The organism is Haloarcula sp. CBA1131 (assembly GCF_008728975.1).
GTDB lineage: Archaea > Halobacteriota > Halobacteria > Halobacteriales > Haloarculaceae > Haloarcula > Haloarcula hispanica.
Genome location: NZ_RPCY01000004.1, coordinates 57,672 through 115,342, shown reverse-complemented (window position 1 = coordinate 115,342; position 57,671 = coordinate 57,672). Strand labels below are relative to the sequence as shown.

General features: G+C 57.2%; 50 protein-coding genes and 3 pseudogenes (2 of these 53 cut by a window edge). 27 read left to right on the top strand and 26 right to left on the bottom strand.

Annotated elements, in window-relative coordinates; all coding sequences use genetic code 11:
- The 3 genes and pseudogenes from Har1131_RS18300 to Har1131_RS22780 form a co-directional block, all read left to right on the top strand.
- Window positions 1-2,018 carry the 3' portion of a hypothetical protein gene (locus Har1131_RS18300; protein WP_151148008.1) on the top strand. The gene continues 88 nt to the left of window position 1, outside the view, so only the last 2,018 of its 2,106 coding nucleotides appear in the window; its start codon lies off the left edge, out of view; the stop codon is at window positions 2,016-2,018.
- Window positions 2,015-5,488, top strand: a complete 3,474-nt coding sequence (locus Har1131_RS18295) for a UvrD-helicase domain-containing protein (protein ID WP_151148005.1) — start codon at window positions 2,015-2,017, stop codon at window positions 5,486-5,488. Before Har1131_RS18300 ends, Har1131_RS18295 begins: the two co-directional genes overlap by 4 nt.
- A 21-nt stretch (window positions 5,489-5,509) precedes the next feature.
- Window positions 5,510-5,785, top strand: a pseudogene (locus Har1131_RS22780) (hypothetical protein); the annotation flags it as partial.
- 260 nt (window positions 5,786-6,045) lie between these two features.
- Here the strand turns inward: Har1131_RS22780 and Har1131_RS18285 are convergent.
- The 3 genes and pseudogenes from Har1131_RS18285 to Har1131_RS18275 form a co-directional block, all read right to left on the bottom strand.
- Window positions 6,046-6,459: pseudogene (locus Har1131_RS18285) on the bottom strand (IS1595 family transposase); the annotation flags it as partial.
- A gap of 555 nt (window positions 6,460-7,014) precedes the next feature.
- Complete coding sequence (locus Har1131_RS18280) at window positions 7,015-9,021, bottom strand: SLC13 family permease (RefSeq protein WP_151148002.1); 2,007 nt, start codon at window positions 9,019-9,021, stop codon at window positions 7,015-7,017.
- A gap of 106 nt (window positions 9,022-9,127) precedes the next feature.
- The gene (locus Har1131_RS18275; RefSeq protein ID WP_151148000.1) at window positions 9,128-9,997 is read right to left on the bottom strand and encodes a universal stress protein; all 870 of its coding nucleotides are present in this window, start codon (window positions 9,995-9,997) and stop codon (window positions 9,128-9,130) included.
- A gap of 263 nt (window positions 9,998-10,260) precedes the next feature.
- Here Har1131_RS18275 and Har1131_RS18270 point away from each other — a divergent pair, with 263 nt between their 5' ends.
- Entirely contained in the window at window positions 10,261-12,420 is a 2,160-nt protein-coding gene (locus Har1131_RS18270) for an ABC transporter ATP-binding protein (protein WP_151147998.1), read from the top strand.
- 34 nt (window positions 12,421-12,454) lie between these two features.
- Here the strand turns inward: Har1131_RS18270 and Har1131_RS18265 are convergent, their stop codons facing one another.
- Window positions 12,455-13,216 carry a class I SAM-dependent methyltransferase gene (locus Har1131_RS18265; protein WP_151147996.1) on the bottom strand — a complete coding sequence of 254 codons (762 nt, stop codon included), beginning with the start codon at window positions 13,214-13,216 and terminating at the stop codon, window positions 12,455-12,457.
- A gap of 76 nt (window positions 13,217-13,292) precedes the next feature.
- Here Har1131_RS18265 and Har1131_RS18260 point away from each other — a divergent pair, with 76 nt between their 5' ends.
- The 13 genes from Har1131_RS18260 to Har1131_RS18200 all read left to right on the top strand — a co-directional run bounded on the left by Har1131_RS18260 (window position 13,293) and on the right by Har1131_RS18200 (window position 29,856).
- Window positions 13,293-14,147 carry a CoA ester lyase gene (locus Har1131_RS18260; protein WP_151147994.1) on the top strand — a complete coding sequence of 285 codons (855 nt, stop codon included), beginning with the start codon at window positions 13,293-13,295 and terminating at the stop codon, window positions 14,145-14,147.
- Window positions 14,148-14,263: 116 nt separating this feature from the next.
- On the top strand, window positions 14,264-16,429 hold the full coding sequence (locus Har1131_RS18255) for an acetate--CoA ligase family protein (protein ID WP_151147992.1): 2,166 nt from the start codon (window positions 14,264-14,266) through the stop codon (window positions 16,427-16,429).
- Between the two features lie 108 nt (window positions 16,430-16,537).
- Window positions 16,538-17,776: an MFS transporter gene (locus Har1131_RS18250; RefSeq protein ID WP_151147989.1), complete on the top strand. Its 1,239-nt coding sequence runs from the start codon at window positions 16,538-16,540 to the stop codon at window positions 17,774-17,776.
- Window positions 17,777-17,974: 198 nt separating this feature from the next.
- Window positions 17,975-19,054, top strand: coding sequence for an isocitrate/isopropylmalate dehydrogenase family protein (locus Har1131_RS18245; RefSeq protein ID WP_151147987.1), 1,080 nt, complete (start codon window positions 17,975-17,977; stop codon window positions 19,052-19,054).
- Between the two features lie 531 nt (window positions 19,055-19,585).
- Window positions 19,586-19,966 carry a helix-turn-helix domain-containing protein gene (locus tag Har1131_RS22260; RefSeq protein ID WP_225308175.1) on the top strand — a complete coding sequence of 127 codons (381 nt, stop codon included), beginning with the start codon at window positions 19,586-19,588 and terminating at the stop codon, window positions 19,964-19,966.
- Between the two features lie 210 nt (window positions 19,967-20,176).
- On the top strand, window positions 20,177-22,096 hold the full coding sequence (locus Har1131_RS18235; RefSeq protein ID WP_191907511.1) for an ABC transporter substrate-binding protein: 1,920 nt from the start codon (window positions 20,177-20,179) through the stop codon (window positions 22,094-22,096).
- Between the two features lie 14 nt (window positions 22,097-22,110).
- Window positions 22,111-23,094: an ABC transporter permease gene (locus tag Har1131_RS18230; RefSeq protein WP_151147983.1), complete on the top strand. Its 984-nt coding sequence runs from the start codon at window positions 22,111-22,113 to the stop codon at window positions 23,092-23,094.
- A complete protein-coding gene (locus Har1131_RS18225) occupies window positions 23,094-24,014 on the top strand; it encodes an ABC transporter permease (RefSeq protein WP_151147981.1) in 921 nt (306 codons plus the stop codon). The genes Har1131_RS18230 and Har1131_RS18225 overlap by 1 nt, the downstream gene beginning before the upstream one ends.
- Window positions 24,011-26,134 carry an ABC transporter ATP-binding protein gene (locus Har1131_RS18220; protein WP_151147979.1) on the top strand — a complete coding sequence of 708 codons (2,124 nt, stop codon included), beginning with the start codon at window positions 24,011-24,013 and terminating at the stop codon, window positions 26,132-26,134. The genes Har1131_RS18225 and Har1131_RS18220 overlap by 4 nt, the downstream gene beginning before the upstream one ends.
- A 3-nt stretch (window positions 26,135-26,137) precedes the next feature.
- A complete protein-coding gene (locus Har1131_RS18215; protein WP_151147977.1) occupies window positions 26,138-27,514 on the top strand; it encodes a hemolysin family protein in 1,377 nt (458 codons plus the stop codon).
- Window positions 27,515-27,557: 43 nt separating this feature from the next.
- Window positions 27,558-28,007: a universal stress protein gene (locus Har1131_RS18210; RefSeq protein ID WP_151147975.1), complete on the top strand. Its 450-nt coding sequence runs from the start codon at window positions 27,558-27,560 to the stop codon at window positions 28,005-28,007.
- Window positions 28,008-28,327: 320 nt separating this feature from the next.
- Window positions 28,328-29,479 (top strand): thiolase family protein, encoded by a 1,152-nt coding sequence (locus tag Har1131_RS18205; protein ID WP_151147973.1) that lies wholly within the window; start codon window positions 28,328-28,330, stop codon window positions 29,477-29,479.
- Window positions 29,476-29,856, top strand: a complete 381-nt coding sequence (locus tag Har1131_RS18200; protein ID WP_151147971.1) for a Zn-ribbon domain-containing OB-fold protein — start codon at window positions 29,476-29,478, stop codon at window positions 29,854-29,856. Before Har1131_RS18205 ends, Har1131_RS18200 begins: the two co-directional genes overlap by 4 nt.
- Before the next feature lie 609 nt (window positions 29,857-30,465).
- On the opposite strand, the gene Har1131_RS18195 is transcribed toward Har1131_RS18200, so the two are convergent.
- The gene (locus tag Har1131_RS18195) at window positions 30,466-31,155 is read right to left on the bottom strand and encodes a hypothetical protein (RefSeq protein ID WP_151147969.1); all 690 of its coding nucleotides are present in this window, start codon (window positions 31,153-31,155) and stop codon (window positions 30,466-30,468) included.
- A gap of 150 nt (window positions 31,156-31,305) precedes the next feature.
- Between Har1131_RS18195 and Har1131_RS18190 the strand changes: the two genes are divergently transcribed.
- The 4 genes and pseudogenes from Har1131_RS18190 (at window position 31,306) to Har1131_RS18175 (ending at window position 35,615) form a co-directional block, all read left to right on the top strand.
- Window positions 31,306-32,163 (top strand): oligosaccharide flippase family protein, encoded by an 858-nt coding sequence (locus Har1131_RS18190; protein WP_225308174.1) that lies wholly within the window; start codon window positions 31,306-31,308, stop codon window positions 32,161-32,163.
- A 47-nt stretch (window positions 32,164-32,210) separates the two neighbouring features.
- The gene (locus Har1131_RS18185; RefSeq protein WP_151147965.1) at window positions 32,211-32,738 is read left to right on the top strand and encodes a hypothetical protein; all 528 of its coding nucleotides are present in this window, start codon (window positions 32,211-32,213) and stop codon (window positions 32,736-32,738) included.
- Window positions 32,739-32,766: 28 nt separating this feature from the next.
- A pseudogene (locus Har1131_RS18180) lies at window positions 32,767-34,230 on the top strand (transposase); the annotation flags it as partial.
- Between the two features lie 356 nt (window positions 34,231-34,586).
- Window positions 34,587-35,615, top strand: a complete 1,029-nt coding sequence (locus Har1131_RS18175) for a site-specific integrase (protein WP_151147955.1) — start codon at window positions 34,587-34,589, stop codon at window positions 35,613-35,615.
- Between the two features lie 139 nt (window positions 35,616-35,754).
- Here the strand turns inward: Har1131_RS18175 and Har1131_RS18170 are convergent, their stop codons facing one another.
- From Har1131_RS18170 to Har1131_RS18155, 4 genes are all read right to left on the bottom strand, one after another.
- Entirely contained in the window at window positions 35,755-36,969 is a 1,215-nt protein-coding gene (locus Har1131_RS18170) for a Cdc6/Cdc18 family protein (protein ID WP_151147952.1), read from the bottom strand.
- Window positions 36,970-37,598: 629 nt separating this feature from the next.
- Window positions 37,599-37,865, bottom strand: coding sequence for a hypothetical protein (locus Har1131_RS18165; RefSeq protein ID WP_151147951.1), 267 nt, complete (start codon window positions 37,863-37,865; stop codon window positions 37,599-37,601).
- Between the two features lie 63 nt (window positions 37,866-37,928).
- Window positions 37,929-38,753, bottom strand: a complete 825-nt coding sequence (locus Har1131_RS18160) for an N-6 DNA methylase (RefSeq protein WP_151147949.1) — start codon at window positions 38,751-38,753, stop codon at window positions 37,929-37,931.
- A 304-nt stretch (window positions 38,754-39,057) separates the two neighbouring features.
- Complete coding sequence (locus Har1131_RS18155; RefSeq protein WP_151147947.1) at window positions 39,058-39,498, bottom strand: hypothetical protein; 441 nt, start codon at window positions 39,496-39,498, stop codon at window positions 39,058-39,060.
- 105 nt (window positions 39,499-39,603) lie between these two features.
- Between Har1131_RS18155 and Har1131_RS18150 the strand changes: the two genes are divergently transcribed.
- A complete protein-coding gene (locus Har1131_RS18150) occupies window positions 39,604-39,972 on the top strand; it encodes a hypothetical protein (protein ID WP_151147945.1) in 369 nt (122 codons plus the stop codon).
- Window positions 39,973-39,980: 8 nt separating this feature from the next.
- On the opposite strand, the gene Har1131_RS18145 is transcribed toward Har1131_RS18150, so the two are convergent.
- The 3 genes from Har1131_RS18145 to Har1131_RS18135 form a co-directional block, all read right to left on the bottom strand.
- On the bottom strand, window positions 39,981-40,367 hold the full coding sequence (locus tag Har1131_RS18145; protein WP_151147943.1) for a hypothetical protein: 387 nt from the start codon (window positions 40,365-40,367) through the stop codon (window positions 39,981-39,983).
- Window positions 40,368-40,443: 76 nt separating this feature from the next.
- Window positions 40,444-41,343 (bottom strand): transcription initiation factor IIB family protein, encoded by a 900-nt coding sequence (locus Har1131_RS18140; RefSeq protein ID WP_151147942.1) that lies wholly within the window; start codon window positions 41,341-41,343, stop codon window positions 40,444-40,446.
- Window positions 41,344-41,400: 57 nt separating this feature from the next.
- A complete protein-coding gene (locus Har1131_RS18135; protein ID WP_151147938.1) occupies window positions 41,401-42,087 on the bottom strand; it encodes an SWIM zinc finger family protein in 687 nt (228 codons plus the stop codon).
- Between the two features lie 302 nt (window positions 42,088-42,389).
- Here Har1131_RS18135 and Har1131_RS18130 point away from each other — a divergent pair, with 302 nt between their 5' ends.
- Window positions 42,390-42,779, top strand: coding sequence for a hypothetical protein (locus Har1131_RS18130; protein WP_151147936.1), 390 nt, complete (start codon window positions 42,390-42,392; stop codon window positions 42,777-42,779).
- A 179-nt stretch (window positions 42,780-42,958) separates the two neighbouring features.
- On the opposite strand, the gene Har1131_RS18125 is transcribed toward Har1131_RS18130, so the two are convergent.
- From Har1131_RS18125 to Har1131_RS18095, 7 genes are all read right to left on the bottom strand, one after another.
- On the bottom strand, window positions 42,959-43,174 hold the full coding sequence (locus Har1131_RS18125) for a hypothetical protein (RefSeq protein ID WP_151104319.1): 216 nt from the start codon (window positions 43,172-43,174) through the stop codon (window positions 42,959-42,961).
- A complete protein-coding gene (locus Har1131_RS18120) occupies window positions 43,167-43,370 on the bottom strand; it encodes a hypothetical protein (protein ID WP_004966200.1) in 204 nt (67 codons plus the stop codon). The genes Har1131_RS18125 and Har1131_RS18120 overlap by 8 nt, the downstream gene beginning before the upstream one ends.
- A 221-nt stretch (window positions 43,371-43,591) precedes the next feature.
- Entirely contained in the window at window positions 43,592-43,957 is a 366-nt protein-coding gene (locus Har1131_RS18115; RefSeq protein ID WP_151147934.1) for a hypothetical protein, read from the bottom strand.
- 57 nt (window positions 43,958-44,014) lie between these two features.
- The gene (locus Har1131_RS18110; protein WP_151147932.1) at window positions 44,015-44,254 is read right to left on the bottom strand and encodes a hypothetical protein; all 240 of its coding nucleotides are present in this window, start codon (window positions 44,252-44,254) and stop codon (window positions 44,015-44,017) included.
- The gene (locus Har1131_RS18105) at window positions 44,251-44,457 is read right to left on the bottom strand and encodes a hypothetical protein (protein ID WP_151147930.1); all 207 of its coding nucleotides are present in this window, start codon (window positions 44,455-44,457) and stop codon (window positions 44,251-44,253) included. Before Har1131_RS18105 ends, Har1131_RS18110 begins: the two co-directional genes overlap by 4 nt.
- Window positions 44,448-44,762, bottom strand: a complete 315-nt coding sequence (locus Har1131_RS18100) for a hypothetical protein (RefSeq protein WP_151147928.1) — start codon at window positions 44,760-44,762, stop codon at window positions 44,448-44,450. Before Har1131_RS18100 ends, Har1131_RS18105 begins: the two co-directional genes overlap by 10 nt.
- Entirely contained in the window at window positions 44,759-45,049 is a 291-nt protein-coding gene (locus Har1131_RS18095; RefSeq protein ID WP_151147926.1) for a hypothetical protein, read from the bottom strand. The genes Har1131_RS18100 and Har1131_RS18095 overlap by 4 nt, the downstream gene beginning before the upstream one ends.
- A 387-nt stretch (window positions 45,050-45,436) precedes the next feature.
- On the opposite strand from Har1131_RS18095, the gene Har1131_RS18090 reads away from it, so the two are divergent.
- Complete coding sequence (locus Har1131_RS18090) at window positions 45,437-46,606, top strand: ISH3 family transposase (RefSeq protein ID WP_151147924.1); 1,170 nt, start codon at window positions 45,437-45,439, stop codon at window positions 46,604-46,606.
- A gap of 310 nt (window positions 46,607-46,916) precedes the next feature.
- Here the strand turns inward: Har1131_RS18090 and Har1131_RS18085 are convergent, their stop codons facing one another.
- A complete protein-coding gene (locus Har1131_RS18085; RefSeq protein WP_191907510.1) occupies window positions 46,917-47,444 on the bottom strand; it encodes a hypothetical protein in 528 nt (175 codons plus the stop codon).
- The gene (locus Har1131_RS18080) at window positions 47,441-48,208 is read right to left on the bottom strand and encodes a hypothetical protein (protein WP_151147920.1); all 768 of its coding nucleotides are present in this window, start codon (window positions 48,206-48,208) and stop codon (window positions 47,441-47,443) included. The genes Har1131_RS18085 and Har1131_RS18080 overlap by 4 nt, the downstream gene beginning before the upstream one ends.
- A gap of 577 nt (window positions 48,209-48,785) precedes the next feature.
- Between Har1131_RS18080 and Har1131_RS18075 the strand changes: the two genes are divergently transcribed.
- Complete coding sequence (locus Har1131_RS18075; protein WP_151147918.1) at window positions 48,786-49,889, top strand: FIST signal transduction protein; 1,104 nt, start codon at window positions 48,786-48,788, stop codon at window positions 49,887-49,889.
- Window positions 49,886-52,408, top strand: a complete 2,523-nt coding sequence (locus Har1131_RS18070; protein WP_151147916.1) for a GAF domain-containing protein — start codon at window positions 49,886-49,888, stop codon at window positions 52,406-52,408. The genes Har1131_RS18075 and Har1131_RS18070 overlap by 4 nt, the downstream gene beginning before the upstream one ends.
- Window positions 52,409-52,537: 129 nt before the next feature.
- On the opposite strand, the gene Har1131_RS18065 is transcribed toward Har1131_RS18070, so the two are convergent.
- The 5 genes from Har1131_RS18065 to Har1131_RS18045 form a co-directional block, all read right to left on the bottom strand.
- Window positions 52,538-52,837 (bottom strand): hypothetical protein, encoded by a 300-nt coding sequence (locus Har1131_RS18065; RefSeq protein ID WP_004966218.1) that lies wholly within the window; start codon window positions 52,835-52,837, stop codon window positions 52,538-52,540.
- Window positions 52,838-52,872: 35 nt separating this feature from the next.
- The gene (locus Har1131_RS18060) at window positions 52,873-53,553 is read right to left on the bottom strand and encodes a hypothetical protein (protein WP_004966221.1); all 681 of its coding nucleotides are present in this window, start codon (window positions 53,551-53,553) and stop codon (window positions 52,873-52,875) included.
- 183 nt (window positions 53,554-53,736) lie between these two features.
- A complete protein-coding gene (locus Har1131_RS18055; RefSeq protein ID WP_049909352.1) occupies window positions 53,737-54,957 on the bottom strand; it encodes an orc1/cdc6 family replication initiation protein in 1,221 nt (406 codons plus the stop codon).
- A gap of 615 nt (window positions 54,958-55,572) precedes the next feature.
- A complete protein-coding gene (locus tag Har1131_RS18050; protein WP_151147914.1) occupies window positions 55,573-56,418 on the bottom strand; it encodes a DUF6884 domain-containing protein in 846 nt (281 codons plus the stop codon).
- A 59-nt stretch (window positions 56,419-56,477) separates the two neighbouring features.
- Window positions 56,478-57,419 (bottom strand): DUF6610 family protein, encoded by a 942-nt coding sequence (locus Har1131_RS18045; protein ID WP_151147912.1) that lies wholly within the window; start codon window positions 57,417-57,419, stop codon window positions 56,478-56,480.
- 100 nt (window positions 57,420-57,519) lie between these two features.
- Between Har1131_RS18045 and Har1131_RS18040 the strand changes: the two genes are divergently transcribed.
- Window positions 57,520-57,671: the 5' portion of an HNH endonuclease gene (locus Har1131_RS18040; protein ID WP_151148473.1), read on the top strand. Its footprint extends 733 nt past the window's final position; only the first 152 of its 885 coding nucleotides appear in the window; its start codon is at window positions 57,520-57,522; its stop codon lies off the right edge, out of view.

Below are 57,671 nucleotides of genomic sequence, written 5' to 3'. Positions count from 1 at the left end.
GTGCTCAGCAGCCGACAGATATTGTTCTTGCCCCTGAACAGTTTCATCGGCGAAACCTGAAACGAGTGATTGCCGATAGAAATCAGCCGCGAAGTTCACTTGCATTGCTCACGCCAGCAGCCGTGGCGACCGAGCTTCTTTCATCACCGGAGGAATCAGATCCAGCGGTCCTTGATCGAATGGATCGCCTCCAGGTGCTCAAAGACCTGTTGGAGTCTCCGTCTGGAGATGTGTCTCGATTATCTCGTGTCTTTGGAACGTCGCTTACAACCCAGTTGGATCGGATCGAAGCGGCGCGAGAAGAACTGTCGCTACTCACAGGGCATCATTCAACACGCCATTCCGAACTTGAGACGGTCTGTGCTGAGCTTGACGGTGTTGCTCGTCTAGATGCACTTGACCTTCTGACGGGTATCAGCAGTCTTGAGGAGCAGCTTCGCGACCGCGTCGAGGAATACATCTCCACAGAGGCGGTGTTAGAGGCGGGCACTGAAGTCGTAGCAAACACAGGAGGAGATGCTTGGCAGAAAGAGTACTCTGGGATTGAGCGGGTCAACGTTGTCGGAATTAGTACGTTGGGGACGCCGTTGCTCGCGTTTCTGACAGCGATCGGTCGCGAGACTTCGAGTACCGTTCATCTCTATCTCCGTGCACGCACTGGCCCGCGGATTGCCAGCCGACTTCAGTCGCGACTGGACGGTAGTAGTACTCCAAGTCCGTCAGATTCGATTGAGCGCTTGCAGATCGATGAGTTCCGGACTACGCCAGCAACGGAGATCGTGGCCCCAACACGGGCTGAGGAGGCGAGGGCTGCACTCGCGGTTTGTGAGGGGCTTCTTCGAGAAGGGGTCTCCGTGAGTGATATCGCGATCGTTGCTCGTGATATCGACAAGTACGAACGTGATTTGACCCGTGCATCGAACACATACGGACGTCATCTCTCGTTTTGGACGCAGCTAGAGCTGAAGCGATCGCTCCCGTATCGAGTCGTGGCTGAGACCTGTTCAGTGCTTGCCGCTGCGTCTGCCGGCACTATCGATGCCGAGACCATGTTCCGGCCACTGGAATGTCAGTGGCTCGTCACGGAGGATGGCGCAGAAGGAGATGAGAGCGTTACACCGTTTACACCTGCTGAACTTAGTGAAATCCGGCAGGGCGTCGGCACGGACTATTCCGGAACGCTGGATCAGTGGCGTGACACTGTTGCCATGACGACGTCGGTTAGTCTGAACGTCCAGCGTCGCTTCGAGAGCTATCTTGATTGGTGCCAGCGCCATCGATCTGCGCCGGAACCAGATGATATTCTCGCTACGCTTGGCCCAGTTCTGGATGGGTTTGAGACTGTTGTTCTTCCGAACATCGAGGAAAACGATACGGTAGCATATACTGAGACGTCACATGCTGCCCGGGCCATACAGCGCGTCGCCGGGGATACTGATTCTGATCACTTGCTACGCGAGGCTCGTGCAAAATACGCCGACTGGCGTGACCGACACCAGATCGAGTCGTCATGGTCGTCAGTTCTGGAGGTGATCGAGACGATCGCAACAGCTCGCCCAGGCCGCCGAGAACACGAGAACGCTGAGCGACTCGATGTACTCGATGCGACTGACACATGGTTACGGTCGTATCCATTCGTCATCGCACTCGGGTTCGTCGACGGTGAATGGCCGCAGCAACCCCACGGCGAATTCCCGGTGGAAGTCCAGACGGCCGTCACAGACGGCGAATCACCCGAGGCACGCACCCTTGGTGTCAGAGGTGCGTGGACTGAAGAACGCGAGTACGACCACGCAGTCGACGCAGTTCGGACGGCGACGAATCACATGATCGTGACTCGGTTCACCGAAGATGTGAAAGGGGTCAGCTATCAGCGGTCACCACTGCTGGAGAACCTCTCGACAACGACACTCAGTGAAAACGCGTATCGCGAGCTGTTGGGAGAAAATGTCATCTTACCTGACCGGGTTCGGAAGTCGATTCCAGAGAACGTCAGCACAGACGGGGGAGATGAATGAGTAAGACTGTTCCCCCGATGAAGGGGAAACAGGCTGCTGTCCGTGAGGACTACTTTCAGCACGACGCTGGCTTCTTCGCTCTGGATTGCAATCCAGGGTTTGGGAAATCCACGACGCTCAACCAGATCGCCGCAGAGGCCCTTGTTCGGGCTGATGCTGCCGGCGACCGGTGTCCCGAACAACAACTCTGTGTGATCTCGTTTTCACGTGAGGATGCAGCGAGCATCGAACCAGGCATCAGAGACGCGCTTGATGCGTTTGCTGAGGATACGGATGGAGAGTATCCTGTCCAGATATCTCCCGAGACGGCAGACCGGCTCAAACGCCGCCTTCAGATGACAGACCATATCGGGACGATAGACAGCGTGCTCCGTGAGATATTCGAGGATATTGCGTCTGAACTTGGCTTTGATGGCATGCCGAGCGTCGGGAACGCGTCGCAGCTCTCGCTCCTTCGACAGAACTGCATAGCGTCGGTCCGCCAAGATGATGCCTATTCTGACCAGTGTACACGGCTTGATACTGCGTATCCGACTGCTGCCGATTCGGACGACGAGTCGGACGACCGCCTTCATACCCTTCTCGAGGACGCGAGAGCGAAAAAGCGCGATCGGCGGCTCTCGATCGACGACTTCGAAGCCCAGCTTCGAGACACCGTCACCGATGTGTATCCAAGTGGGCCACCAGAGACGCTTGCAGACCTCCTTGGAGACATACGCACATTCTACGACGACGACGTCGCCACCGACTTTGCAGCCCAACAACCGCCTGAAACAGATGGGGAAACGAACGAGGCTGTCAAGGACGACCAAGAGTGCTATGAAGAGTGGCTCACCTGTATCGAAGAGTTTTGTACTGTTCTCGAAGGGTACGAACGTGCGTACGATGCTGCGTGTCGTGAGCAGGGTGTTGTTTCGCACGCTGACATCGCTTACTGGATCGCTGAATACTTCGACAACCCGCTGGAGGACATAGCCGGCGCCGACGAGAATGCGTCGGAAGAATACCGAGCCCGCGTGAAAGCACGATATACTGCCAAGTTCCAGTCGCTGCTTATCGACGAAGCGCAAGATATCTCGATTGCACAGCACGATGCGTTAGCGCCGTTTGTTACCGACGAGACACGGGTGCTGATGGCTGGCGATGTCGATCAGTGCATCTACGTCTGGCGGAATGCACGGCCAGAGCAGTTTGTGACGGGCTTCAAGCGCGGTGAATACTTCGAGACGGAATGGACAGAGCATCGGTCCTACTCTGGGTCTCGCACCTACCGGATGCGCCCGGACATCGCAGCAGCTGTGGATACGATCTTCGGAGACGTGTTCACAGACCCAGCCCGTGGAGGCGGTGTCGACGCTGTCTCGGCGAACACCGACTATTCCTCGCTCGAGCCGACGCGAAGTGGGACAGCAGACCCTGCAGTCCATATTGCGGGATACACACAGCCAGAAGGGGCGCCTGGTACTCCAGACTGGTTCAAGACAGAAAAGACGCCAGTGGCGAATTATCTCGCTGGCGGACTTACAGATGGTACATTCGGACATGACACCGTGACAGTCCTGTTTGCCACTCGCTCGAATATGGATGAGCTGGCGGAGCAGCTGACAAATCAGGGGTTCTCTGTCGTCAATGCGAGTACTCACCTCTTCGAGAACCCGCTGATCAAACTCATCTGTCGAGTCGTCTGGTGGCTGGTTGAGCCATATGACCCCGAACGCACCCGTCGCCTCGTTGAGTCCGAGTGTCTCCCGCTTTCGTCCGAGAGCACTGCGTTATTCGAGGATGCCGGGTATCAAATCGATGCCGTGGCAGAACGTGGTGATTCTGATCGACAAGCAGCCACTGAAGACGGATTCCTGGCCGGGCTCGTGGCTCTTGCGCGGCGGCGTGCTCGGCACACGAGTGATCCAGGGTCGCTCATTGCCGAAGAGATCATCGAGATGCTTGGCTTGCGTGCAGACCCATTTGGTCAAGTACCAGATCCTGAACGACGTCTGGCAGCCTGCGATGCACTTCTCTACTCGATCGAAGACTGGGAAGGCGATGAGAGATATTCACTCAGTGAACTCGCTCAGATCCTGAACAGCTATGTTGCGGAGCCAAAAGACGGCCTCGTCCACCCCGTGCCAAATCAAGACGAGTACGACATCGTGTTTCGGACGATCCACAATATGAAAGGCGACGAAGATAGCGTTGTCTGTCTCGCAGATGCGAGCGGCTCCGTGAATTTTCGGGGCCCGCATACTGATACGTTTCTTGCACTCGGCGATACACTGGCGCTTGCGCCGCCAGAGACAGTCTCTCGAACACCGCTCACACAGTCAGATGACCAAGGGCCTGCGACGACGGACTATGGGTCACTTCGGTGGGCGAGTGACTACTGGAGTGACGGTCGCATTGCTGGCCCTCCATCGCTCAGTAGGATCAGTCAGCGATACTGTGCAGAACAGTGGCGAGTCCTGTACGTTGCTCTCACGAGAGCACGCGATCATCTCGTCCTCTCACTACCCTATGAACGCCGAGATAACGGTGTTGAAATGTCGTGGATAGCAACGCTGGCTGACGCACTCTCGTTTAAAGAGAACTCATCAGCAGGTATATACGAGGCCCCAGTATCCAACGCTGAGAAAGAAGCGGCACTCACTGTCGGTGTGAACGACGTCGCGTTGCCAGAGCGAAAATCGAGCGAGGGCCAACAGCCAACGCCCCGGAGTGCTCACGTCCCAGCTAAAACCAAGACCGGATGGACAAGCCGATATGTGAACGGAACATCAGTGTACCAACTCACCGCCAATACGATTGGTTCAAAGGCGCAATATATCCTAGATGAGAGAGCAGAGAGCGTCTCTACTCGGAGTGGGTCAATAGACGCAGACCTTCCGGATGGGATCGAGCGAGAACAGCTTGGAGAAATCACGCATCAAGTTCTCACACGTGCTGTCTCGCAGAACGTGTCTACCGCGAGCCTCCGATCGTTTGATGGACCGCTCCCAGAGATTCTAGCTCAGAGCGTTACGGCCTCGGATTCTCGGATTACGCCTGCAATGCGGGCTTCGATTCAGACGTATCTCAGTGATCGTATTTGTCCACAGTTTGCTACCAGCGATACGTGGAAGGAGATCCAGCAAGCCCAGACCCAGTACGTCGAGGAACCGATTCATACCGTGCTTGAGATAGATGGCATCGAGATAGAAACCCAAAATCGAGCAGACATCGTCTCTGTTCAGTTCGATGGACAGTGGGTTGTTGACGAGCTAAAGCTCACACACAGTTCAATTGAGCAGGAAACTAGGAAACAGCATCGGCTGCAGGTAGCGTTCTATGCGTGGCTGCTTGAGCAGCAACTCCCAACAGAGAGTTCAGTGACTGCACGACTCACATATCTGGGCGAGTCGGTTGAATCAGCAGTTGTGTCGTCTCCCATTGTTCCAGTTCCTGAGTGGCTTGCGGGTCTCGTCGATTCTGAGTGATTGATTCTGCAGGTTCCGTTCTGCCGGTCTGCCAGTACTCGTCGACCAGCAGCGGAGACGTATCGGCTCGCAAGCGTCATCTTCTGGTCGGTGACAATCAACGGCTTCGACGGAGCGACACACTCTTGCGTTGAGTGTAGCCCCATCGTGACGTTCGGCTGTGTAAAACGCCCCAACCGGACATACGATGACGGAGTGCCGCGTCTCGTTGAACGGCCGTTTGACTCCGCTCCGAAGACAGCAGACGATGCTCCGGCAGACAGTGAGGAGGGCGAGATCGGCGGGTGGATTGGGTAGCTGACGATAGTTCCCCGAAACTGGTGAGTCTGTTCCGCTAATGAGCAGTACAGGATACTCATACCAGCCCGACACTCAAAAATATTATAACGCTCTTCCGTAGGAGATTGTTGATACAGTTATCCCGAAGGGAGCGAGGATAGAAACGGACCGTTAGACCGCTCAGCGAGCAGGTTCTTATCTAACTCGGGCTGTACCATAATCGCAAGACACCTCTACATCAACAATGTCCTACGCTCATGCGTAGCACATTGTTGATTTCACAGAGTTGCTCGAACAGCGTATTTGAGAGCATCTCGGCCGGGTTTCCGAAACAGCTCTCGGCGTAGCTGAAATGCTCTAAGATACTGTGTGAGCTTGTCTTTGGAGATACCTCGGTGGGGCGAGAGCCACCGTCGCACCCGCGACGCGTGGCTCTCGCAGGTGTTGACGTGCACCTCGTCGTCGGCGTATTCGCCGTCGCCGTGGACGACGTATTCGCGGTCGAATGCGTCGTCGTCTTCGAGCGGTTCGTACGCTCGAAAGCCGTCGGTATAGACAGTGATTGACTCCTGCTGGCGGTCAGCCAGCAGGAGTCGAATCGTCGATTCGTCTGCGGCTTTCGCCGGGATCACGTACCGTTGTCCGGTGCCACGGTCGGCGATGATGAACACGGGTGGCTTGTCGCCGCTGTACTAACGATTGCAGGAGCGCTTACCCATATCAATTTGTGTTCGGTCGCTGGGCGGCATTGCTTTGCAAATCATCGATAGGCAAAGTATCATCTCACTCCGAAGTGAATCAGTGAGTATCCGATCTCAGAATTAGTGCTGTGATCCAGCTCACCGCTGTTGCGGCGAAAAGGACCACTGTGATCGTGAGAAATGCGTCCAACTTCGGCCGAGTTTTCGGTACGCCAGGATACAGGCCAAAGAAGTATAATGCTGTTATCAGGAGGGAGAAGAAGAACACGGTGGTGACCATCGTAGCATAGGGATGCTTATGGAAGACAGTTCGTTGATCCATCGCTCGTTTGGAGTCCTCACCAGTATCAAATTAGGGAAGTGGCATTAATTGTTCGCCTGAGAGTTACCCGTCGGCCAATCATAGATTCGTATCGATCTATCTCAGTCGTCACAACAGTCGTAACCGGTAGCAATCCGACCATAGAGCTTCGTCGGTCGGTAACCACCCAGCTGGTGCAGCTTTGAGCGGCGCGGTATCGCTGCTAGTTTTCTACTCTCATCCGGTTATACTCCCCAAAAGAACACAATGCCGACGGTGGTGACGACAGTCAGGATCAATTGTAATGGCGCACCGACGCGTGCGAAATCAGTGAATTTGTACCCGCCTGGTCCGTAGACCATCAGGTTCGTCTGGTAGCCGACGGGGGTCAGGAGCGGTGTGCTGGCGGCAAAGGTCACAGCCATTACGAACGCGAAGGGATTGGCGCCGAGTTGGCTGGCGACTTCAACCCCGATTGGCAACAGCAATACGACGCTGGCGGAGTTGCTGACCATTTCCGTGATAACCGCAGTCCCAAGGTAGAACAGCCCCAGGACCACGATCACGGGAAAGAGGTCACTGACGGAAACGACGAGGTCGGCGATGAGGTCCGCCGTGCCCGAGGCCTCGACTGCGATGCCAAGCGGGATGACCCCCGCCACCATGAAGATTACTTCCCAGTCGATGGCTTCGTATGCGTCCTCGGGCGTGAGGATGCCCGTGAAGAACATCGCCGCAACGCCCGTCAGCGCGCTCGTCATAAGCCCCAAAACGTCGAGTGCCGCGAGCCCAAGGGCGCCGGCAAGGATCCCCAGCGCGATGGGGATCTTCGACCGGTCGAAATCCTCCCATCTGTCCTCGCCCGCGATGGCGACGTTCGTGTCCCTCGCAATGCGATCGAGTACTTGGTCAGGCGCCTGGACGAGGATAACGTCGCCGGCCTGCAACCGGACCTCTCGGAGACGTTGACGGATCACCTCGTCGCCGCGCCGAATCGCAAGCACTGTCACGTCGTAGTCGTGCTCGAAGTCTGCAACACCGCTGCGCCGACTCGACCAGGGACCGGGCAACAGCACGACTTCGGTGAGCTCGTTCTCCTTGTCGGGAGCCTCCTCGGCCGTCTCGTCGCCGTCTTCCTCCGCGTCTTCGCTCAACGCCTCGTCCTCGGCGGGAGAGTCGCTGCGTTCCGCGTCGAGCGATTCCCCGCCGTGACGCCGTGGCGAGAAACCGGCCGGGAGGGACGCATCGTCTTCCGTGGCCGCTTCCATGACCTCCGGTAACAGCTGTAGGTGGTCCTGCTCGATTACCTCCTGGAGGGTTTCTTGGTCGGCCCTGACGGAGAGGACGTCGCCCGCCTGGATCCGTTCCGATCTGAGTCCACGGGTGATCGTCCGGTTGCCACGGACGATCTGGAACACGTCGAGGTCAATGTCCTCCTCGCCCAGTTCCTCGACCCGGGAACCGACGAGCGGCGAGTCCTCCATGACGACGACATCGGTGAGGTAGTCGGTCATGCCGAACGCGTCGGTAGGCGACCCCGTCGGCTCGATCCGTGCCGGAGTGAGGTATCGGCCGACGGTGAGCAGGTACACGATCCCCACGAGCAAGACGATCGCGCCCAAATGCGTGAACTCAAGCAGGGCGAACGGCTCTGCGTTGGGACCGCCCACCTGGACCCACACCTCGCTCGCCAGGAGGTTCGTTATCGTCCCGACGACGGTGAGCATGCCGCCGAGCATCGAGGCGAACGACAGTGGTATCAGGAGCTTCGAGGGCGACGTTTTCGTTTGCCGGGCGAGGTTCATTATTGCAGGTATCAACACGGCGACGACCGAGACGTTGCTGACGACCCCGCCGGGCGGCCCGGAGAGCGTGACCGTGGCGAGCAACTGTTTGAACTCGTTGTCCCCGGCGAACGCAATAAGTTTCCGCGTGAGGATCTGGATGACGCCGGTCCGTCGGACGCCTTCGCTCAGGACGAACATCGCCAGGACGGTGAGCGTCGCGGGGTTCGAGAACCCCGAGACGCCCTGCTCCGGTGACACGCCGGTCCATTCGCCGAGGAGGACGAGTGCGACGACGAGGCCGACCGCGGTGGCATCGATTGGAACCGGCTGGGTAACGAAGAGGATGAAGACGGTGGCGATGATCGCCAGTACGACGACTACATCGAACGAGACCGGAAGCTGCACAGGGAGTTGCTGTAGAGGGGAACTATTGTTCCATAAAAACAGAAAATACAGAGGACTCATCTATTCACCCTTCACCGAGAATACCTCGACTGACCACATAGAATTTGTGATACATATTCAGTACAGATATCCAAACACGACAGCGATGCAACACTCCCGATAGACCCTACTCGCGGTGACCAACCGTGATGACGGGCACTGGCACAGACCGGGCGGTCTTCTCAGCGACACTCCCGAGTAGGATTCGATCAGCCCCACGTCTCCCCGTTGTCCCCATCACGACGGCGTGAATATCGTTCGATTCGATGATGTTAAGAATCATCTCGACGGGCGCGCCGTGTTCGATGTGTCGTACGGTGTTTTCAACCCCGTACGTCTCTGCCTTGGACACGACGTCCTCGACGGCATCGGTCGCTACCTGTTCTCTGTCCAGATCGGGAACGGTCGAGCGAACGTCCGGACCTAGCGACGAATCATCCACGACAGACAGCACGTGAACCGTCGCGTCGAGAGACGCTGCAAGCGAGAGACAGTGCTCGGCAGCACGGACCGCACTGGCGCTCCCGTCTGCCGGTATGAGGATGTTCTCGTAAGGGAATACCAGTTGTTCGTCGGGCTGCATTCGCGCCGTAAGAACGGGGACAGAAGATAGACGGATGACCTTCTCCGTGACACTTCCGAGAAGGTATCGTGAAACTCCTTCACGACCGTGAGTCGGCATCACGATTAGGTCGTGGTCGTATCGCTCGGCGTACTCGACGATTGTCGGCGCTGGATTACCCTGGACGACGTCAGAATCATAGTCCACCCCAAGCGTGCGCAGTGTCTTCTCGGCGTCCTCCACGATGTCCTCGCCCTGCTGGACGAGGGCGTCAACGACCTGGGCTTCAACGATGGTGACACTATCGCGTGTTGTATCTGCTACAAAGAGGACGTGGATAGTGGCGTTGGCCCAGTGGGCGATTTCGGCAGCGTGATGCAGTGCCTCCGCAGCTCCATCACTTCCATCAAACGGAAGCAGAATGTCGTTGTACATATCACTTCAAGCACTACGACGGATGTCCCCTAATGGTTTGTCACCATCTCGGCTTCGGGACCCGACTCTAGAAGCCCACAAATGGACACGCCACAACCGAAACACCATAAATTCAACAAACAAGGGATTGATAAGTATGAAAGGATTGGTAGAGAATAACATGAATCGATGCGAGCGTGATTACAAGAGGGGATTAAAAGTGACCGGCCTACCTCTAACCTCGGCTCATTCTGTGACACCACTTGCTGGAAAAGGATCAAAGAATGACACTACTTGATGTCGACAATTTGGTGGTGCGATACGATACGGAAGACGAGCAACTCCACAGCGTCAACGGCCTTTCGTTCACTATCGAAGACGGCGTCAACTACGCGCTATCGGGCGAATCAGCCTCGGGTAAATCGACAACTGCGATGGCGATTCTCGGCCTGTTGCCCGACCATGCGGTAATCGAGTCAGGTGAGATCGAATTTGAAGGGCGGGACCTCCGGTCAATGTCCTCGGCGGAGCGTCGTGACCTCCTCTGGGAAGAGATTGCGTTCATTCCACAGACTGCTATCGACGCACTTGATCCCATCATGACTGTCGGTGCACAGATCCGTCAGGCCATCCAGACCCACCGTGAGGTTTCCGAACAAGGCGCCCGTCGGCAGTCCCGTGAACTGTTCGAAACTGTTGGGCTGGACCCAGAACGGACCGGCGAGTATCCACATGAGTTTTCGGCGGGGATGCGCCAGCGGGTCGTCATCGCGATGGCACTCGCACTCGACCCGAAACTGATTATCGCCGATGAGCCGACCACCGGGCTCGATGTCGTCGTTCAAGACAAGATCATCGAGAACATACTGCAGATTCAGGAGAAGACGGACAGTTCGCTGCTGTTGATCACCCACGATTTGAGTGTCATCGCCGAGACCTGCGATGAGATGTCCGTGCTCTACGGCGGGACGGTCATGGAACAGGGCCATGTCGATAACGTTCTTCTTAACCCATCGAACCCGTACACGATGGGGCTACAGAACGCGTACCCTGGGCAGGACGACGGCGGCAACGAACTCATCTCGGTCCCCGGCGAACCGCCAACCCTGGCTGAGGTTCCGACAGGCTGTATCTTCGAACCACGATGTCCCTTCGCCACCGAAAAATGTGAGAGTACACGCCCTCCGTTGGAGAAACTCCCGTACCGGAACCAGCGAGTCGCCTGCCACCATACTGATCGGGCAGCCCGAATGAGACACAGCGCTGACGACCCGTCGACGTGGGGTGGCACCAATGACGGCACCCAGTCCGTCGACAGAGAGGTCCTTCTGGAAGTCGATGGACTGTGCAAGTGGTACGACCGCAAGCGGTCACTACTTGGTCAACTCCCTTTTGACCACGGCTCGCCGTCAATTGCGAGAGTCACGAACACCATCCGCCAAGCGTATGAGCAGCAAGGAGACGTGCTCCGTGATGTCTTCAACAACGAGAAATCGCAAGTACGTGCTGTCGATGGAGTGTCGTTCTCGGTCGCTCGTGGTGAAATACTTGGTATCGTCGGCGAATCTGGCTGTGGCAAGTCGACGCTCGCCCAGACGTTGGGGCTCCTTGAGGAACCCACCGCGGGTAGGTTCACGTTCGATGGCCAGTCGCACGAGTACTATCAGGACGGGAACCTCCAGTCGTTCCGTCAGCAACTCCAGGTCGTTTTCCAGAACCCATACGAGTCGTTGAACCCCCGGCTCACTGTCAAACAACTCGTCAAGGAACCGTTGACGATTCACGACTACCGCCTCGGCGAGCGCGACGAGGCTGTCAAAGAAACGCTCGAACGGGTCGGACTGGCACCAGCTGAGCACTATTTAGATTCGTACCCGAACGAGCTTTCCGGCGGGCAGCGTCAGCGGGTCGCCCTCGCCCAGGCACTGGTTATCGACCCGGACTTCCTCATCTGTGACGAACCCGCCTCGATGCTCGACGTATCGCTGCAGGCGGAGGTGTTGAACCTGCTTCGGGGGCTGGCAGACACCGAGGGAATCGGCATCCTGTACATTTCACATGATCTGGCCAGTCTCACACGGGTGGCCGACCGGTTGGCGATTATGTATCTCGGTCGGTTCATCGAGCGTGGTAAAACCGATCGTATCGTCACCGATCCGAAACACCCGTACACGGAGGCGTTACTCGCGGCGATCCCGGAGATGGACCCACGAGGGACCCGCGACCGCGTTACACTCGAAGGGGAGCCACCCAACCCCGTAAACTGCGGGACGGGATGTCGGTTCGCCCCCCGCTGTCCGAAAGAGACTGACCGGTGTCACAGCGAAGAACCCGAACTCGACACCTGGGTCGGTGAGAACCATGAATCGGCCTGCTTCCACCCTCTCGAGAACGGAGTCGACGGTGGTCACCAGCGGAGAGACGAATCGATCAAAAACGATTGACCGGACACGGTACCGCCACCATGACGACGGACGTTCACCGGGTCGCGCGAAGCAACAGTTTGAGATTAGCGAACGACTCAATCTCGCCGTCTGATTCGGCGATTTCGAATGTCTCGGTTGCACTGGATGGCCGGTCGGCGAAGGCAGCTGCAAGGCGCTTGCGGCGCTCGGCCGACAGATCGACGTTTGCGACCCACTCGTCGTAGTCGAGCGTCTTCGTGATGACTCGCGATGTCTCGACGGTAAAGCCCGCCTCCGAAGCCCATTGGAGCCAGTCGCTGACGCGGTGTGAGCAGACGTGTGTCGGATCCCGAATCCGCTCGACTCGGTTGAGAAAGTCGTCGAGGGCATCGTCGTCGGGTGCGACGTTGTCTTCAAAGGCGAGGGTTCCTCCGGGTTCGAGGACTCGAGCGACTTCCTCGACGAATTTCGTCGGGTCGGGGAAGTGGTGGGCAGCGATACGACAGGTCACTGAGTCGAACGAATTTGCGACGAACGGGAGGCGCTCAGCATCACACACGACGCCCGTCACGTCGGGAAATGCCCGCGTTGCAGTCCTGACCATCTCGGGCGCTGCGTCAGTTCCGATGACTTGTCCGACGCCGCTTTCAGCCAGTGCACCGGCAGTGTGGCCCGCACCTGTGGCAATGTCCAGCGCGCGATCAGCAGTGTCGGCCCACTCGACCAACTGCTCGAGATCGTCGCCCGCCCGGTGGACGCGACTGTCTAGATACGCTTCGGCGTGTTCGTCAAATAGCGCCGCTACTGACCGCTTCTGCTCCACTCCGTCCTCCATGCCTCCGTATTAAGCTGGGTCGTCAAAGTGGTTCGGGCGGCTATGGGTTTTTCCCACAGCCGGACGATATCGTCCCATGGTTCGCCGTTCACTCCTGTATTGTCCGGGCGACGAACGAGAGATGATGGAGAAGGCGGTCGACTCCGGAGCCGACGTGGTGATATTCGACCTCGAAGACGCCGTAGCGCCGGCGGCACGCGACGAGGCCCGTCGGGCAATCAGAGAGACAATCGAGGGGCTAGAACAGCCCGACCCATCGATCAGTGTCCGTATCAATCCCTTGGACCGCGGCGGGTCCAGGGATTTCGCGGCGGTCATTCGCGATGCCGAGACACTCCCCGATAGCGTGGTCCTTCCAAAAGCCGAGAGTAGCGAGACGGTAGCGGCGCTGACCGGCCAACTCGCTGACGTTGGGGCGGAGTCTGTCGGTGTGATCCCACTCATCGAGACGGCGGCAGGACTGGTCGCTGCCGAGGAGATAGCGGGCGAGCCGGGTGTCGTCGCCGTCGCCTACGGCGACCAGGACTATACCGCCGACGTTGGGGCTACTGTCACCGACGAGAAGTCGGAGTCGCTGTACGCTCGCCAGCGCGTCGTCGCTGCCGCAGGTGCGGCTGGCGTCGATGCGCTGGATACCGTCTACACGGACATCGACGACGCTGACGGTCTCCGCGAGCAGACCGAGACGGTCATCGCGTTCGGGTTCGATGGGAAACTGGCGATCCATCCCGCGCAAGTCGATATCATCAACGAGGCGTTCACGCCCGATACCGAGGAAGTCGAGTGGGCCGAGAAGGTGATCAAGGGGCAAGAACAGGCTAGCGAAACGGAAACCGCCGTGTTCACCGTCGACGGACAAATGATTGACCCACCGCTCGTCGACCGCGCACGAACCATCCTTGACCGGGCCGATGCTGCGGGGAACCACTGACTACGGCTCGCCTGCACGTCGATTCGGCCCTGGGATATTGCCCCTCATATAAATAGCGATTGTCATTGCCACTATTCGGGAGTATGGTATTGCCCTTCCGCAGTGTCTCGATGACTATGCCGGTCGATGATGTACATGATGGAAACGGCCCACCTGACAGCTCCCAACCGGTCCCCGACCTGGATCCGCTGTTCGACCCGAAGTCGGTCGCGGTCGTCGGCGCGAGTCCCGACTCCTTCTACTCGGGTAATCTCGTGGAGAACCTGCTCGGCTACGGGTTCGACGGGACGCTCTATCCCGTCAACCCCGGTCGCGACGAGGTCTGGGACCGGCAGTGTTACGACGACATCGATGACATTCCCGAAACGGTCGACCTGGTAGTCGTCAGCGTTCCGCGGGAGCATGTCGTCGGGGTCGTCGAATCGGCAGGCAAGCGCGGCGTCCCGGTCGCACTGGTACTGACTGCTGGGTTTGCCGAGGCCGACGAGAAGGGAACCACCCTGGAGGCGGACCTCGGCGAGGTAGCTACCGAAGCCGGGATTCGTGTCGTTGGCCCGAACTGTATCGGTGTGATGGCCAGTAAGGGGGCGACGCTAACCTCGACGTGTTCTCGCGAACCGCAACCTGGCGGTATCGGTCTCGTCAGTCAGTCAGGAGCGCTGGCGTTTACGACGTTCTTCGAGCGGGCCGCCGACAGCGACGTTCACTTCAGCCACATCGTCTCGACCGGCAACGAAGTTGATCTTGCGGCCGCCGACTACGTGGCGTACCTCGCTGCGCAGGACGATGTCGATGTCGTCTGCACCTACATCGAGGGGGTTGATGACCCCGAGCGGTTCTTGCGAGTCGCTGAGGACGCCGTCCGCAACGGAACGCCCGTCTTGACGGTGAAAATCGGATCCTCCGAGCTCGCGGAGGCAGCGACGCTGAGTCACACCGGGTCACTCACCGGCGACGACGACGCTTGGGAAGCGGCGTTCGACCAGACCGGCGTCGAGCGAGTGCCGGACATCCCCGACCTGCTCGCTCGCGCGAGCGCTCACACTGCTTACGACGATCCCGACGGGAACAGCGTCTGTATCGCCTCAACCAGTGGCGGGCTCGCAAGCCTGCTCACCGACATGGCCGCCGAACGGGAATTCGCGCTCCCGGACATTGACGGTGAGACCGAACGGGAACTGCTGGATATCGACGAGCTGCTGACCTACGGCGGGTTCAACAACCCAGCTGATATCCGCGGCTACGGCGCCTACGTTCTCCCCGAAATCGCCGACGCGGTGACCGATGACGACGCGTTCGACGCGTACGTCTTCGCCATTGGCCTGCCCGGAGTAGACGAGCGTGCAGAGACTATCGCCGAGGACCTAGAGACCATCGCCGCCGAAGCTGACGACCCGGTCTACGTCCTCTGGACTGGACGCAAGGAGCCCGATGATCCGACAGAGACACCACCGTACGTTCGCTTACGGGAGTCAGTCCCAGTCTACGAGGATCCCAGCCGGTGTCTGGACGCACTCGCGTCGACGATAGACTCCGTCACCGCTCGCGACCACCTGACCGACCAGCCGTCCCGAGGTGATCTCGCTGCTGACGCGCGTCGGGCCGCCACCAACATCGACCTGCCGCGCGGACGTGTCCTCACGTGGAACGAGTCTGAAGATTTGCTAGACGCGTACGACATCCCCGTGGTCGAGTCTCGGCTGGCGACCGATGTCGACGAGGCGGCCGCGGCGGCCGACGATCTTGGGTTCCCGGTCGTACTCAAGATCGACTCGCCGGCACTCCCTCACCGCACTGATGTCGGCGCAGTGCGGCTGGGCGTCGACTCGGTCGAGGCTGCTCGTGACGCCTACGAAGAAGTGATGACCGCCGCACGGACAGCTGTCGATGACGACGATATCGAAGGCGTGCTAGTCCAGCCGATGCTCGATGACGGTGTCGAGGCTATCACCGGCATTGCCCCTGACGAGGTGTTCGGCTCACTCGTCTCCGTCGGTCCGGGCGGTGTCCTCGTGGAGGCGCTCAACGAGAGCGCCACGCTTGTCCCACCCTTCTCGCGAGCCGACGCGCGAGCGGCCGTTGAAAAAACGGCCCTCGCGTCGCTACTCAGGGACCGGCGTGACGGGACTGCGCTGTCTGTCGACGCCTTCGTCGACGTACTCACTCGCGTCGGTGACCTGGCGGCGGGCGTTGACGCCGTTGCAGAACTGGACCTCAACCCTGTCGTCGTCACCGAGGACGGTCCCATCGCGGTGGACGCCCTCGTGCGGACCCGTGAGTAGCGTATCGATGCCGGTCACAGATACCTGTCGAGGTGCGGTGATCGCGAGCCACGGACAGCGACCGCTCGCCGCCACTACCACCGTCGACCAAATCCAGCCACTCGCACTATGACAGCCGACGATATCACGACCGGGCGCTTTGCCGCCCTGTCACACCTCCGTCGCTACGACGCGCTGGCACTGACCGCACTCGTGTGGTTTCTGGGCAAGTTCCTTCGCTACGCGTTCCCGCCCTTGTTCGGGCAGTTCCAGACGATATACGGTGTCTCTCGGACTGCACTCGGGGCGGCGTTCACCAGTCTCATGCTCGTGTACGCCGCGATGCAGTTCCCTTCGGGGCTCGTTGCCGACCGGGTCGGATCGGTGGGCGTCATCACTGTCGGCGGCGTCGTAACCGGCCTCGGTGCACTCGCGCTGGTGGTGGATGCGCCGTTTGCGGTGTTAGCGGGCGCGATGTTGCTGATCGGTGCCGGCACGGGCACGTACAAGACTGTCGCTATCGAGTTACTGGCGCGGATTTACCCCTCGGAGACCGGCCGGGCGCTGGGTGTGTTCGATACGGTCGGGAGCCTGGCGGGTGTCGCAGCGCCCGCAGCGGTCGTGGCTGCGGCCGCCCTCCCCGGCGTGTTCGGAGCGCCGTGGCGGACGCTGTTTCTTGCTGGCGGTCTCGCAGCGTTGGGGATTGCCCTCGCGTTCCTCGTTCGTGTCCCGCGCCATCTGGAAGGACAACAGACCACTGCTAGCGGGAGCGACGGTGCGCCACAGCTCCGGGAGTACATCACCCTGTTCCGTCGACCGAAGTTCTCGGCATTCGTTACCGTAACGATCCTGTTCTCGTTCGTCTACAACGGGCTCGTGGCCTTCCTGCCGCTGTATCTCACCAGTGCAGGTGGCCTCCCCTCGGTGACCGCGAATCTGCTGTTCAGTAGTCTTTTCGCGGTCAGTCTGGTCCAACTGGTAACCGGCGAAGCGAGCGACCGTGTGGGTGTCCTCCCACTCCTCGCGGGGACGCTCGTCGCGGCGACGGCCGGCCTCGTCGGTCTTGTCGTGCTGTCGGGAACCGCGGGAGCAATTGCACTCGGAGCGTCCGTGGTCGTGCTCGGTATCGGCGCCCATGGGTATCGGCCGGTACGCGGTGCTTACTTGGTTGCCGTACTTCCCGAAAGCGTCGCGAAGGGGTCCCTCGGGGTCGTCCGGACATTGTTAGTCGCTGCAGGCGCCATTGGCCCCGCAGCTGTGGGGTACCTCTCCGAGGTGAGCGGGTTCAGAGTTGCCTTTGGCGTCCTGACAGCCGTGCTCGGTGCCGCGGCCGCACTGACGGTGCTCCTGTGGGTGATTGAACGATGAGAGCGGTCGCGGCTTCCACAACCGACACACCATCGCGTCCGACCCCACATACGAAGGTTTCCGGCCGAAGTAGGTGCCACTGTATCGACAACTTCGGTGATGCCCGGCAGACGACTCTGTCGGCACCGGATGACAAACTACCCAGTACGTCAGGGGGAGCATCGTGCCGTACAACCAATCGATAAACACGACACAACTATGAATACAGACGACCAGACTACGACGACGTACGACATAGAACTGATCCCCGGCGACGGCATCGGCCCAGAGGTGGTTGACGCCGCTCTCCCGCTTATCCGAGCGGTAGCCGACGACCACGGACTCGCGTTCGATATTACCCGACGCGACTGGGGGACCGAGTATTACCTCGAACAGGGAGAGATGATGCCCGAAGACGGGGTCTCCCAGCTCGCTGCTGCGGACGCTATCTTCTTAGGGGCCGTCGGTCATCCCACAGTGCCCGATCATGTGACGCTCCACGGCCTCTTGTTGCCTATCCGGAAAGGGTTAGACCAGTACGTCTGCAAGCGGCCTAACGTCCTCTTCGAGGGTATTGAAACCCCACTCCAGGGGTATGACGCCGGCGACATCGATTTCGTCGTCTACCGCGAGAACACTGAAGGCGAATACGCCGACATTGGTGGCCGCGAGCACCGTGGTTTAGACCACGAGACAGCCGTCCAGTCGGCGTTATTCACTCGAGAAGGCACCGAGCGCATCGTCCGGGCGGCATTCGAGGCCGCGACCGAACGAGACGGGCACCTCACCAGCGTTACCAAATCCAACGCCCAGGCCCATAGCATGGTGTTCTGGGATGACATCGTCGAGGAAGTGAGTGAGGAATACCCCACCGTTACCGTCGAGCGCCTGCTGGTCGACGCCGCGTCGATGGACTTGATCCGCCGCCCACACGAGTTCGATGTCGTCGTTGCCTCGAATCTCTTCGGGGATATCTTGACGGATATCGGCGCACAGATCACCGGGAGCATGGGATTAGCGCCGTCGGGGAACATCCATCCAGGTGACGAAAACCCCTCCATGTTCGAACCCGTCCATGGGAGTGCGCCGGACATCGTTGGTGACGGGCTCGCCAACCCGTTAGCTACTGTCCTCTCGTGGTCGATGCTGCTAGAGGATGTAGGGGAAAAAACGGCTGCTAACGCTCTCTGGGACGCCGTCACCAACCAGCTCGCCGATGGGGCTGCTCCACGGACGCCTGACCTTGGCGGCGACGCAACCACCGAGGCTGTCGTTGACGACCTCCAGTCCCGATTGTGACAGGACGTTCGCTTCGAGACGCTGCAACGCCACTGGATCCGATTGCACAAGCGTGACTCCTTGGTAATCAATTCCTACTCCTTCGAACGGCAAGGGGAACAACCGGATTCATCTGTAGGTCTCACTGGTCCGCTATTCGAACTGCATAGGTTTATTTGCGAGTTAGGATAAGGGCCTACGCACGATTAATAAGGGTGATTTGGTATTCTACGTATCGAATTTAAGACTGCGCCGTCCGGTGTCACTGACCTGCTTGTATCGCATCTTCCGGAGATCCAGCGTATTGAATTCGAGAACGCGTTCTATGCGGCCGACGGAGACTGGATCGAATCGCTCCTGGTCATTTCAGAGACGGAGTTCGACCCGGAAGCTGAGCTAGCATCACTCTCACGGGCTGACCTATTCCACTCCGAACGTGTTTCTGATGACCGGAGTGACAAGCAGATTTATCGGCTGACGGTGATAGCCCACGAACCGTATCCGTTCCTTCTGGGCTTAATTCTTCGAGAAAGGGGGATTCCGAACCGGTTGATGCTAACTTCCGACCACTTTGAGGGCGTCGCCACCCTCGCGGAGTGGGAAGACTTCCGGAGACTCGCCGATGAGATACAAGAGCAGTTTGGACGTTTCGAACTCGTGAGCGTAAACCAAACCGAAACAGCAGGTGTGCCGTTGGGCGGCGGTCAGTTCGGCCGTGCCGTCCGAAATGAACTCTCTCGCGAGCAATTGACTGTTCTCCAAACAGCCTACCAGATGGGATACTTCGAAACACCGCGGAAGGCCTCAGCGGACGACATCGCGACCGAACTTGACATCGCCCAGTCGACGTTCAGTGAACGCCTGCGACTCGCCGAGAGCCAGTTGTTCGACCTCGTTTTTTCCGGCGATGAGGACTCGGTCACTACTGACTGACAACGACGACAGCTGCGTGTCTCCCGACTCGGTCAATCGGTGCCCGATCAGAATATATACAGTAGTAATATAACAAATAATTGCTTGTCAATTCATTGATTATTTAGTGGGTAATCCGGGGTGAGATCGGAATAGTATATAAAGAATGATTATGATTGACGGGGTTCGGGGGTAGGTTCAGGCGGATATGGGGGGAACAGATGTGGTGTAATGTCGCGCAACAACCCGTTCGAGATCGAGACAGGAACGATATCGCGTCGACGATTCATTAGCCTCGCGAGCGCAGCAGGGATTACTGGGCTGGCCGGCTGCAACCAAGGTGGCGACGGCGGTGACGGCGGTGACGGAACCTCGTCTGGCGACGGTCGCTCCCTCGAAACGAAATTCTGGGAGGAGTGGCCAGTCGAGACGAAGGGACCGTCGGTCGATCCCGAGTTCGAGTACACGGCAGTCGAAGGCCAGCCGGTGTCATCGGTAACGACCCAGTTCGCACAGTCGGAGACACCATGGATGCGAGAGCACGCCCTGATGATCCAGGAGTCATTCAACTCAATCGGGGTGCCGGTCGAACTGGTCAACGTCCAGCCCAGTACGCGATACGGTGAATTCTGGCGAGCTGATATCGGACACCCAGTCCCGGTTGTGATGAATCTCCACGGCCCCGACCCACAGCGCGGGCTCGATCCCAACCCGTTCCTGATGCGGGCCCACCCTGAGACAGGTGGCAACTACTTCAACTACCAGAACGACGAAATAACGGAGCTGCTCAACGAGCAGGCCCAGACGATTGGGGACCCACAAGGGCGTGCCGAGATCTGCCAAGAGATCCAGCAGAAGCTCAGCGAGGACGCTTACCTCATCGCTTCGAACTTCCCGGACGTTATTAACGTCGCGAACACGGCCAACTGGGAGGGGTACGTGCCGACGCCGGGTAACGGGACGACGCGTGACTCGTTCATTTGGTCGCAAGTCAACCTCCAACCGAGAGGCGATTCAACGACATGGGTCAAAGGCGTTACCTCCGGGATGCAGGGAACGAACCTCCCCTGGTCGACTGGCGGCCAGGAAGAGAAACGCCTCCTGAACGTCTACGACGGGCTATATGACGCCTCTCCGGATTTGGAGATCGTTCCCGCTCTCGCGACTGGCCACGAGGTCATCGACGACACCACCGTCGAGATGGACCTTCGAGAGGGAGTCACCTGGCACGACGGCGAGTCGTTCGGGCCGGAGGATGTCACGTTCAGCGTCCAGAAGTACAAGCAGCACACGGCACCGCAGCAGGGGCCGTTTTATCGGACCATCGAGAGCGCCGAAGTGGTCTCGACCAGCGGCGGCGGCCGGGTCCGGTTCAATCTCACTGAACCGGACGCGTCCTTCCTTACCCAGCGGGCCGTCCGCAGTGTCATTATCCCCAAACACCGGTGGGACGACATCGATAGCCCCGGCCAGCACAACCCTGATAATCCGGTCGGCACCGGGCCGTTCCAGTTCGAAAGCTGGGAGCAGGGCCAGGAGCTGCGACTCTCGAAACACGAGGACAACTGGATGTGGGACGACGATACCCGGCGGGAACTCATCGGCGAGGAACACTTCGTTTCCGGCGACGGCATCGACGCGATGGTCCATGCCAACGTCGGCAACGTCTCGACCCTCATCGGTGCGATGCAGTCGGGGGACATTGACGCCATCGGGACGACAGTCTCAAACCAACAGGCGAACCGTGCATCTCAGGCCGAAGGCATCGAGAAACAGATCTCGCGCAACTACGTCCCGACGGATGTCCACCTCAGTCACCTCGTCCCGCTGTTCCGCGACAAAACGTTCCGTGTTGCACTGAGCCACGCCGTCGACAAACAGGGCTTCGTCGATAATACCCTCGGCGGACGCGGTCAGGCCATCGAGGGGCAGAATCTCATCACGCCGCTGCTGGAACCCTATTACGGCGAGACCGAGCCCTATGAATACAATCCCGAGATGGGCCGGACGATGCTCCGGCAGGCCGGGTACACGTTCGACAGCGACGACATGCTCGTCTGGCCGCAGGGTGATGCCTGGGACGCCTTCGCTGAGCGCGTCGAGGACGGGCATTCGACGCGCTCCGAACTCGACCAACAGGACTTCTCGTAAGTACCACCTAACACATGACTTTTCGACGATTCCTGATAAAGCGGACGGCGATAGCCGCGATACTGACCCTTGTAGCCGTTAGCGTCATCTTTGCGACGCTACGGATGTTGCCCAGCGACCCGTTCAGCGGACTCGTAGCCTCTGGCGCGCTCACACCGTCACAGGTCGAGGAGTTACGCGCGTTGTACGGACTCGACGAGCCGATCTGGGTTCAGTATCTGAAATACATCCAGAATCTGTTCACCTTCCAGTTCGGGCTCTCGCTCACCCAGCAGCGACCGGTCAGTTCAATCATTGGCCCGGCGCTGCTGAACACGATGGTGTTGCTCCTTCCCGCGTTGATTACGACCGCAATCGTCAGTTCTCTGGCCGGCATGTACGCTGGCTGGAACCGCGGCTCGTGGTTCGAGCAGTTCAGTATTATCACCACGACGTTCTTCCGCGCGACCCCGATCTTCGTTACCGGCATCTTCCTGCTCATCATCTTTTCGTACGGGTTGGGCTGGTTCCCTGCCTTCGGGATGCGCAGCCCGATGGCCAATCCGGAGGGGTTGGTAGCCACGTACCTCTCGGTGGACTTCTTGAAACACTACATTCTCCCGTTCACCGCGACAGTGCTGTTCTACAGCGGGGACTTCCTGATGCTCGCGCGCAACTCCGTCGTCGAGCGCAAAGGCTCGGAGTTCCTCAAGCTCCACCGTGCGAAGGGCCTTTCGGAGATGGAACAGCTTGGTCGCGCCGGGCGTAACTCGATGCTTCCGTTGGTGACGTACTTCGCACTCCGGACCGGGATGCTCTTCCAGGGCGTCATCACCCTGGAGGTAGTGTTCGCGTGGCCGGGGATCGGTCGTGCACTCGTCCAAGCAATCCTCAACCAAGACTACCCGACGGTACAGGCCGCTGTCTTCATCATGGCGCTGGCGGTCATTATCATGAACCTGACGGCGGACATCGCCTATGCGAGACTGGACCCGACCGTCGAGGCAGGTGATGTCTAATGTCGGGATACGCGCTCGACGCTGAAACGGCGAAAGACCGCCTGTTGTCAGAACTGTCACGAGCACGCTACACGCTGGGGAAAGTCCTCGAGGACAACGCAGCGAAGATCGGGTTCGCGATCATCATGGCGTTCGTCTTCATGGGCCTGTTCGGCCCGTATCTGGCGCCCCACCATCCCATCGAGCACACCATGCGCGCCGACGGGTCGATGATGCGTCTCGAAAGTCCCTCTTCGGCGGCCCCGATGGGGACGACCTCCTTCGGCAAGGACGTACTCAGCCAATTCCTTGCGGGTGCACGGCCGACGCTCATCGTCGGAGTATTCGGCGGCATCGGCACTGGCGTGCTGGGCTTCCTCGTCGGACTCACGAGCGGGTACTTCGGTGGCCGCGTCGACGAGGCCTTGATGCGGCTGACCGACCTGACGTTCGCGCTGCCGTTCCTTCCGATGGCGCTGCTGATTCTGTCGTTCGTGACGCCGAATATCTGGCTGATAACCGGTGTGCTGGTCATTTTCCTCTGGAAAATGCCCGCCCGGGTCATCCGCTCGGAGGTGATGACTGTCAAGGAGCGGACGTTCGTCAAATCAGCTCGCGCTCGCGGCGCTGGCCACCTGCGGACGATGTTCCTGCACGTGGCGCCGAACGTGCTCGGTATCGGCTTCCTCTACACCGCCTACGCGTTCGGCTGGTCAATCGTCGCCGGCGCGTCGCTGGCCTTCCTCGGCTTTGGCGATCCGACGATGACCTCCTGGGGCCGGATGCTTCAGCAGGTCTACCGGTCGGGCGCAATGCGGGTCGCATGGTGGTGGGTCTTCCCGCCCGCGGTCGGTATTGCGGCCGTCACGACCGCCGTCTTCCTGGTCGGCCGAGCGTTCGAGGAGCTAGTGAACCCCGACTTACAAACGGAGCAAGAATGAGTCTACTCGAAGTGAACGATCTCAAGATCAAGTATAGAACGTCGGAGGAGGATGTCCACGCTGTAAACGACGTTTCCTTCTCCATCGGCGAACAGGACAACTACGGCCTCGTCGGCGAGTCCGGCTGCGGGAAGTCAACCATTGCGAAGACGATACTCGGCATGCTGGACGACAACGGCGAGATCGCGGCCGGCAGCGTCCAGTTCAAGGACCGGGAGTTGGCCGATCTCTCCGAGAAGGAGTGGCAAGAAATCCGCTGGGAGGAGATTTCCTATATCCCACAGAGCGCAATGGACTCGCTGGATCCTGTGATGACCGTCGGTGCCCAGATCCGACAGGCAATCCACAAACACCGGGACGTCACCAAAGCAGAAGCTAAGGAGCGCGTCGCCGAGGTGTTCGAGATCGTCGGTCTCGACCCTGCTCGGACGAGCGACTACCCCCACGAGTTCTCCGGCGGGATGCGCCAGCGCGTTACCATCGCGATGGCGTTGGTGCTCGATCCAGACCTCATCATCGCCGACGAACCGACGACTGGACTCGACGTTATCGTCCAGGACAAGATCATCGACAAACTGCTGGAGATCCAGGACGAAGTTGACAGCTCGATGATGCTCATCACCCACGACGTTGGAGTCGTCGCCGAGACCTGTGACGAGGTATCGGTCCTCTACGGTGGGAAAGTGATGGAGCAGGGCGCGACGTACGACGTGTTCATGCACCCCACCAACCCCTACACAATGGGGCTACAGAACGCCTTCCCAGTGGTCGACGAGTTCGATGAGCAGGCCATCTCCATCCCGGGATCACTGCCTGAGTTGACCGAAGAGCCGACGGGATGTGTCTTCCGCAACCGGTGTCCGTTTGCGACGGAGGAGTGCGAGGACGGCCATCCGCCACTGACCGCGAACGACGGCCAGCTGTCGGCCTGCTACTACACCGACAAGGCCGAGGAGATGCGCGAAGCGGCCGCTGACCCCGAGACGTGGGGTATCGAAGGCGAGGATGACCGCGAGACGGCCCAGAAGACGGGCGACGTGATCCTAGAGACGGACGGCCTTGAGAAGTGGTTCAAGCAGACGCAGTCGTTCATTGATGACATGCATGGCGCCGAACCCGACTACGTCAAGGCTGTCAACGGCGTCGATCTGACGGTCCGCCAGGGCGAGATCCTGGGCGTGGCCGGCGAGTCCGGCTGTGGCAAGTCGACGCTGGGCGAAGTGATCGCCGCGCTCCAGCCGCGGACTGGTGGCGATATTTACGTCGACGGCAGGTCGGTCGATGACCTGCTCGCGGAGAGTACCAAGAAGTTCCGCTCGCAGGTACAGTTCATCTTTCAGGATCCGTTCGACTCGCTGAACCCGCGCCAGCGGGTCAAAGCTGCCGTCGCCGAACCCCTCAAGATCCAGGGGTACGATCAGGAGACGATCGACCGGCGGGTCCGCGAAACCGTCTCCGATGTCGGCCTCAACCCGCCCGAAAAATACCTCGACCAACTTCCGGCCCAGCTGTCGGGTGGGGAGCGCCAGCGTGTCGCTATCGCGCAGGCGCTTGTGTTGCAACCGAAGCTCCTCATCTGTGACGAGCCAGCGTCGATGCTAGACGTATCGCTGAAGGCTAATATCCTCAACATCCTGCGGGAGATGGCCGACAAACGTGACATCGGTATCATCTACATCTCCCACGACCTTGCCAGCCTCACGCAGATCGCTAACCGGCTGGCAGTGATGTACCTCGGTCGGGTCATCGAGATCGGCAAGACCCGCGAAGTCGTCCAGAACCCGAGACATCCCTATGCGGCGTCGTTACTTGCTGCCTCGCCACAAACAGACCCCAGTGTCAATCGCCAGCGGGTGTTGTTGCCCGGCGAACCACCAAACCCCGTCAACCTCCCCGAGGGCTGTAACTTCGCGCCGCGGTGCCCGAAGGCCAGCGAGGAATGCCGCAAGGCCGAACCCGAACGGTCGGCCTTCAAAGACGGGGGCCACGAGGCGGCCTGTTACTTCCCGGTCGAGGACGTTGAGAGCGAACTGCTGGCGCAGTACGCTCGCAATAGCGGACGGGCGAAGGCACAGACAGTCGAGGAAGGGTCGATCGAGGAGTCGGTCGAGGGGGAGTAATCGATGCGAGCCCCCCCGTTGCGAGAGGCGGTATTCGAAACGGCGACGCTGACCGTCCAGGTTGGCGGCGTCTCCGTCCCCGATAGCGCCATCGCAATCGGTGGGGTCGCCCTTATCGGCGCTCTCATCGCACTCTCTGCCTTCTTTTCCTCGTCGGAGATAGCTATGTTCTCGCTGGCGGACCATCGGGTCGAGGTTCTCGCTAATGACGGGGTTCCCGGGTCCCAGACCCTACAGGCGCTGAAGGCTGACCCGCACCGTCTGCTCGTGACGATCCTGGTCGGTAACAATCTCGTCAATATCGCGATGTCGTCCATTGCGACCGGGCTGCTGGTAGTGCTCGGATTCGGTCAAGGGCAGTCGGTTGCATTCGCGACCTTCGGTATCACCGCCTTGGTCTTGCTGTTCGGCGAGAGCGCACCCAAATCCTATGCGGTCGAGAACACGGAATCATGGGCGCTGCGCATCTCCAGACCCCTCAAGCTCGCCGAATACGTTCTCCTCCCGCTGGTCGTCCTGTTCGACTACCTGACGCGTGCGATAAACAGAGTCACCGGGGGACGGTCAGCTATCGAGACATCCTACGTCACCCGCGACGAGATCCGGGAGATGATCGAAACCGGAGAACGGGAGGGAGTCCTTGACCAGGGAGAACGCGAGATGTTCCAGCGCATCTTCCGGTTCGACGACACAATCGCCAAGGAGGTGATGACCCCCCGGCTGGATGTCACCGCCGTCGACCGAGTCGATGATATCGACGAGGCGATTGCGACGTGCATCCGGAGCGGCCACCAGCGTCTCCCCGTGTACGAGGGCAGTCTTGACAACGTTGTCGGCGTCGTGACGTTGTCCGACCTCATCCGGGAGTGTCGCTACGGTGAGGGTGATTTCGACAGCCTCGACCACAGCGTCACGGAAGCACTCCACGTGCCGGAGAGCAAGAGCGTGGACGATCTGTTCGAGGAGATGCGCCAGGAACCAGTCGAGATGGCCATCGTCATCGACGAGTTCGGAACGACGGAAGGGATCATTACAACCGAAGACCTCACCGAGGAAATCGTCGGCGAGATCCTCACTGCAGACGAAGAGGAGCCGATTACGGTCATCGACGAGACGAGCGTCAGCGTCCGGGGAGACGTAAACGTCGAAGCGGTCAACGACGCACTTGACGTCGATCTCCCCGAGGGAGAGGAGTTCGAGACGATTGCCGGGTTCATTTTCAATCGGGCTGGACGGCTGGTCGAAGAGGGAGAGTCGCTCAGCTACGGCGATGTCGAACTCAGCGTCGAGCGGGTCGATGACAATCGTATCAAGCGTGCTCGAATCACTGAACAGTACGATCGATCATCTACGGGTCAATCGGTGGAGTCGCGGAGTTGATGCCACCATTCGCCCCGCAGCGACCAACTAACGGAGCAAACACATGACGATACTCACAGCGATTGGAGAGGAACTGCATTCGAACAAGATACTCGAGATCGGGTACGATCTCGCGACGGCGTACGACGAGCAACTGCTCGTCCTCCACGTCATCCCGAAAGAGGACTTCAACGACCACAAGGCAGCGCTCAAGGGCACACCAGCGTCCGACAGCTTCACCATCAGCCGAGAGGAGCAAAGCGCTGCCGAGATCGCCCGTCAAGCCGTTTACGAGTCGCTTGACGAGTACGAGTCTGACCGAATCGATACCCGGGGGCGTGTCGGCGACCCAACCGACAAGATACTGGCTGAAGTCGAACACACCGACCCACGATACCTCGTCATCGGTGGAAAGGGACGGTCTCCTGTGGGGAAAGCTATCTTCGGGAGCACAGCACAGAACGTGCTACTGAATGCGTCCTGTCCCGTCGTTCTGACGAGTAAACAGGGATGAGGCCACTGACCACAACGGGCTGACCCGTGGGGAAAGAGCGTGCCGCTGAAACCGGCAGGCAATAACTCTCTTGGCGGTCCACGGGTCAGAATCCTCTGCCGGCAACAGCGGCACGTAGCTGGTATTCCCCTGCGTGTGAAACCGCGCCGTCGTCGGGCTACGCCCGACTGCTTGAGGGAGCGAATCTCCATCTCTGTTCACGACGCAGAGGATGTCACGAGCAGCATCGCCCGTTGTTTCCTACGCAGTTGTATAATTATTATCCGTGCGAAAGTGTTGGAACCGTAACAAATACACAACACCTCTGTGAGAATACACGTATGGGAGTCGCAATAATTGGCGCGTCAATGACGCAATTCGGACAACGCGATGCCTGGATATGTGAGTTACTCTCACAGGCCGGCGACGAGTGCCTCATGGACGCCGGTGTCGCGCCCACGGACGTAGAGCACCTGTACGTATCGAACATGACAAGCGGTGAGTTCGAAGGGCAGACAGGAGTAATGAACGCGCTGGCGCACGATTTGGGCGTACTACCGGCGTACACAGAGCGGATCGACCAGACCTCATCTTCGGGCGGGGCCGGCATCTACGAGTCCTGGCAGTCCATCGCCAGCGGGGCCAGCGAAATGACGCTACTGGTCGGCGGGGAGAAGATGACTCACAAAACAACCGGAGAATCGACCGATATCATTGCGTCCTGTACGCACCCCGACGAATACAAACACGGCGTGACGCTTCCGTCCTTCGCTGGGCTGACTGCCCGGCACTATCTAGAACGGTTCGATGCCCCGCGAGAATCACTGGCCCGCGTAGCGGTCAAGAACCACAAGAAGGGTGTAGACAATCCGAAGGCCCAGTTTCAAAAGGAGATTACGATGGAGAAGGCACTGGAGTCCCCTATCATCGCGGACCCACTGCGGCTGTACGATTTTTGTCCGATCACGGACGGCAGCGCCGCTCTCATGTTCACGACAGAAGAGCGGGCCAAAGAGATCACCGACGAGTATGCCCTTGTCTCCGGCGTCGGCGGGGCGACGGACACCCACGTCGTCCACGAACGCGACGACCCGACAATCATGGGTGGAGTCGTCGAGTCGAGCAAGCAGGCCTACGAGATGGCGTGCCTCGGACCGGACGATCTCGACGTAGCGGAACTACACGACATGTTCACGATTCTGGAGTTCCTCCAACTGGAGGGCATCGGCGTCGCCGACCAGGGTACGGCCTGGGAGCTAGCGATGGACGGTACCACTGCCAAGGACGGCGACCTGCCGATCAGCACTTCAGGTGGGCTCAAGTCCAAGGGCCACCCGCTCGGGGCAAGCGGTGTCGCCCAGGGCGTGGAAATCTACGAACAACTCGTCGGCGAGGCCGGCCCGCGCCAAGTCGAGGCCGATACGGCACTGGCGTGTAACGTCGGCGGCTTTGGCAACTGTATTATTACGACCATCATGGAGGCTGCAGAATGACACTCGACGCAGGTATGTGCACGAACGGTCACGTCTCGTACCCCACGCACCCCCGCTGTCCGGAGTGTGGCGAACCACAGGAAGAGACGTTCGACCTCTCGGACCGAACCGGCGAGGTCGTCACCTGGACGCACTCGACGGCGACGCCGCCGGGTGTCCGCGAGCCCAACACTCTCGCTATCGTGGAATTTGATATCACGGACATCTCGGGCGCGAGCGACGGGTTCGTCCGGGCACTCGGCCAGGTGCCAACGGACGAGATCGAAACCGGCGATACGGTCGAACCCGTCTACACGGAGGAACTTCGCGACCCTGAGGCAGGAATCAAAGAACCCGAGAGCCAGGACTGGGACGGCTACCGCTGGAATCCAGTATAACGGCTATCCCGGCCTCGCCCTCCTAATAACTAATTTAGCCATTGGAAGGGTTTACCAACACCACACATAACAACAGTACATATATTAGGAAAATCGAAGTAACTGTTAATGGAGCGGAAGTGGGACGGCCCGTTGTTTACCACAGAGCGGAAACCGAACTGTCATCGTATGTCGTAAAGCTACACCGAACGAAGGCATCTGGTTACTCAATGAGTCGGCTACAGAACGGCTAGTACAGCTAATTTCGATTCGATCAGGTGCTCTCTCATTCAGAAGTCGGTTGTGTAACCGAGTCTGTTCAAGGGTTTCAGCGTATCTAAGAGCAGACAATACAAACTGAGTCAGCCACTGCCCCTCAAAATGACGATAGGACTCCGGTCACGACCACCAAACCGTCACCGACTGAAACAACAGATGGCTGGGGGATTGGGCCTCCTGACTGGGATAATACCCAGCGGAATCGGTGCAGCATACAGTGCACTAAAAAAGGAACACAATACAGAGAATAATCAATACCTAGTACTGTTCGGAGGACTTGCCACTGTACAGTGAAGGTACTTTTATAGAGTCATTCTAAGACTCCTTCTCAAGTACGGGAAAGGATTCTGTCTACTCGCTATTCAGTTGTATCACGCTATAGTTAGCATATACCGGTACATCCATCTCACATTCCTGATCCTCAATTAGATATGTCACATTAACAGCAGACGGTGTTGTTTTGATGAGTGATTCGAACGATATGGATGCTTGACCCTCTGGATCGCCATTTTGGTCAACGACAGTTTGTACGGAAACGGTGGCAGCAATATCCACGCCTTCAACAGCGTTCGTAAGACCACTGCCGATTCCGTCTATATCAAGTTCATTTTTGATGTGTTCAGCAGCTGCCTTTGCGCCAGCTGAGACAGACTGTGTTTTTGCCCATTGTTTGAATGGAACCGTCTCGTACACTGGTTCTCGAGTGGGTGCGCCACCATCTTCTACTGCTTCATCACCTGTGCGTCGCCATCCGGCTACGTACCTTACAGTATTATTTTGTTCAAAATATTGGATTTGGTCGTCTGTCTCTTGTTTTTCAACCTTTAGATCAATCTGATTCTTACCACGAGTAGGACCCTTCGAATCCAATACCTCCCGTCTCGGTTCTGCAGGTTCTGCAGAGATAGTAGATTGCCCACCATTCACTGTTGTTTCTTCTGATGGTTCAGATTGGGTACTACTTCCCAAACCTCCTTCCGTGCAACCAGAAATGAAGGGCAAAATAGCGGCAGTGCCAGTCAGGACGCTTCGACGTTTCATACTGTTGTCATTCTAACAGGGAGATATATGTTTTCCGGGCTAAATTGGCGGCGTTTAGTTAAGCGTGAAAGATGAGACAAGTCTGATTCCTTCTGTCTATGGCCGAAATCACACATTTTATTGGTACTATCAAGTGGATTGATTTAGATTTTGTTGGGATCGAGCGATGTCGACATTGCGAAACAACGGTACAACTTCGGGAAGTGGATTACGGTCAACTCAATTGTATACGTCCTGTACAGCAAAGGTGACGACGCGTTCGTCGGCTGGGCCCTGATGGCGAGCGCGCTGGGCTTTTACCAACTCGCCTACCGCCTGTCAAACGCGCCAGCAACCGAGATTACGCACACGATCTCGAGTGTAACCTTCTCCGCGTACTCGAAGGTCCAGAACAACGTCGAAAAGCTCCGGACCGGGTACCTGAAGACGCTTCGAATGACGACGTTTGTATCGTTTCCCGCAGCAGTGGGAATCGCCGCTGTCGCCCCCACATTCATCGAGGCGTTTTTCCCGCCCGAGTGGCGGCCATTAGCACCGGTAATGCAATTGCTCGCCTTCTATGCCCTCCTCCGGTCCATGGGTGCGACCATGGGGCCGGTCTGGAAGGCAATTGGCCGACCCGACTTGATCGCGAAGCTCGCCACACTGCGAGTGGCATTGCTGGCGATGTTCATCTATCCGGTGACAATAGTCTACGGAATCGAAGGGACGGCCGCACTCATACTTGCCGTCTACATCTTCCCGATGATGCCACTCGATATCTACCTGATTTCACGGTCAATCGATACTTCACCGGTAAGAATTATACGGGAAGTGACCTACCCCCTCGCCGCGAGTATGGTAATGGGGGCTGCAGTGACATATCTCGAGTGGTCACTGCTTGAGTTTGCCGTGCTAATCATCGTCGGAATTGTCGTATACGCGGCGGTTGCGATCGGACTCATGGTCGGCTTCAGCTGGGAAGTGAAACAGAACATCGAATCGATTGTCGATACGCTCGAAGGGTGACAACCAATGATAGGACACAATTGCCTGACGCAAGGTAGAGTGATAGTATGAAACGACGAACACTGCTGGCCGCAGGGGTACTCCCCCCAATGTCGGTGTTTGGAAAATGGCTAAATCGGTTGCTGCTAGCCAATCGAGGCAAAGTCTTGGAGAAACAGGTCACCGCATTTGAAGGCTCAGAGACACAAGAACTCGTTCGGATTACCGATGAAGGGTCCGAAGTGGCTGATGACATAGAAGCTCTCCTCGGGGAGGAAGCTGGGGAATTGAGTACGAGGCAAGCCGAAAAATTACGGGCGCAGTACGACGCCGTGCGGTTCCACGTAACAGTGGCACATCATACATCGAGCCACGGCGGTCCGGATGACGGATCACCGGTGGAGTATAAGACGTCGAGAATGTTGTACAGCGGAATGAATATCGGAGACCACATCTCGTTCCAGACATCGCTCATCCGTGGGAATTCAATTATCTCCCTGTCCTGTCTTGCCAAAGACAAGAAATCATTACAACCTCGTTGTCGGGTCGGGGTCGACGGTCCAAATGATGAAGAGCCTGGATCTGCCTTTAGCTAAGAGAGGAACCACGTGACAGCGACGGCTTGTCGAGTTTGGGCCACACGACCGGTATTCTGGAGCAACCCGGTACGAGATGTCCCAACTGTTCCGATTGTTCCTACTCAAAGAACTTCACGGCTGGACCCACGAGACGGCACTCCTCACGTATCTCACTCACCATCCTGAACTCCGTGAACAACTAGACATAGAGACGGTCCCAGACCAGTCGACGCTGTGGCGAAGCTGGCACGAACGATTCACTACAGAGCTTTGCGAGACAATTGAGTCAGCTGCGCGGACGATTCTAATCAAGGCTCAGAACGCAGGCGTTGCTGTTCCGCGCCAGCCAGAACGTAGCTTTCCATCGCAAGATGACGAAGCGAGCAAATCAGACCCAGACGATCAAGCCGTCCTCGACGAAGCAGCATCGATTACAGACCACGTCAGCCGTATTGTCTTGCCAGCCTTCTCGTTAGATCGTGGTGATGGTTGTGAAATCCACGAGAACGCATATTGGGACTTACAAACGCATATCGGACTTCGAGAACGGTTGGCTGCTAACGAGGGGGCTCGCAGTTTCGTTCACGAGTCGAGCCGGGACCGGACGCCGTTGGGACACGCCCATCGGGATCAGATTCGTGACCTCTCGATTGAACAGGTTCGGGAGATGTACCGGAAAGCTGTGAATCGATTGTTGGAAGAAGCAGCGGAGACGGGGGAGTTCTTCCGAGCAGGGATCGTCGCTATCGATATTACTGAAGCAGACCCGTTCACAGGCGACAGAACCGGGCATGAAGACGAGATTATTGGGACAAAAGAAAAGACCGATGAGTACGCCTATCAGTGGGCGACAGTCCAGCTGGTCGGGAACGCTGTCCCAATCGTATTGGATGCGAGACCAGTTCGGAAGGGTGAGGCTCGTAAGGAAATCGTCGAAGACTTGCTCAACTCTGCCGAGGAACTGGTCCACGTCGATAACGTGTTGATGGATCGGGAGTTCGACAGCCAGCACATTCTAGAGATGCTTAGCCAGCGTGGACTGTCGTATGTTGTTCCGAAGCGGATGCAGACCAGCGAGAAAGCCCAGGCCAAGCGATTGCTCCAGCGGGGTCAAGACCGATACGAGACCGACCGCAAGCTCCATCTCGGGAAGAACGAGTGGCACGATACGACACTGATCTACCGCCGGAAAGAAGACTCTGAGCACGACAACCACCGGCAATACTCGGTATTCATGACAAACACCAGCAGCGCCTATCTTACCGAGTATGGGTATCGCTGGGAGATTGAAAGCGGCTATAAATCGATCAAGCGATTCATGGCCGCCACGACCTCGAAGGACTTTGGCCTCCGGTTCTTCTACTTCGCATTCGCGTGTCTGTTGTACTCGATCTGGCGAGCAGTGGATTTGCTCGTGCAGGTTGAGTTGACCGACGACTACGAGCATTCGCCAATTGTGACGGCCGATAACACGCTGACGCTGTTGAAGAAGGAAACGGGAATCGGATAGTGTGGGGGCTCTACCCGTGTTAGCGTGGCGTCTGAGTGGCAATGCTGTCGGAAGTCGCCGAAATTCGCGCATGCCGTTGGAAGTTCAATAGGAATAGCCGTTTGGAGACCAATCTGAGCCAGTTCCCGATCACTGAAACAGCCGAAACCATGCATCATAGCCCCGCTAAACCCGGTGCAGTCTCAACTTCCGATTTGAGCGAGATTGATATAGCTACATAGACTTTACCAGACACAGAAAGCCCGAGTATTCAGACACAGAGTGCCTGAAACACCGAAATTCTGGTTTTGTAGATAGGTTTGTATTAGTGTAGTAAGCACCACCAGTTTTACCCGGACCGCCGCTGTACGGGAAGCATGGATCGGCTTCCGCCAGCATACGACGCTACTCCCGGGGGTGACGCCCTCGAAACAGCCATCGAGAAACGACTGGTCGATATCGACTCCGGGCGCTACCGAACGAACGTCGCGAGCGTGCTTCGGAAGTTCGCAGCTTGGTCCCGGGACCAGCACGGTATCTCCAGTCCCGAGGATATCGACGACGACCTTTGTCGGCAGTACGCTCGTGACTTGGCCCGGGCCGACGACAGAGACGATATCTCACCAGAAACCGCTCGACGCTACTTCGCCTACGTCCGCTCATTTCTCACGTGGGGTGTCTATGAGGGCTTGATCCCGACGAACCCGGCCAAGACCAACCACGCCGAAGGTCCGCTCCCGACCGATGAGACCGAAACAGACCAGCAATACTGGACGACACGCGACCGCGAAGCCATCTGTGCCACTGCGACCGCCCGCGTCGACGACGCCGGCGAGAGTGACGATGTCGACCGCACGGCAGCCTACCGCGACCAGGCACTCGTCTTCCTACTCGCCTACTCCGGTGCGCGTAGCGCGGAACTCGTCGCTGTTTCTGATGATGAAGAACGGAACGGCCTGCGGTGGCGTCACGTCGATCTCGAAGCCGGCACGATGCAAGTGTTCGGAAAGAACCGCACCCGCGAGTCTGCGCCGATTCTCGACGATGCGCTTCGCCCGCTTCGGCGCTGGAAGCAACTCCGAGAGCCTGACGAGAATGAGGCTGTCTTCCCCAGACTCGACAACGCGACGAAAGCACTGGACCCGACGCCGTCGATCACCACGCAGTCGGCCCGGAACATCTTGGCAGACCTGTGTGAGTGGTCCGACTACGAGTTCGAGGAGCCGCTGAAGCCACACGGCGCTCGACGCGGACTTGGGCGAGAAATCTATCGCGAGAATCCACAGCTGGCTCAGGACGTGCTCCGGCACAAGTCCATCGAGACGACCCACGAAGGGTATGCTCAAGAAGCCGCAAAACGAACCCGTGACGAAGCCAACGACATCATCAATGACGAATCCGGTTAGGCAGATCTGAAGAGTGACATCCTCTGTGCCGTGAACAACAAGATTTTTCGGTGAATCAAGATAGACAGAGCCCGTCGGATTCACGCAGGGGCGTGAATAAAAAGGGAGAGGGGGGTTTCCGCAACTACCACAGCATACTCTATGCGTTTGCCTTCTTTCTCATTTCAATGGTATCAAGTATCTCGCCAAACCGGTCGTCCGCTTCGATAGCGAGCATATTCTCTAGGTCGACCCCGAGCTCAAAAAGCCAACGTTCGCCACCATTAGCACCACCAGTTTTCTTTTCACCCTCAAGGAATCGGTAGAGTTTCAGCGCCTGCAAGTGGTCTCGAATACTTCGCATCGTACTGATATCAATACCAGTAGTTTGGCAGATACTCTTGTATTCCGAGTAGACCGTTTTCGTCCGAGCGGGCGTGTCGCCTCTTGCCTCTAGCGAGGCAACAGCAAGTACCGTAGTATATTCTTGAACAGTTAGGTCTTTCAGTCCTTCAAGAAGCATATCACGATTTAGCTTTTTTTGAGCCTGGTCGACGTGATCGGTCGTCACAGTATCGTCCTGGCCGTTGTGGGCGATTTTGGCCGCCTTATAGAGGAGGTTGATTGCCTGCCGTGCAGAGCCATCTTTCTTCGCTGCATGGGCAGCACACAGTTGAATCACTCCTCCTTCGAGAACCCCGTCTTGCAGTCCTGATTCTGCACGACGTTCGAGAATATTCTGAAGTTGATTGGCATTATACGGAGCGAACCGAATTTCCTCTTCACAGAGTTGGTCTTTAACCCGAGCAGTCAAGTCGGAGTAGAAGTCGAAGTTATTAGAGATCCCGACAATGGAGAGGCGCGTATTCTCAATCTCACCGTTAGACTTGGCACGGGACAACTTGTAAAGAACCTTGTCGTCGTTACCGATAACATCGATTTCGTCAAGGACGATAACCACGGTTCCGCCGATTTTCTCAATCCGGTCAAACATCCAGTCGAAGATATTAGAGAGCCCGTGTCCACGCGGGCGGCTATCGAAATCAGGAGAAATCTCTTTCAATACCTCCCCAGCAACCTGATATGATGAAGACAAGTCGGCACAATTTACGTAGTAAGTGCTAAGTTGTTCTTCGCTGTTTTCGAGGAATTGAGAGAGTTCTTGAAGTTTTAGCTGTGTCGCAACCGTTTTTCCCTGGCCGGCTGGGCCGTAAACGAACATATTATTTGGTGTGAAACCACGTGAAGCGGGTTCCAACGTATGATGGATTTCAGTGAGTTCGTCCTTGCGCTCGGGGAGATCATCTGGCGTCCAGTCATCTTTGAATGCGTCATCGCAATCAAGGATGGAACCAGTTGAACCAAACGTCGGCATAGATTACTACATTCGCTACAATCCAATAAACCCCCCGTTCCGCAACTTCCTAATCCCCCGCTACTAAGATGAGTGATTACTGAAAGTGATGAGTAAGAGTCTGGCGGGGGGAGGGGGGGTTTCCGCAAGTCTCCCAAAGTCCCACGTGGGGGGTGTGTGAGGTGTTGTAGATCCAGAATAAGGCAATAAAAATGTCTTTGTCGGGGAATAATAGCAGTCATGGGTTCTAGTTTGCTGTATTATGTTGTATCATTGTTTTTGTATTAGTGTAGTAGTAGTATTGTATTATCCGGTACCATAAAATATAATAATACGTTACTCACACGAATAGTACAGCGCTACTACAGCCAGATCATAGCACAACACAACACAGTTGCCGCTATGACATGGACAGTAACATCGTCAATACATTCCGGAAAACATCTAAGTTGTCTTATACACTCTGTAGAACCTTCGCCCACTGTTGTGATCGAACTTGCGGAAACCCCCCCTCCCCCTCTCTATCAAGAACAGCGCAATCTCCTACTTGAATGTTGCAGAGTGAGACAGAGAGTGCTGTTGAGCCAGTATATTTAGAACAGTCACAGTTGACAGTTTCACAGATTGACCAGCGGGGGGAGTGAGATGACCTACTCCTCCTCCTCTTCGTCTTCTTCAGGCTGAACATCCCGAAGCCGACCACTGATCTCCTGGTCGTACTCTTCTAGGAGCTTGTAGAACTCCACAATCGTCTCCTCGGCAGTCTCACCCTTCGATTTGATCGTCACTCTGTCTTGATCGCGAGTGTCAGTGCCTCGATCCAACCGTGCTTCCATACTGCACCCAAAGTCCGTTCGTTCGACCTTTTCAACTGAGTCTGGAGCCGCATCCGGCTCTGTGTCTGATTCTTCTGACATGGTTTTCCTCGGGACGCTCTCACTGGACCGCCCCGCACCCGACTGGGGCACACAAAACAGCCGTCAATCGCTGCCCTCGAACGCACCCAGACTAGCCTGCTCACTCGGAACGGACGACGTGACCGGAGGTATTCGATCTTCCGAGCCCGTGTCTGTCCCCTGCGTTGGACTGGGCTGGTTCTCCGCCTCGACCGTATTCTCGAAGGCGTCGGTCACCCACTCGTGTAGCTCTTCGACCTCCTCGTCGTCGAGTTCGCGAACGCTCCCACCCAGCGAAGAGTACGACGTCTGCCACGCTCGCTGGAACTCGACAGTCAGTGAGTCGCCCTGAATAACGTAGGCGTCCAGATTCAGGAAACAGCAGTTCAGCGCCGCCATTCGGGCACAGAGTGGGTCCTTGTCTTGCCCGACAAACAGCCCGTCTGGCTGCTTTCGACCGGCGACCAGCAGTGTTCGACCGCTCCCACAGGCCAGGTCAAGGACTGTCTGTCTATCATCGGTATCGCTCTCGTCTCCGACGCCGGCGATCTCGGCCATCGTCTCGCAAACAGAGTGGGGCGTGAAGTGCTGGCCGAACGCATCGCTGGACATTCCGTACTCCTCGTACACAGCACCCAGAACGTCAGCGTCGGTGGCTGCCATCCGTTCTTGGAGCTGGCCGAACGCCTCGGCGAAGAGGTCTACTGATCGCTGCCCGCGTGGGTGGTCCATATCGCCACGCTCGCGATAGTCGTCGACGATCTCCAGATACGGATCGTCTCGGTCCTGCAGTGCGAACAGCATGAGGTTGACCCAGTCTCGGAAGACCGTGTGCGCGCTGTGCCCGCGCTGGCGAATTTGCTCAAGCGTTTCAACAATCTCGTCGACGTCAATCTGTGGCGAAGCCATGCTCTCTCAGCCACCAGAGAGTCACAAAATCTGGCCTGCTGGAGAGCGCCACTCTAGAAGGAATGCCTGTCGAGTGTTCGGATCATGAGTCCCCACTGGAGAAGACGGGGAACCACTCGCGGCACTCGGTACAGGTGGTTCCACGTCGTATTTCCCCATCATGAATCGGGTCTATTCCGTTCGGGGCGTCGCAATGTGGACACGCAACCGTCTCAGCGTATTCACTCTCACTCATCTCTACCAGTACTCCGACTCGACACACCTGATTCTGTCGTACTCAGTAGCGAAAGAGACCTCATAGCAGCTACGACAAGTCGTACAGGTCTTCGACCGAGCGTCGGTAGTAGTCCTGGCTGGAGTCTGGAACTGGATCGGCCTCCTCGGGGTGCTTTGCGATGATGCTGGCGAACTGCTTGGGCGGCTTCCAACTGTCGTCAATTTCGCGGGCCTCCAACTCTTTCAGGACTGCATACTCACCGTCGGCGGTAACGTACAGGACACGAAGCCCCGGCTTCTCGCTCAGCGGGCCCCTGAGTAGCTTTCCAGTTCGTGTATTGACCAGCCACTCAAGTAAGAGCCCAGCCCGGCACTGGATTGCGTACAACTGCACTTCGTTCTCCTCGGGAGATTCTGTGCGACCGTTGTCGGCCCACGACTGGGGCAACGACCGATTCTCCGTCTCATCTTTCCAGCGCCACTTCAGCTTTTTCGGCCCGGTGTTCCCTCGTCGGTATCCACTACTCATTGTTGGATTCTCTCAGCCACCAGAGAAACACAAAATCCGCTCTGTATCGCCTCTATAGCAACTTTTTGCTGTTTGAGGGTATATATGTTAGTACGAGGACTCATCATGAAAACAGCCGAGTCCCCAACCGCGACTAGCGAGTGTTCGCCCCCAGATCAGTGGATATCCTGCCAGCCCAGCGGGACCTGTGATCTTGACTTCCAGCGGATTCGTGACGACCGGTCAGCAACGTGGAACGCTGCCCTCGATGCCAGTGTCGACGTAACGAAGGGCGGCCGTCCGGACCTGTTCCTCGTCTCCGTTGACGACGACTGTCCCGTGAACTGCTCGCTGGCCGAGCATCCTAACGGAACCCACGCCGGCTGGTGTAGCTGCGAAGTCTTCCAGGCGACGACCGTCTGCCCACATCTCTGTGTTCTCCGTCAGCACGCTGCCCTCGGCGATCTCGACCTGCCAATGCGGAACCAGACCTGAAGCACAACTCAGTCGTCGCTCATCGAAACGTCGGCCAGCGGCCGAACGTCGACGCGCCCAGTCCGGTCGTGGTCAAGACACTGGCACAGTCGTTCTCGAACCGTTGCCTGCGAACACGGCTCGACGCCAACGCCTAGCCGGGGGTCGTCTCGAATCTGGACGTACTCTGCGTCGACGTCCAACGGCGTGTGCTCGACTCGACACCAGATCGTCTTCGCTCCGGCTTGGTCTAGATCAGTCACGTACCGAGCAGCCACCGCTTCGTGGCGAAGTTCGACAAGGACTCGTTCGACAAACGATGCGACTTTCGTTGGCGACCGTGGCGCTGGGACCGACGCAAAAACACTCGAAGAGTCGTGCTGTGTTGCCGATTCGGGAGTATCAGTAACTGACATATGTCTCACTCAGGACGTGCTTGTTGGCTCGCCCTGCACCCTCGCCGGGGCACGCAAAACAGGCCGTCGCGAGCGGTCACGCAACGATATGCTCCTCGATCTCTTGGAACCACTGACGGGCCGTCGTAATATGCACATCCAGTGGCTCGCAGATCGTCGCTTGTGTGAGCCGGATATCTGACTCTTTCCCGGCGAGGTACAGAGCGCCGGCTGCGATACCGTCTGGTCGCCCGTTGATCTCGGTGGACTCGGTCGCCTGCTCTGCGAGTTCGAGCGCTCGCTGGCGAATCCCCGGGGCAACGTCGAATGGAAGGTCCGAACAAATCCGCGCCACCCAGTCCACCGGAAGCGACACTGGAATCAGGAGGTCAAGTTTCATCAAGAACGTCCGGTAGCAATTCCATATATGGGAGTCTGAACACCGGGCAACGTCGGCTACCGTCTCCATCGTCACGAGGCCATTGCACCGGCAGGCGGCGTACACAGCGGCCGCTGCACCGCCCTCAATCGACCGTCCGATCAGGAGGTCCTTGTCTTGGGCTTCCCGGAAGAGCGTTGATGCCTGCTCTTTCACCGCGTTGCTCTCAGACAGGGCACTCGCGATGCGTCGGATTTCGCCAAGCCCGTGAGCGAGGTTCCGGTCGCGCTTGCTGGTGAACTTCGACCAGCCATGGAGTCGTCGCTGGCGAGCAAGCCGTCGACGCCGTCTCGGAGAGATGTCTGCACTATCGACGCTCCCGATATTCGTCGACAGGCCTTGGTCATGCCGAGTGGCTATTCGGGGCGCACCCGTCCGCTTCTGTTCCTCCTTGTCGTACGTCCGCCATTCCGGCCTGCGGTCGATCCGGTCTTGGTCGGTCACCAGGCCACAGTCCTCGCAGTTCGTTTCTCGCCCGCTGCTATCGAGTTCGCCGCCACACTCGGGACAGCTCGGCGTAGCTGTAGACAACGCTGTCTGGACAGTTTGTGAAGACATATTTCGAGACATCCTCTCACCTGACCGGAGGGGCAGAAAACACACTGCGGCCCCCGGTTAGGCGTCTGGCAGTTTTCCATCCGGGCGGGGGACTCGCTGGGCGTCGATCTCGATCTCGACCCGGCGACGGTGTTTGCATCGCTCGGCGACATCGGGACAACTGCACGTCTCCTCAAGCACATCCACCTCGTACCGGCTATTTGACGCTGAGTGGACCTCGTAGCGACCGGGCTTTGCGAGGAAGGAAACGTCGATATCTTCCTGCTTCGCTCGTTTCGTGCGTGGTTCGTCCTCGGAGGTGACAGCCAAGGGGTCCTCGTTGGGGTCTGTGACGCCGCCGTCGTCGAACCGGACCTGCATGACTCCACCGTCAGCGACTGCTTTGCGGGGTTCGCCGTCGACGTGCAATCCGAACTGGTCGTCGAGAGCGTCGTCGTCAACCCACTGCGGGATGGGGCGCTCGCCGGTGGCGAAGGCGACTCGCTTCTGGTGTTTGCACTCCTTGCCGGAGTTGAACTGCTTCCACTTGCACTCACAACTCCCTGTTCGAGTGTCGACAAGGTACTCTGAGCCAGACCCGGAGTTGACCAGGAAGAGGTCGTCGGCGTTTCGTGCCCGACCAATCGAGTCCAACACGGTCATCACTTCGGTCAGTGCCCGAACGGTCCGGTTGTTCGGGTCAGCCTCCTCCAGTTCGCTCTCGTCGATACTGCTGGCGTCGCTACGGGATTCTGTGGTAGCCATGAATGACAGCGGCACGCCCTCTGTGGGACGCCCCTCACCCCGCTGGGGCACAGAAAATTCGGCGACTAGAGTTGTTGAAATGGACGGCTATTCTCGACTTAAAACGGGAAGCACAGGCTGTAGGAATGGTCGAAAATGCCAACCGTCTATTGTAACTCTCCGAAAAATGAGACACAATGCAAGAGGTTTGTACTATGCTGACCACGATATTAAAACGGGCTCAGGAGGGACTGCTACTCTCAGTATCGTTCTTGAGAACCTGTGGGATTGATTCTTATGCGATGCCAGAGATTATTAATTTGATGGCAACTTCAGTATCCGAATACGTTGATTACGAAGAAGACAACGGTGTTGGAATCTGGAAGATTGAGGATCTGCCCGCAGCTATCGAAGCAGGCGATATGGAAAAGGCAGAGCAGCACTACGTTGAGACAGCCAGTGACCCAGAAATGGAGAGCGTTGTCGTCACCATCGGTGGCGTAGAAGAGATGGATTCCAAGGTGTTGGACCATGTCGAAGACAATTGGACCGATGTAGCTGAACAGTCGGATGTCGACTTCACAGCTTATGTTGCTGATGGGATTGCACGACTCTCGATCAGCCAGAAAAATGAAGCTGATAATGTACTTACGAAGGGATTCAAAGAGTTTGAGCCCGCACTTGAGTGGGCGAAAGAAAAACAGAACTCCTGAATTGCCAGTAGCCAGAACGTTTTGTTTCAAATCTTACTAAATTACTGGCGTGTCCTCTTCTGGACCGTTTCTCCCAAATATTCAATTATTGTTATGAATTTGAGCGAGGAGTAAGCACGCTTACTGAGCAGACGTTGCAGCCAATATCACGGCTAAAGAAACTGCTTTTTCCCACCCGATCAGAGTTCCGTTGCCTGCATTTGCTCGTGGGCGTCGGGATTGACCACCGGGATGACGCCCTCGACCTCTTCCTTGCCGTACTCCTCACGAATCAGGTCGTGGATATCGTTCGCGAGAGCAACGGCCTCGTCTTGCGTGTTGGAACTCGCCTCGTTCTCAGGAAAATCTGCTGGCCCGACGCCCTCAACAACGATGAACAGGTGGTCGTCACTCATTTTCGACCGCCTCGACGAGCAGCGTCGTTTCGGGCAGGTCGTCGCGAGAGGTCGACAGGAACTCGGAGGTTTCTAGCGTTTCCTCTACCAACTCGACCAGTTCCTCCGAGACATCGCCAAAGTGAACGATGGCGTCGGGATCGGGGTAGTTGTCGTACTGCTGTGCAGCCGTCTTGTCTGTCTTGTTCTTACTCATAATCGGTCGGCGGCACGCCCTCAGTGGGACGCCCCTCACCCCGCTGGGGAACAGAAAATACACGGCGGCTCGTTCCCGGCCATCCGATTCATCGCGATGAGCCTTACCTGCCTCCAGAAGCGGGACCGCCGGACCGGCCTGCCGGTCCAAGGTGGAGCGTGTCCCCCGAGCGCTTGCGCTCGGGAACCGTGAGCGTGAGAGTGGCTGGTACGGCTCCTCGATTATTCCGCGATTACGTTCCCGTCCTCGTCGATGGCGTACCTGAGTGGGTACACGTTCCCGTCGATATGCGTAGCCTTCTTCGGCAGCGTCTCGTTCAGCCACGCTTCGCGGTCGGCGTCGGTCTGGATGTCCTCGTTGGGCTGATGCACACTGAACAGGTCCATGCTCACCCAGCGATTGACCGTCAGCTCACCGGACGGGGAGTACACCTTCACGCGCTCCTTTTCAGCGTCAACACCGACGACGGCGAGTGCAGACGTGCCCTCGGTCGTTTTCAGTCCATCACCGATATCCACGGCATCAGGGTCGATATCGAGGGCGTCGCACTGCTGTACAGCCGTCTCGTCTGTCTTGTTTTCACACATAGTCGGTAGGCAGAGCTCCCTCCGTGGGACGCGCCTCACCCCGCTGGGGCACAGAAATTAGGCGACGGCTTGCTTCTCGGAATCCGATTCATCGCGACGGATCTCCCGTGCCCGCTCTCGAAGGCGAGACTGGACTGGCGTCCGGTTCTCGTGCTTGTTCTCGTATGCGAGATACCGCTTGACCGTCTCCATTGAGTGCATACAGTCGATGCCGGCGACAATTGGTTGGAGGTGGTCGGCGTCCAGCAACCGCTCTGGCGGGAGTTTGTCGAGAATTGGGTCAGGAGTGTCGCTCATGAATCCTCCTCTCGGAAGTCATCGAGTGTCGTCCTGCGTTTGTACCGACAGCCCGGGTAATGAGCCAGAAGCGTCTCGTCGACGGCGTCCCAGAAGCCGATTTTGTGTGGTGCAACCGACTGCCAGAACCGGGCGCGTGCCAGTGCTGCCGCAACTCGCTGGCGTTCCTCACGACGCCAGCTGTCGCGTTCGATCATCGCCATGTGGATGCTCCCGCCGGTTGATCCGCCATGTACGAGCTGGCAAGATCCAGCCCGGCGTCGAGTGTGCTTCTCGTCCCGACCAGTTTGGTCGCCCGTTCGAGCGTCCAGCCAGCGTCACTGTGTTTCAGCAGGACTGTCGCTCCGGTGTCGGGAATGTGCCATCCGATCGTGTCGTTGCCAGCGGCGAGAAATTCCCATTCGCCCGCAACGGCCTCCTGTGCCGCGCTCTGTGTGTCAATCAGCGCATCCGAGCGTGGGCCACCAGCACCGAAGTCGCCCAACGTGGCCGTTCCTGCTGCGTTCATGCAGCGACCTCCCGGCGGTCCCAGCCAGCGAGTTTGGCTTCGATGGCGCTGATGATACTCGTGACCTGTTCCTCTAGCGTGTCTACCTGCGCACCGTCGACGTCCAAGAGCGAACGAAGTTCGAGTACATCCGGGAGGTCGATACTCTCTGAGCGCCGGGCCACCGCACGGAGGACAACCGCTTCAACATCGGCGCTGCCGGACTGCGCTCGAACAGTCGTCGCGATGGACTCGACGAACTTCGGGATGGTTGGCTTCGACAGGTCTTCCGAACGACGGCAGGACATATTTCGAGACATCCTCTCACCCGCCAGAGGAACACAAAATGGGGGTCGCTACCGCTGTGACTGGAGTTTTATGCTTACTGTGCTGGCTGAGATACCTGCTCAATAGGACGCCGCACTGACCGCGCGGAGTCTTCGATTGATTAGAAAGACAAATCTCAGTGAAAACTGTGTGTGTTTATCTGTGACACGGTGGTATACTAGATCCAATGAGAAAGAGTGAAACACCAGCCATTGCGGCCCGTAGTGACCTTCCCTCTGCCAACGAGGACGTAGCGAAACTCCGTCTTAAGCTACGTCACTACTCGCTCGAAGAATTGGAAGAAACAGGGTTAGTCAGGCTCAGTACTTCACAAAGCTGGTTAGTTGAGACGTCTGCTTGCTGAGGATGTGTCCAAACACCAGAAGCAAGCAGACGATGAAATCCACGAGGACCAGCTCCTTAACTTTCTCGTCAACTCGCTTGACGAGGAAGTTGTTCTCGGACTCGGCAACAACGCTGAAATCGATCCTGAGGATATCTTAGAGGTCCTCGTCGGCGCATGCGCCGACGGGACCTCGATATCTGAACTCTGTGAGACCAGTGAAAATTCTCCCCACGAAAACACGGTTCTGTACCATCTCCGTGAGAAGTTCGACCTAGCGTCGGTTGAACAAGTCGGGAACGCACTCCTCCAAAAGGACGTTCTAGAGATCCTCCCCAAGCAGGTGGAGGTCTGCGCAGACCTCCACCTGCGACCCTACTACGGTAACGAGGACGAAACAGCTGGCCTCTACCACTCAGAAGCGAAGCGTGGAACCACCGCATTCCACGCCTATGCGACACTCTACGCGCGTGTGAAGAATAAACGGTACACGCTGGCGGTGCGCCGTCTCGTTGACGGCGACACCACCAGCAGTGTTCTCGCTGAGTTTCTTGGTCTCCTCGACGGCCTTGACCTCAGCGTCAAGGCCGTCTATCTTGATCGAGAATTCTACGATAGCAAGTGTCTCACGCTCCTCCACGCTCACAACTACGCGTACGTGATGCCGATCGTCCGGTGGGGAAAAACAATCAAGCAGGAACTCTCGGAAGGATGGAGCCGCGTCATCCAACATGAGCTGACAGGGAAACTCGACGGTCATAGCTGGACCGTCGAGTTTCCCGTCTACATTGACTGTACCTATCAAAAAGGACGGTACAACGAGCACGGAGTGGCGCGTCACGGCTACGCCGCTGACGCGCCGTTCATTGAAACACCACGAGATGCTCGATACCACTACGCGAAGCGCTTCGGTATCGAAGCCAGCTACCGACTCTCCGAACAAAGCATTGCGACAACCACAACGCAGAATCCAGTCGTACGGCTGCTGTACGTCGTGGTGAGTCTACTCTTGCAGAATGTCTGGCGGTATCTCCATTGGGAGTATGTGGCGACGCCCCGCCGTGGCGGGCGTCGCCTCTGGTCCTGGTCGTTCGAGGAGTTCATCAATATGCTGTGTCGGGCAGCGTGGACGGCCCTCGCAGTGCGTCGGGCCGTCCCCGCGAACCGGCCACCGGACGACCGGTTCCACCGGTAATCACCAGGTAGGGACGCCGTCTTGTGAGTGGCAACGCTGCCGCGTCGGCGGCTGATCGCCGCCGACAGCGGCAGCTCCCCTTCTATTAGCGTCCCTCGACCACTATCGACGACTCATCTCGACAGAACAAGTGACTCAGGTCAGGTTAACTGGCGATGCTTTGTGAGGTACTGAGGCTGGATAGACAAGAACAGACTGTCAAGAAAGGTCCAAAATTCAACGACAAAAAAGCAAGAATCCGATTGTACTAAGAGAAGCTGTACTGCTCATTAGCGGAGCAGACCCACCAGTTTCGTGGAACTACCGCCGGCTACCCAGTCCACCCGCCGATCTCGACCTGTGTACTGTCTGCCGGAGCATCGTCTGCTGTCTTCCCAACTGCGTCAAACGGTGGTTCAACGAGATGTGGCACTCCGTCGTCGTATGTCCGGTTGGGGCGTTTCACACAGTCGACCGGCAGGATAGGACTACATTCACTACAAGAGTGCGTTGCCCCGTCGAAGCCATTGATACTCACCGACCAGGAGATAACGCTCGCGAGTCGATACGTCTCCGCTGCTGGCCGGCGAGTGCTGGCAGACCGGCAGCCAACGGCCCCGCAGACATCGCAGGTGACGAGATGGTCTCGATCTGCCTCGTGGAAGAGCGAAGCGGCCTGCTCAACGTTATCGCGGTCCTGAAGCGCACACTCCCGGCAAATCGTAAATCGGAACACGCCGTCTTCTCGGTCGACCTCGTCAGGCCACCGAACATACGTGTACGCCTCGCCGGAGATCTCGGCTCTGTCCCCACAGAATCGACAGCACTCGGCCGTTGCTTCGGGCTGGACGTCGGTCACTGAGACCACCGTGCAAGTGTTGATTGTTCGCGAGCAGTGTCCACGGGACAGAGAAAGCGCCACTTGTATCGCTCACGAATCGGCTTGTTCTCGCGGTTGCTTGCCTGTCCCGGTTCACGGTAGCCCGTACAGGTCCAGCCCTTGTCTTGCAGCGCCCGAACCATCGCGCCATCATAGTCCGAGCGTACCCACGTCAACAAGAAGCGAGTGTTACGGTCGTCACTCTGCAAGAATCGCTCCTGTGAGCGGGCTAGCGCTGCCGACGCGAGGTTTGGCATCCGAACGCCCATGCAAATCCGCGCGGCCTCGACAAGCGAGTCGCCGGATACCACTTCGCTGTCAACGACTGGTGTGTCCGTCGACGGAAGCACCTGGCGGGCAGTCGCTCGAATCTCTGCTGGAAGACTGTCGATCTCGACGGGCTCGGGACAGAGCTGGCCGTCGACGCCGTACCGGATTCGCTTCTTCGAGATGAGCGGGTAGCGGTACGTGATAGCCCCGACTAGCGAGTCCTGAAAGTACAGCCCGTGGTGGGTGAGATTGACCGACGGCAGCGACCCCATATAAGAGTGATGCGCCTCGTACACGGCGGCTGCTGTCTCTCTGTCGATTGGTTCGACGGCGACATGATCGGCAAATCGAATCCCGAGGGGTGCGGTGAACGGGCCACCGTTGGCGTGAATCGGACAGAAACACTCCCCTGTGTCTGCTGGCGGGCGATGCTGGAACGACTGTGTTCGCGTCGATGCTGAGTGTGTGGACATCCTCTCACCCGCCAGAGGAACAGAAAATCGCTATCGAGTCAGTGCGTCGCTCTTTTGCAAAGCAGCGGAAAGACCGTATTGTTACACTGAGGCGGTGCCAATTTGAGATATGGTTTCTGCTCAGCCAGCGTTCGGCGAGGTCTCGAGAGCTGATTGAGTTGTGCGCTGTCGAGATCGACACGGAGCCGCTCGATTCTGCGCCATCCGTGCTGTAACGCTCATGACTCGGCGTCTTTCGCACACGGACCAGCCAACAGAACGTGCTCTGGACACGGAATGGCGGTCGGTCTCTTGCGCCTCACATCTTGTTTCACGCTCTCATGGAGTAGTAGCGTTCCCATCGAGTCAACACAGCACTTCATTGAGTTTACTCAGTGCCCAAACGAAAGTTCTTGATCATGGTTACCAGACTCAGATTGAGCCTGTTCAGGCGACCACAACTCTGTCACAGAGAATACACATTAGACTCATGCTTCAAGACTTCAATCAGCAGTTTCGAAAAAATCTGGAGAGTGCAAATTCAAGATTGATAATTGAGGGTAAACAGCGATAACTACCTAACTAGTAGAAGCAACGTATGGAGCTTACGTACACCGAAACAACCGGTAAGATTAGGCAAGAAGGTGACGCGGTAGCATCAATAAGCGGGGTAGAAGGTCTCGCAATCTTTGCGTCTCCAGACGATGGCCTCGATCCATCAGTTGAACCCTTTTTACAGAATCTTAACCTACCTGTTTTTGGAGGGATATTTCCGGAACTTATCTACCGTGGTGACAGGAAAGAGACGGGTGCCATCATTTGTGGCCTGAAAACGAAGCCGAAGGTAACGACAGTCTCTGGCTTGAGCGACTCTACACAGAAGTACAGTTCATCGCTTAACCCTGATCTTCCGATTGATGGATACAAGACTGGATTTGTATTCGTTGATGCGTACTCCACGAGGATAGAGCAGTTCATTGAGTCGCTATTTCGGACCTACAGTGTCGAACTTAATTACATTGGTGGCGGTGCCGGAACGCTAGAGATGGAACAAGAACCGTGCCTGTTCACAAACGATGGTGTGGTTGAGGACAGTGCGGTTGTCGCCGCCGTTGAACCTCCAATAGAAATCGGCGTCAAACACGGCTGGCAGGATATCTCGGGGCCCTTTAGAGTGACCGATTCGAGTGGATCAACAATACACAGCCTTGACGGTGAACCAGCGTTCTCCGTATATAAACGCACAGTCGATAAGTATGCATCAACGCAGCTGACCGAAGAGAACTTTTTCAGAGTCGCGAAAGCCTATCCGTTTGGAATCGCTCGGATGGACGGAGAGAAGATCATTCGCGATCCATTTGAGGTGACTGATGACGGTGGGCTCAGTTGCTTCGGCGATGTGTCCGAAGGGGAGTTCGTGCATATACTTGAAGGCCATCCGGAGTCACTAATACAGGCAGCAAAACAGGCAAAAGACGCAACCGTTGCCGACAAAGCTGATTTAGAGAGTTTATTATTTTTCGACTGCATCTCTCGTGTGCTTTATTTAGAGGAGAAATTTAAGTATGAACTTGCGGCCGTGAAAACGGAGGATACACCATCGGTAGGGGCACTAACAATTGGCGAGATTGCTAACGATGGAGCAGGCCATCTGGACTACTACAACAAGACGGCCGTCGTCGGAGCGGCCAGCAAGATATGACATCACGACAACAGCGAATACAGACGCTTTACGAGATTTCTCTCAGCATCAACTCCCGAGAGTCACTCGAAGCCACGGCCGACAGAGCGCTTACAGCGTATCTTCAGAAACTGAACTGCTCGGTCGGTGCTGTATTTCGGGTCGACAACACGAACGATAGCGAAGCGCTGTCACTTGTGACTTCGATTCCAGCCAAGCCGAAGCGAAACACATTATTCCAGATGGCGCGTGGCCGGCTAAGCGAACTCGTTAGGAGAAGCGTGGCATCGTCTGATTCTTCTGAGATGGGCAGTCACGCCCCCAGAGGAAACGACAAAAATGCGGTAACAGTCGGAGGAAGCGGCATGGCATCCTCACTTGTTGAGTCATTGCCGGTCGCAGAGCAAGTCGAGGGTATGGGTGAGTACCACATTATGAACCTTCCCGGGTTTGGGGCGATTGTCCTCGGAAAACATGGGGGTGCAATCAAGCAAGAGACTGCGGCAGCACTCGCCCCGCTTAATAAAAAGTTCGCTCAGGCCTGTCGGTCAAATGTGACCGAACAGCGCCTTAGAGAGCAGCGAAATCGGTTTGAGACTCTGTTCGACGCAGTCCCGGAACCAGTCGTCAACGTCGTCATTGAGAACGGAACTGAACGGGTCGTCCGCGCTAATGAGGCGTTTAAGAACACATTTGTCGGCGATGAAGGGGCAATTCGTGGCCGTGATCTCAACGAATTTGTCGGTCCTGATACCCAGTCAGACACCGCCAAGGAACTCATTGATGCAATTGAGCAAGGCGACATAATTAATAAGGAAATACATCGAGAAACTCGTTCAGGAAGCAGTCACTTTCTGTTCAGCGGTGTCCCAGTCGCAGCAAGCGACCAAGCGGAGTACTTTGGAGTGTACGTCGATATTACGGAACAAAAAGAGCGTGAACAAACACTCGAAAAACTGTATAATGCAGCACAGGATATTCTTGACCAGAACTCCCGGCAACAGGTCTGTACAGATGTAGTTGAGACGATTGAATCAGTCCTCGGGTATTCGGCGGCTGGGATACATCTATATCGGAGAAGGTCTGGGGCACTTGAACCGGTGGCAGTCAACGGGCGGGTACAGCAGAGACTGTGCGACAAGCTGTCAGAATACACTGAAACAGAAACTATTCTATGGCGTGCGTATAACAGCGGCGAACCTGTCCGAATCGACGACACAGATCAGGTCAACAGCACGCTTCTAAATGGCGAGACTCCCACGAGAAGTGTTGTTGCTCTGCCCATCGGTGGACACGGCGTACTGATTACCTCAGCGTTCGAAACGAACGCGTTCAGCGACCGGGATTTGTACCTCCTTCGGCTACTGAGCCAGTTAGCTGAGATTGCACTCGGCTGGACAGTTAATGAAGAGGGGCTAAGAGCAGTACAAGAGACCGTTCGAGACGCGCTACACGCAGACACACATGAAGAAATGGCTGAGTTGGTACTTGAAAAGATGCCTGATGCGTTAGATATGCCCGTGGCTGGAATCTGGGAGTACCAGCCGGCGAGCCAGGCGCTCCAACCGATTCATCATACGACACCGGCAGCCGAACTGGTCGGTGGCCAGCCAGCTTCTCTGGAAGGGAGTAATACTTCATGGCAAGCGTTGATAAAAAACAAGGCCTCTACTGTCTCAGATGTTTCAGAACTGGATGACGCGCATAACTCCGAAACGCCAATTGAGGAGGAAATTACCGCACCAATCGGCGACTTCGGTATTCTCACCGTTGCATCGACCAACAGTAATAGTTTCACACAAGTCGACACGGAACTCATCGATATTCTTGCTACAAATCTCGAATCCATCGCAGAAGTGATTGGAGCTCAACAGGATATTGATTTGCTTGGGCAGGTCATCGCACGGATTCTGCGACACAACGTCCGGAACAAGCTCACCCCGATTTTAGGGTATGCGAACACTATTGCTGAGCAAGCCGATGAGCCTATCTCAGGGTATGCGCAGCGAATCGTCAGTAGCTGTAAAGAACTGGAGCAGACGACAGCACATGCTCGCGAGATGCGCGAGGTCATCCGGAACAGAGACCAAATGGTGACCGTCTCGCTGGATACAGCAGTTCAAGATGCAGCCGAATCCATCGACGATGAGTTCCCCGATGGAGAACTGGTCACACATATGGAGGCCACACCTGATGTAACTGCCCACCCAAAGCTTGGGACTGCAATCCATCATCTGATCCGAAACGGATTGGAACACAACGACAGCCACACCCCTAGCGTGGAGATTACTGTCGAACAGCGACCCGCCGGCCCAACAATTGAAATCGCCGATAACGGGCCTGGTATTGACCCGCACGAGGTTCGGATTTTGGATGAGCACGGAGAGTCTGCACTAAGACACAGTACTGGAGTCGGCCTGTGGATTGTCGACCGGATAATCGCGCATTCAGGAGCATTGATCGACTTCGAAACTACCGGCGGAACAACTGTGACTGTCATCTTCAGTACGCCCACGGCGAACCCCTCAAAATATGAGTGAAAATCCCCTGCACCGGGATACTGTACTACCGAATCATGTTAGGGTATTTATAGGATACTAGAACAAGGCGCGTTACCACAGTCTCTTTATTCCGAAAGTATACCCTCGGAGCTGAGCCAATGGATTCAGCTACCAGTGCGTTATTTCTCCTCTGACGTCCCACGACTGGAACTGGTAGTCGGCTGGTGGAGTGAACGTTTCTCGGGCTGTTGCCACAAGATACTCAGCACCCTCGACAACCTGTGCGGCTATCGGATAGCGGGCAGACTCCGGACACACGGTGATAGCCCCATCGAGCGCGGGGACCACTTCATCTTGCCAGACAAACGCCGATGGTGGCTTGACGACTGGAATTGGTTGCTCGCCGACGGGCGATTCGTTGCTGTTCGTGGCTGATCCATCACGGGCTTTGGAGGTTGGTTCTGTCATCCTCTCAGCCACCAGAGGAACCGAAAACCGCCGTCTCAGTCGAGGCCGGGGAGTCGTTCAGCGATGATGATGCCGTCGCTCGGCCCCTCCAAATACAGTGCTGTGTGCCCCCTGAAGTAGAGGGTGTAGCGGTCCGGAATGTACTGATGTCCGGTCGAAAGCGTCGCGATAGCCTTCGACAAGATCCGCGCCGAGAACAATGGATCGCCGTTGTGGTTCGACAGGCGGCCAGATTGCAGTGGTTCCCAGCTATCGAACTCATGATCCGCTGGCGGCGTCAGTGTCGTCCGGGCCGTAGCGATCAGGTAGTCAGCCCCGTCGACAACTTTGGCGGCGGTGTTCGTTACGTCTGGAATGAATTCCACATTCCCCCCGAAGTCGGTCATCGGCTCGTTGTCCCAGCGCAATGCTTCTGGATAGCAGGCGACCGGCACCGGCGGGCCTCGGAAGCCCTCGCTTCGGATGTGGGATTTTGCTTTGCTCTCGCAACCGAATGTCTCCCCGCAGGTACACTCGAACGATTCGTCGTTGCGGTAGTAACCGTCGGTATCCTGTGCGCGGACGAGTTCACCGTCGTCGTCCATGTAGATGGTGTCGACATACCCCCACGAATACGACACTTCGATCTCGTGCTCTTGACTGGGCTTGCTGAAGTCGAAGCCGGCTTGCTGGTCTGGCTGTCCGTCCTGCGTCTGAGTCGGATCAGTTTCCGTCATCCTCTCACCCGCCAGAGGAACAGAAAATCACTCAGCTCAAGGATTTAAGCAACAGGCCCGATGATACTAAGGGGGTGTTGATTAAGCGTTGTGAATACGGCTTCTTTATTCATCCAGCTGGCTGAAACAACCGGTCAGTGAGCGTGCTTATTGAGGAGACCCAAGAGGTTCAGCCACAGTCGCTCACGGTGCTGTCTCTCTATAGATTTGCTTGATAATCTCTGGGGGTTTATTGAGCGTGTGCTCGTTAAATTGTCCTTTGCTCCCTTGGTGTTGGTTCCGTGACTCGGTGATTTCAAGAAATGACAGTTCCTCCAAAAGTTGTCTCACACGCTCATGGGTGACTGGATCGACAGCGTGCTCATTGCAGAGTTTTTTATATGCATCTAATACCTTCGAGGTCCGGAACCACCCTTCATCAGAATTACTAATTGTAAGCGCTGCAAGTGCTCCGATGACATGCTGGGAATGGGCTGGCAAGCCCGTAATAAGGTCGCGAAGCCGTTCGGCTTCAGCCATCTCGCGTACTTTTGGAACATCTTCTTCTGAGATAGTATCATAACCGTTTCGTATGGCGTATTTGCCGAGTGAAAACAACAGTTCAATGCCCTTTCGGGCGTCGCCATGTTCTTTCGCAGCGAGAGCTGCCACCCGGGGGATGACTCCCTCCTCAATCACCCCTTCGTGGAAGGCGTCTGATCGGTTCCTAAGAATCTCCCGTAATTGGTTGGCATCGTATGGGTCAAACACGTACTCTCGATGGCCGAACGAACTTTTTGTCCGCTCGTTCATCTGATTCCGGTAGTCGATCTTGTTCGAGATTGCCACGATACTAATGGGTATATCTATTGAACCATTTTCTCGAGCCCGAGAAAGAATCATCAGTGGGGAATCATCGCGAAGTCTGTCGACTTCGTCGAGCGTAATGGCAACACCATCGTAGTGCTGGTTAAGGATCGACCATAGCCGCTCATAGTATTCATCAGTCGAAATACCGCGGGACGGGAATTTGACGCCGCTTTCAGGAGGGTTGATGCGACGGCCAATATTGCGCGGGACTCGGGCAGGACCGTCAGTTTGTGAACAGTTTATATAGGCAGTTCCAACACTGACACCACGACGGTCAGCCTCTGCTTCGACCCTGCCCATTACATGTTTAGCGACAAGCGACTTTCCTGTTCCCGTTTTTCCGAAGATCAGCACCGAGCTGGCCGGTTCACCAACAACAAGAGCCCCAATCTCGTGAGCTACCTGTTCAATTTGTTCGTCACGGCCTATAATGCGGTCGGCGTCAGGGACGTGATCCGTGTCGACGAGGTCTCGGTTCTTGAAAATCTCGTTCCGATGCTCCACGACAGGAGCGTCGAAAAGGGGGTCGCCCCCTTGGTCCCCTGCATCTGGCATATCTCGCATATCTTATTGATGGCACAAAAACCTATGGACCTAGTTTGGAGTGAAGATAGTAGTTTTAGCTCCTCATCACTAATTCTATTGGATATTCAATTGACTCCAAATCTATCGGAACACACTGGATTTGGAGTGTACTGGGTGGTTGTATCATATGCCATCAAAACGCAGTCAAAAGGTCCTCAGATTCTGCTGTTGATGAGACATCTCTGTGGAAGATTGGATAGGAGTCGATACTGGGTGTCTATATCTGAAGTCTATTCTAGGAGTTGGGTAAGAAGCGGTCAACACACACACCGGATTTGGAGTCCAGAAGCGCGAGAGGCTGGGGACAGACTCTCGAAGCATGTTTACGGATGTGGCTGGACTCCAAATCTGGTGTCTCCTTCTAGTCTAGTCTAACTAGAATGTGAAAGGAAGAGAAAGATGAGACAGCACAGTAAGTACAGCTTCCGTAAGCGCGGGACTCAAGCACACTCATATTAAGATATCTCGACTCCAAATCTGGTGTGTGTGTGAAATCCCCCATTAGGGGTCTGCTCGTGATTACCTCCCAGGTCTAGACTCCAAACTTGGATATCCGCTGCACGCTCAATATCGCGGGTTTGCACGCTATCCATCCTGTTCTCTCTCCCCGCCGTCGGTCGCAAGACTCGTTTGTCTCGTGGCAAGGAACCGTTCGGGGACGTTCTCGAATGCATCCAGCCCTGCCTGCTCAGTCCCCTCGACGTCGACGCCACTGTGACCTGTTTGCCACGTAGCAGAGTCGCGCTCGAAGCCCCCGTCAAAGGCCGAGAGTTCTGATCGTCGGGCTGGAGCCGCTGCTGCCGAGAGTTCTTCGACGCGGTCTGAAAGCCAGTCCATCTGGTCGAACATCCCGTCGAAGTCACGCTCCTGGAAGGAGAAGCGAACTGTCGCTTTCGGGGGAAGAGCAGTGTAGGTGTCTCGCCCAGCCCGAATCGCAGTTGGTCGGCCATCGAAGATGTCGCGCTCACGCAGCGCGTCGACGTAGTCGCTGCCGGCCAGAACAACCAACTCCCGGCAGGGGGACTCCTGCTGATCGGCAGCGTATGGCCGCCGGAGCCAATCGCCCAGCGATGAGTGGACACGGAGCGCCCAGCGGTCAAGGCGGGTTTCGACCTGTTCCCCTGACGGCAGCCGGTAATGTGGCTCTCCCTCGATGGGTTCGCCGCGCAGGTCCTCAATGGTCGTATCGTACGGGGCGACCGTCTGCCGGGGCATCAAGATCCCGTGTTCTGCAGAGAGAACCGCCCAGGTGTTCGCTCGTCGGTCAGCAGTTCGAGCCCACTGGACAGCTGCCTCGGCATACGATCGTTTGACCGAGAAGTACGACGAAGTGTAGAGATCGCGAACTGCAACTGGCTGGTCGGTTTTCGCATCGCCGCATCCAATCAGTACGAAGCGGCCACGAGTCCGCTCAGTCTGTGTGGTCGTCATCTGTATCTCCCTCACCCAGAAAGGGAGTCACAAAACTCTCTGAGACGACACGTTCGGCTCTAGCCGTAGACCTCACTGGGAGTGAGTCCTGCCCGGTATTCCACTCTGTCTCGCTCGTGTTGACTTCGGTACGCGAGCGTCTGTCCGTTCTCGTACTCGACGACAATCGCATCCTCAAGGCCACTCACAGTCGCTCTCGACCCGTCAGCAGCCCAGACAGGGTCCATCGGTTCCGCTGTTAGCGGGCTCCGGTCTTTCTCCGTAGTCGGCCACACCCCCCGCGATTTCCAGTAGGACCTGATGTGTCGCAGGCTCTCTCGAACCGTCTCCCGGATCGAGAGGTGGTCTGCATTGCCGTAGCCGTGTGGTGAGAAGTACTCGCCGTGAAGCGCCGCCAGATGAACCCCGTTCCAGTCGACGCCAACGATATCGGCTGGTTCCTCACCGGTCACACGCGGCTGTGTTAGCTCCTCGATCACTGGATACTGCTTCGTCGGACTTGCCCCCAGCAGATGCACGCGCCGCCCCCGCCAGTCCACAATATCCGTGTACTCGTCGGCCGTCTGGTCGGAGTAGCCCATCGGATAGCCCAAGATCATGTCTTCGTCGATCACGTCGATTGCGTCGCGGCACTTCGGGACGATGATAGCTTCCGTCCCCGGAAACTTCCGTTTCAGCTCCCGTGCGGCTTGGTTGTACCGGCGCGCTTCTTGCCGGTCGTATGCGTCCCCGAGCATCCCGACTGACGGCTCGTACTGCTCGAAGCGCTCAATGTACCGGTCCAAGTCTGGATTCCGAAAATCGTTGTCTAGAATCTCAATCGGGACGTCGACGTTCCGTAGCGAGGACTGGTAGGTGTAGTCCTCGCGAACGCCGACGGCGAATCCAAGCCGGTAAGCATCGATTACGAACGGCTCCCGGTGAAGGAACCCGATGTACTCAGCCTGCTGTGCATCGCCGACAGCCGCCGCTGACCAAGAGTGTCGCGCCTCAGAGGACATGGAAAACACCGAGCGCGCCCAGCGGCGCGCCCAGCTGGCAGGCGCGGCACAAAACGACCCCGCGACTTAAATACGGAGACGAGCGGAAGTGTCCATCAGAATGAAGGAAGGCATCGAATCGCAGTACGACGACCCTGACAACTACCGGGGTGACTACCCACCAGACTGGGCGTACCGGATCGTCTTCCGGAAGCAGTTGGACAACAACACTTGCACCAACTGCGGGACGCGGTTCCCCGCGGAGGATTTGGA

Excerpts from the sequence above, each read along its gene's own strand:
- Har1131_RS18295 (WP_151148005.1), top strand. The coding sequence starts at position 2,015 with ATGAGTAAGACTGTTCCCCCGATGAAGGGGAAACAGGCTGCTGTCCGT.
- Har1131_RS18280 (WP_151148002.1), bottom strand. The coding sequence starts at position 9,021 with ATGAGTCCTCTGTATTTTCTGTTTTTATGGAACAATAGTTCCCCTCTA.
- Har1131_RS18275 (WP_151148000.1), bottom strand. The coding sequence starts at position 9,997 with ATGTACAACGACATTCTGCTTCCGTTTGATGGAAGTGATGGAGCTGCG.
- Har1131_RS18270 (WP_151147998.1), top strand. The coding sequence starts at position 10,261 with ATGACACTACTTGATGTCGACAATTTGGTGGTGCGATACGATACGGAA.
- Har1131_RS18265 (WP_151147996.1), bottom strand. The coding sequence starts at position 13,216 with ATGGAGGACGGAGTGGAGCAGAAGCGGTCAGTAGCGGCGCTATTTGAC.
- Har1131_RS18260 (WP_151147994.1), top strand. The coding sequence starts at position 13,293 with ATGGTTCGCCGTTCACTCCTGTATTGTCCGGGCGACGAACGAGAGATG.
- Har1131_RS18255 (WP_151147992.1), top strand. The coding sequence starts at position 14,264 with ATGCCGGTCGATGATGTACATGATGGAAACGGCCCACCTGACAGCTCC.
- Har1131_RS18250 (WP_151147989.1), top strand. The coding sequence starts at position 16,538 with ATGACAGCCGACGATATCACGACCGGGCGCTTTGCCGCCCTGTCACAC.
- Har1131_RS18245 (WP_151147987.1), top strand. The coding sequence starts at position 17,975 with ATGAATACAGACGACCAGACTACGACGACGTACGACATAGAACTGATC.
- Har1131_RS22260 (WP_225308175.1), top strand. The coding sequence starts at position 19,586 with ATGCTAACTTCCGACCACTTTGAGGGCGTCGCCACCCTCGCGGAGTGG.
- Har1131_RS18235 (WP_191907511.1), top strand. The coding sequence starts at position 20,177 with ATGTCGCGCAACAACCCGTTCGAGATCGAGACAGGAACGATATCGCGT.
- Har1131_RS18230 (WP_151147983.1), top strand. The coding sequence starts at position 22,111 with ATGACTTTTCGACGATTCCTGATAAAGCGGACGGCGATAGCCGCGATA.
- Har1131_RS18225 (WP_151147981.1), top strand. The coding sequence starts at position 23,094 with ATGTCGGGATACGCGCTCGACGCTGAAACGGCGAAAGACCGCCTGTTG.
- Har1131_RS18220 (WP_151147979.1), top strand. The coding sequence starts at position 24,011 with ATGAGTCTACTCGAAGTGAACGATCTCAAGATCAAGTATAGAACGTCG.
- Har1131_RS18215 (WP_151147977.1), top strand. The coding sequence starts at position 26,138 with ATGCGAGCCCCCCCGTTGCGAGAGGCGGTATTCGAAACGGCGACGCTG.
- Har1131_RS18210 (WP_151147975.1), top strand. The coding sequence starts at position 27,558 with ATGACGATACTCACAGCGATTGGAGAGGAACTGCATTCGAACAAGATA.
- Har1131_RS18205 (WP_151147973.1), top strand. The coding sequence starts at position 28,328 with ATGGGAGTCGCAATAATTGGCGCGTCAATGACGCAATTCGGACAACGC.
- Har1131_RS18200 (WP_151147971.1), top strand. The coding sequence starts at position 29,476 with ATGACACTCGACGCAGGTATGTGCACGAACGGTCACGTCTCGTACCCC.
- Har1131_RS18195 (WP_151147969.1), bottom strand. The coding sequence starts at position 31,155 with ATGAAACGTCGAAGCGTCCTGACTGGCACTGCCGCTATTTTGCCCTTC.
- Har1131_RS18185 (WP_151147965.1), top strand. The coding sequence starts at position 32,211 with ATGAAACGACGAACACTGCTGGCCGCAGGGGTACTCCCCCCAATGTCG.
- Har1131_RS18175 (WP_151147955.1), top strand. The coding sequence starts at position 34,587 with ATGGATCGGCTTCCGCCAGCATACGACGCTACTCCCGGGGGTGACGCC.
- Har1131_RS18170 (WP_151147952.1), bottom strand. The coding sequence starts at position 36,969 with ATGCCGACGTTTGGTTCAACTGGTTCCATCCTTGATTGCGATGACGCA.
- Har1131_RS18165 (WP_151147951.1), bottom strand. The coding sequence starts at position 37,865 with ATGTCAGAAGAATCAGACACAGAGCCGGATGCGGCTCCAGACTCAGTT.
- Har1131_RS18160 (WP_151147949.1), bottom strand. The coding sequence starts at position 38,753 with ATGGCTTCGCCACAGATTGACGTCGACGAGATTGTTGAAACGCTTGAG.
- Har1131_RS18155 (WP_151147947.1), bottom strand. The coding sequence starts at position 39,498 with ATGAGTAGTGGATACCGACGAGGGAACACCGGGCCGAAAAAGCTGAAG.
- Har1131_RS18150 (WP_151147945.1), top strand. The coding sequence starts at position 39,604 with ATGAAAACAGCCGAGTCCCCAACCGCGACTAGCGAGTGTTCGCCCCCA.
- Har1131_RS18145 (WP_151147943.1), bottom strand. The coding sequence starts at position 40,367 with ATGTCAGTTACTGATACTCCCGAATCGGCAACACAGCACGACTCTTCG.
- Har1131_RS18140 (WP_151147942.1), bottom strand. The coding sequence starts at position 41,343 with ATGTCTTCACAAACTGTCCAGACAGCGTTGTCTACAGCTACGCCGAGC.
- Har1131_RS18135 (WP_151147938.1), bottom strand. The coding sequence starts at position 42,087 with ATGGCTACCACAGAATCCCGTAGCGACGCCAGCAGTATCGACGAGAGC.
- Har1131_RS18130 (WP_151147936.1), top strand. The coding sequence starts at position 42,390 with ATGGCAACTTCAGTATCCGAATACGTTGATTACGAAGAAGACAACGGT.
- Har1131_RS18125 (WP_151104319.1), bottom strand. The coding sequence starts at position 43,174 with ATGAGTGACGACCACCTGTTCATCGTTGTTGAGGGCGTCGGGCCAGCA.
- Har1131_RS18120 (WP_004966200.1), bottom strand. The coding sequence starts at position 43,370 with ATGAGTAAGAACAAGACAGACAAGACGGCTGCACAGCAGTACGACAAC.
- Har1131_RS18115 (WP_151147934.1), bottom strand. The coding sequence starts at position 43,957 with ATGTGTGAAAACAAGACAGACGAGACGGCTGTACAGCAGTGCGACGCC.
- Har1131_RS18110 (WP_151147932.1), bottom strand. The coding sequence starts at position 44,254 with ATGAGCGACACTCCTGACCCAATTCTCGACAAACTCCCGCCAGAGCGG.
- Har1131_RS18105 (WP_151147930.1), bottom strand. The coding sequence starts at position 44,457 with ATGGCGATGATCGAACGCGACAGCTGGCGTCGTGAGGAACGCCAGCGA.
- Har1131_RS18100 (WP_151147928.1), bottom strand. The coding sequence starts at position 44,762 with ATGAACGCAGCAGGAACGGCCACGTTGGGCGACTTCGGTGCTGGTGGC.
- Har1131_RS18095 (WP_151147926.1), bottom strand. The coding sequence starts at position 45,049 with ATGTCCTGCCGTCGTTCGGAAGACCTGTCGAAGCCAACCATCCCGAAG.
- Har1131_RS18080 (WP_151147920.1), bottom strand. The coding sequence starts at position 48,208 with ATGTCCACACACTCAGCATCGACGCGAACACAGTCGTTCCAGCATCGC.
- Har1131_RS18075 (WP_151147918.1), top strand. The coding sequence starts at position 48,786 with ATGGAGCTTACGTACACCGAAACAACCGGTAAGATTAGGCAAGAAGGT.
- Har1131_RS18070 (WP_151147916.1), top strand. The coding sequence starts at position 49,886 with ATGACATCACGACAACAGCGAATACAGACGCTTTACGAGATTTCTCTC.
- Har1131_RS18065 (WP_004966218.1), bottom strand. The coding sequence starts at position 52,837 with ATGACAGAACCAACCTCCAAAGCCCGTGATGGATCAGCCACGAACAGC.
- Har1131_RS18060 (WP_004966221.1), bottom strand. The coding sequence starts at position 53,553 with ATGACGGAAACTGATCCGACTCAGACGCAGGACGGACAGCCAGACCAG.
- Har1131_RS18055 (WP_049909352.1), bottom strand. The coding sequence starts at position 54,957 with ATGCCAGATGCAGGGGACCAAGGGGGCGACCCCCTTTTCGACGCTCCT.
- Har1131_RS18050 (WP_151147914.1), bottom strand. The coding sequence starts at position 56,418 with ATGACGACCACACAGACTGAGCGGACTCGTGGCCGCTTCGTACTGATT.
- Har1131_RS18045 (WP_151147912.1), bottom strand. The coding sequence starts at position 57,419 with ATGTCCTCTGAGGCGCGACACTCTTGGTCAGCGGCGGCTGTCGGCGAT.